Source organism: Erwinia sp. QL-Z3, from assembly GCF_004551645.1.
Lineage (GTDB): Bacteria > Pseudomonadota > Gammaproteobacteria > Enterobacterales > Enterobacteriaceae > Erwinia > Erwinia billingiae.
The window spans coordinates 115,344-173,014 of sequence record NZ_CP037950.1 but is presented as its reverse complement, the minus strand read 5'-3'; the positions used below and the strand labels follow the sequence as shown (position 1 = coordinate 173,014).

General features: G+C 55.8%; 42 protein-coding genes (2 of these 42 cut by a window edge). 30 read left to right on the top strand and 12 right to left on the bottom strand.

Going from position 1 to position 57,671, the window contains the following annotated elements:
• From purL to glnB, 5 genes are all read left to right on the top strand, one after another.
• Positions 1–3,494, top strand: the 3' portion of a protein-coding gene (gene purL / locus E2F51_RS01470) for a phosphoribosylformylglycinamidine synthase (protein ID WP_134822577.1). The gene continues 397 nt to the left of window position 1, outside the view; only the last 3,494 of its 3,891 coding nucleotides appear in the window; the start codon falls outside the window, past its left edge; the stop codon is at positions 3,492–3,494.
• A 590-nt stretch (positions 3,495–4,084) separates the two neighbouring features.
• The gene (locus tag E2F51_RS01465) at positions 4,085–5,515 is read left to right on the top strand and encodes a HAMP domain-containing sensor histidine kinase (protein WP_041692098.1); all 1,431 of its coding nucleotides are present in this window, start codon (positions 4,085–4,087) and stop codon (positions 5,513–5,515) included.
• Positions 5,515–6,210: a two-component system QseEF-associated lipoprotein QseG gene (qseG, locus tag E2F51_RS01460; protein ID WP_134822576.1), complete on the top strand. Its 696-nt coding sequence runs from the start codon at positions 5,515–5,517 to the stop codon at positions 6,208–6,210. Before E2F51_RS01465 ends, qseG begins: the two co-directional genes overlap by 1 nt.
• A complete protein-coding gene (gene glrR, locus E2F51_RS01455; protein ID WP_013203413.1) occupies positions 6,207–7,541 on the top strand; it encodes a two-component system response regulator GlrR in 1,335 nt (444 codons plus the stop codon). The genes qseG and glrR overlap by 4 nt, the downstream gene beginning before the upstream one ends.
• A 142-nt stretch (positions 7,542–7,683) precedes the next feature.
• The gene (glnB, locus tag E2F51_RS01450) at positions 7,684–8,022 is read left to right on the top strand and encodes a nitrogen regulatory protein P-II (RefSeq protein ID WP_013203412.1); all 339 of its coding nucleotides are present in this window, start codon (positions 7,684–7,686) and stop codon (positions 8,020–8,022) included.
• A 74-nt stretch (positions 8,023–8,096) separates the two neighbouring features.
• Here glnB and hmpA read toward each other — a convergent pair whose 3' ends face one another.
• Entirely contained in the window at positions 8,097–9,281 is a 1,185-nt protein-coding gene (hmpA, locus tag E2F51_RS01445) for an NO-inducible flavohemoprotein (protein WP_134822575.1), read from the bottom strand.
• 256 nt (positions 9,282–9,537) lie between these two features.
• On the opposite strand from hmpA, the gene glyA reads away from it, so the two are divergent.
• Both glyA and E2F51_RS01435 read left to right on the top strand, forming a co-directional pair.
• Positions 9,538–10,791, top strand: a complete 1,254-nt coding sequence (glyA, locus tag E2F51_RS01440; RefSeq protein WP_013203410.1) for a serine hydroxymethyltransferase — start codon at positions 9,538–9,540, stop codon at positions 10,789–10,791.
• 124 nt (positions 10,792–10,915) lie between these two features.
• Complete coding sequence (locus tag E2F51_RS01435; protein WP_013203409.1) at positions 10,916–12,052, top strand: 3-phenylpropionate MFS transporter; 1,137 nt, start codon at positions 10,916–10,918, stop codon at positions 12,050–12,052.
• Here E2F51_RS01435 and csiE read toward each other — a convergent pair whose 3' ends face one another.
• Positions 12,053–13,321, bottom strand: coding sequence for a stationary phase inducible protein CsiE (csiE, locus tag E2F51_RS01430; RefSeq protein WP_134822574.1), 1,269 nt, complete (start codon positions 13,319–13,321; stop codon positions 12,053–12,055).
• A 138-nt stretch (positions 13,322–13,459) separates the two neighbouring features.
• Between csiE and E2F51_RS01425 the strand changes: the two genes are divergently transcribed.
• A complete protein-coding gene (locus E2F51_RS01425) occupies positions 13,460–14,107 on the top strand; it encodes a DUF1007 family protein (RefSeq protein ID WP_134822573.1) in 648 nt (215 codons plus the stop codon).
• Positions 14,098–15,102 (top strand): nickel/cobalt transporter, encoded by a 1,005-nt coding sequence (locus E2F51_RS01420; protein ID WP_134822572.1) that lies wholly within the window; start codon positions 14,098–14,100, stop codon positions 15,100–15,102. The genes E2F51_RS01425 and E2F51_RS01420 overlap by 10 nt, the downstream gene beginning before the upstream one ends.
• A gap of 65 nt (positions 15,103–15,167) precedes the next feature.
• Here E2F51_RS01420 and suhB read toward each other — a convergent pair whose 3' ends face one another.
• Complete coding sequence (gene suhB / locus E2F51_RS01415) at positions 15,168–15,971, bottom strand: inositol-1-monophosphatase (RefSeq protein WP_134822571.1); 804 nt, start codon at positions 15,969–15,971, stop codon at positions 15,168–15,170.
• A 118-nt stretch (positions 15,972–16,089) separates the two neighbouring features.
• Between suhB and trmJ the strand changes: the two genes are divergently transcribed.
• From trmJ to sseB, 5 genes are all read left to right on the top strand, one after another.
• On the top strand, positions 16,090–16,818 hold the full coding sequence (gene trmJ, locus E2F51_RS01410; protein ID WP_134822570.1) for a tRNA (cytosine(32)/uridine(32)-2'-O)-methyltransferase TrmJ: 729 nt from the start codon (positions 16,090–16,092) through the stop codon (positions 16,816–16,818).
• Between the two features lie 166 nt (positions 16,819–16,984).
• Positions 16,985–17,482, top strand: a complete 498-nt coding sequence (iscR, locus tag E2F51_RS01405; RefSeq protein WP_013203403.1) for a Fe-S cluster assembly transcriptional regulator IscR — start codon at positions 16,985–16,987, stop codon at positions 17,480–17,482.
• 130 nt (positions 17,483–17,612) lie between these two features.
• Positions 17,613–18,818 carry an IscS subfamily cysteine desulfurase gene (locus E2F51_RS01400; RefSeq protein WP_013203402.1) on the top strand — a complete coding sequence of 402 codons (1,206 nt, stop codon included), beginning with the start codon at positions 17,613–17,615 and terminating at the stop codon, positions 18,816–18,818.
• A gap of 167 nt (positions 18,819–18,985) precedes the next feature.
• Positions 18,986–20,269 (top strand): aminopeptidase PepB, encoded by a 1,284-nt coding sequence (gene pepB, locus E2F51_RS01395; RefSeq protein WP_134822569.1) that lies wholly within the window; start codon positions 18,986–18,988, stop codon positions 20,267–20,269.
• 15 nt (positions 20,270–20,284) lie between these two features.
• Complete coding sequence (sseB, locus tag E2F51_RS01390; RefSeq protein ID WP_134822568.1) at positions 20,285–21,064, top strand: enhanced serine sensitivity protein SseB; 780 nt, start codon at positions 20,285–20,287, stop codon at positions 21,062–21,064.
• A gap of 71 nt (positions 21,065–21,135) precedes the next feature.
• Here sseB and sseA read toward each other — a convergent pair whose 3' ends face one another.
• Positions 21,136–21,981, bottom strand: a complete 846-nt coding sequence (gene sseA, locus E2F51_RS01385; protein ID WP_134822567.1) for a 3-mercaptopyruvate sulfurtransferase — start codon at positions 21,979–21,981, stop codon at positions 21,136–21,138.
• Between the two features lie 254 nt (positions 21,982–22,235).
• Between sseA and E2F51_RS01380 the strand changes: the two genes are divergently transcribed.
• The 12 genes from E2F51_RS01380 (at position 22,236) to E2F51_RS01325 (ending at position 42,267) form a co-directional block, all read left to right on the top strand.
• Positions 22,236–27,200: an alpha-2-macroglobulin gene (locus E2F51_RS01380; RefSeq protein ID WP_134822566.1), complete on the top strand. Its 4,965-nt coding sequence runs from the start codon at positions 22,236–22,238 to the stop codon at positions 27,198–27,200.
• Positions 27,201–27,239: 39 nt separating this feature from the next.
• A complete protein-coding gene (gene pbpC / locus E2F51_RS01375; RefSeq protein WP_134822565.1) occupies positions 27,240–29,561 on the top strand; it encodes a peptidoglycan glycosyltransferase PbpC in 2,322 nt (773 codons plus the stop codon).
• Between the two features lie 174 nt (positions 29,562–29,735).
• Positions 29,736–30,167 carry a nucleoside-diphosphate kinase gene (gene ndk, locus E2F51_RS01370; RefSeq protein ID WP_013203396.1) on the top strand — a complete coding sequence of 144 codons (432 nt, stop codon included), beginning with the start codon at positions 29,736–29,738 and terminating at the stop codon, positions 30,165–30,167.
• A gap of 181 nt (positions 30,168–30,348) precedes the next feature.
• Complete coding sequence (locus E2F51_RS01365) at positions 30,349–31,518, top strand: bifunctional tRNA (adenosine(37)-C2)-methyltransferase TrmG/ribosomal RNA large subunit methyltransferase RlmN (protein ID WP_013203395.1); 1,170 nt, start codon at positions 30,349–30,351, stop codon at positions 31,516–31,518.
• A gap of 82 nt (positions 31,519–31,600) precedes the next feature.
• Positions 31,601–32,332: a type IV pilus biogenesis/stability protein PilW gene (gene pilW / locus E2F51_RS01360; RefSeq protein WP_013203394.1), complete on the top strand. Its 732-nt coding sequence runs from the start codon at positions 31,601–31,603 to the stop codon at positions 32,330–32,332.
• Complete coding sequence (gene rodZ / locus E2F51_RS01355; RefSeq protein WP_013203393.1) at positions 32,322–33,311, top strand: cytoskeleton protein RodZ; 990 nt, start codon at positions 32,322–32,324, stop codon at positions 33,309–33,311. The genes pilW and rodZ overlap by 11 nt, the downstream gene beginning before the upstream one ends.
• 41 nt (positions 33,312–33,352) lie before the next feature.
• Positions 33,353–34,474, top strand: coding sequence for a flavodoxin-dependent (E)-4-hydroxy-3-methylbut-2-enyl-diphosphate synthase (gene ispG / locus E2F51_RS01350; protein WP_013203392.1), 1,122 nt, complete (start codon positions 33,353–33,355; stop codon positions 34,472–34,474).
• Positions 34,475–34,572: 98 nt separating this feature from the next.
• Positions 34,573–35,847: a histidine--tRNA ligase gene (gene hisS / locus E2F51_RS01345; protein ID WP_053144532.1), complete on the top strand. Its 1,275-nt coding sequence runs from the start codon at positions 34,573–34,575 to the stop codon at positions 35,845–35,847.
• Positions 35,848–35,886: 39 nt separating this feature from the next.
• Positions 35,887–36,507, top strand: a complete 621-nt coding sequence (locus E2F51_RS01340) for a YfgM family protein (RefSeq protein WP_013203390.1) — start codon at positions 35,887–35,889, stop codon at positions 36,505–36,507.
• A 47-nt stretch (positions 36,508–36,554) separates the two neighbouring features.
• Positions 36,555–37,736: an outer membrane protein assembly factor BamB gene (bamB, locus tag E2F51_RS01335; protein ID WP_013203389.1), complete on the top strand. Its 1,182-nt coding sequence runs from the start codon at positions 36,555–36,557 to the stop codon at positions 37,734–37,736.
• A gap of 176 nt (positions 37,737–37,912) precedes the next feature.
• Positions 37,913–39,400: a ribosome biogenesis GTPase Der gene (gene der, locus E2F51_RS01330; protein ID WP_013203388.1), complete on the top strand. Its 1,488-nt coding sequence runs from the start codon at positions 37,913–37,915 to the stop codon at positions 39,398–39,400.
• Between the two features lie 434 nt (positions 39,401–39,834).
• The gene (locus tag E2F51_RS01325) at positions 39,835–42,267 is read left to right on the top strand and encodes a glucose/quinate/shikimate family membrane-bound PQQ-dependent dehydrogenase (protein WP_134822564.1); all 2,433 of its coding nucleotides are present in this window, start codon (positions 39,835–39,837) and stop codon (positions 42,265–42,267) included.
• Positions 42,268–42,352: 85 nt separating this feature from the next.
• On the opposite strand, the gene E2F51_RS01320 is transcribed toward E2F51_RS01325, so the two are convergent.
• The 3 genes from E2F51_RS01320 to xseA all read right to left on the bottom strand — a co-directional run bounded on the left by E2F51_RS01320 (position 42,353) and on the right by xseA (position 45,179).
• Positions 42,353–42,685: a protealysin inhibitor emfourin gene (locus tag E2F51_RS01320; protein WP_013203386.1), complete on the bottom strand. Its 333-nt coding sequence runs from the start codon at positions 42,683–42,685 to the stop codon at positions 42,353–42,355.
• On the bottom strand, positions 42,685–43,698 hold the full coding sequence (locus E2F51_RS01315) for a M4 family metallopeptidase (protein WP_134822563.1): 1,014 nt from the start codon (positions 43,696–43,698) through the stop codon (positions 42,685–42,687). The genes E2F51_RS01320 and E2F51_RS01315 overlap by 1 nt, the downstream gene beginning before the upstream one ends.
• A 101-nt stretch (positions 43,699–43,799) precedes the next feature.
• Positions 43,800–45,179 carry an exodeoxyribonuclease VII large subunit gene (gene xseA / locus E2F51_RS01310; protein WP_134822562.1) on the bottom strand — a complete coding sequence of 460 codons (1,380 nt, stop codon included), beginning with the start codon at positions 45,177–45,179 and terminating at the stop codon, positions 43,800–43,802.
• A gap of 170 nt (positions 45,180–45,349) precedes the next feature.
• On the opposite strand from xseA, the gene guaB reads away from it, so the two are divergent.
• Both guaB and guaA read left to right on the top strand, forming a co-directional pair.
• Positions 45,350–46,816, top strand: coding sequence for an IMP dehydrogenase (gene guaB / locus E2F51_RS01305; RefSeq protein ID WP_013203383.1), 1,467 nt, complete (start codon positions 45,350–45,352; stop codon positions 46,814–46,816).
• A gap of 81 nt (positions 46,817–46,897) precedes the next feature.
• On the top strand, positions 46,898–48,478 hold the full coding sequence (gene guaA / locus E2F51_RS01300; RefSeq protein WP_134822561.1) for a glutamine-hydrolyzing GMP synthase: 1,581 nt from the start codon (positions 46,898–46,900) through the stop codon (positions 48,476–48,478).
• A 96-nt stretch (positions 48,479–48,574) separates the two neighbouring features.
• On the opposite strand, the gene mgtE is transcribed toward guaA, so the two are convergent.
• Both mgtE and E2F51_RS01290 read right to left on the bottom strand, forming a co-directional pair.
• Positions 48,575–50,011, bottom strand: a complete 1,437-nt coding sequence (mgtE, locus tag E2F51_RS01295; protein WP_134822560.1) for a magnesium transporter — start codon at positions 50,009–50,011, stop codon at positions 48,575–48,577.
• A 124-nt stretch (positions 50,012–50,135) separates the two neighbouring features.
• Positions 50,136–50,312: a YfgG family protein gene (locus E2F51_RS01290; protein ID WP_013203380.1), complete on the bottom strand. Its 177-nt coding sequence runs from the start codon at positions 50,310–50,312 to the stop codon at positions 50,136–50,138.
• A 288-nt stretch (positions 50,313–50,600) separates the two neighbouring features.
• On the opposite strand from E2F51_RS01290, the gene E2F51_RS01285 reads away from it, so the two are divergent.
• Complete coding sequence (locus E2F51_RS01285; protein ID WP_134822559.1) at positions 50,601–52,817, top strand: EAL domain-containing protein; 2,217 nt, start codon at positions 50,601–50,603, stop codon at positions 52,815–52,817.
• A 25-nt stretch (positions 52,818–52,842) separates the two neighbouring features.
• Here E2F51_RS01285 and tehB read toward each other — a convergent pair whose 3' ends face one another.
• Genes tehB through ppk1 form a run of 3 tightly spaced genes read right to left on the bottom strand, consistent with a single transcriptional unit; the run spans position 52,843 to position 57,044 of the window.
• On the bottom strand, positions 52,843–53,448 hold the full coding sequence (gene tehB, locus E2F51_RS01280) for a tellurite resistance methyltransferase TehB (RefSeq protein ID WP_134822558.1): 606 nt from the start codon (positions 53,446–53,448) through the stop codon (positions 52,843–52,845).
• Complete coding sequence (gene ppx / locus E2F51_RS01275) at positions 53,445–54,977, bottom strand: exopolyphosphatase (RefSeq protein ID WP_013203376.1); 1,533 nt, start codon at positions 54,975–54,977, stop codon at positions 53,445–53,447. The genes tehB and ppx overlap by 4 nt, the downstream gene beginning before the upstream one ends.
• Positions 54,978–54,983: 6 nt before the next feature.
• Positions 54,984–57,044: a polyphosphate kinase 1 gene (ppk1, locus tag E2F51_RS01270; protein WP_013203375.1), complete on the bottom strand. Its 2,061-nt coding sequence runs from the start codon at positions 57,042–57,044 to the stop codon at positions 54,984–54,986.
• A gap of 157 nt (positions 57,045–57,201) precedes the next feature.
• On the opposite strand from ppk1, the gene E2F51_RS01265 reads away from it, so the two are divergent.
• Positions 57,202–57,671: the 5' portion of an ABC transporter permease subunit gene (locus E2F51_RS01265; RefSeq protein ID WP_134822557.1), read on the top strand. It continues 1,666 nt past the right edge of the window; only the first 470 of its 2,136 coding nucleotides appear in the window; its start codon is at positions 57,202–57,204; its stop codon lies beyond the right edge, outside the window.

Below are 57,671 nucleotides of genomic sequence, written 5' to 3'. Positions count from 1 at the left end.
ACCGCATGATGGAAGTGGTCCTCAGTGATTTGAACCAGGCTGAACAGCTGTTTGCTCATCACCAGCCTGCTCCGCTGCAAAGCGTCGACGTGCTGGGTGAAGGCCGTGACGCGCTGGATAAAGCCAACCGTAAGCTGGGTCTGGCACTGGCCGATGATGAAATCGATTACCTGCTGGCGGCCTTTGAAAAACTCGGGCGCAACCCGAACGACATCGAGCTGTATATGTTTGCCCAGGCGAACTCCGAGCACTGTCGTCATAAAATCTTCAACGCCGACTGGATTATCGACGGCGAGCAGCAGCCAAAATCGCTGTTCAAGATGATCAAAAACACCATGGAGAAGACCCCGGACCACGTGCTGTCTGCCTATAAAGACAACGCCGCGGTGATGGAAGGTTCTCAAGTGGGCCGTTTCTATGCGGACGCAGAAAAAGGGCAGTACGACTTCCATCAGGAAGAAGCGCACATTCTGATGAAGGTCGAAACCCATAACCACCCGACGGCGATTTCGCCATGGCCGGGTGCGGCAACCGGTTCAGGCGGTGAAATCCGTGATGAAGGCGCAACCGGACGTGGCGCGAAACCGAAAGCGGGTCTGGTTGGCTTCTCGGTTTCTAACCTGCGTATCCCTGGTTTTGAACAGCCGTGGGAAGAAGACTTCGGCAAACCTGACCGCATCGTCACCGCGCTGGATATCATGACCGAAGGCCCACTGGGCGGCGCGGCATTTAACAACGAATTTGGCCGTCCTGCGCTGAATGGCTACTTCCGTACCTATGAAGAGCAGGTCAACAGCCATAACGGCGTGGAGCTGCGCGGTTACCACAAGCCAATCATGCTGGCCGGCGGTATTGGCAACATCCGTGCTGACCATGTGCAGAAAGGCGAAATCACCGTCGGTGCCAAGCTGATCGTGCTGGGTGGCCCGGCGATGAACATTGGTTTAGGCGGCGGTGCAGCCTCTTCCATGGCTTCCGGCCAGTCTGATGCCGATCTGGATTTTGCTTCGGTACAGCGCGACAACCCAGAAATGGAACGTCGTTGCCAGGAAGTGATCGACCGCTGCTGGCAGCTGGGTGAAGACAACCCGATTCTGTTTATCCACGACGTGGGTGCAGGCGGTCTTTCTAACGCGATGCCTGAACTGGTCAGCGACGGCGAGCGCGGCGGTCGCTTCAACCTGCGTGACATTCTTAACGACGAACCGGGTATGACCCCGCTGGAAGTCTGGTGTAACGAGTCCCAGGAACGCTACGTGATGGCGGTTGCGCCAGAGAAGCTGGAACTGTTTGCCGAACTTTGTAAACGTGAACGTGCGCCATTCGCGGTGATCGGCGAAGCCACCGAAGAGATGCATCTGTCTCTGGAAGACAGCCACTTCGATAACAAGCCTATCGATATGCCGCTGGACGTGCTGCTGGGTAAAACCCCGAAAATGACCCGCGATGTCACCACGCTGAAAGCGCAGGGTGAGCCGCTGATCCGCGACAGCATAACGGTTGCGGATGCGGTAAACCGTGTTCTGCACCTGCCTGCGGTCGCTGAGAAGACCTTTCTGGTGACCATTGGCGACCGTTCGGTGACCGGTATGGTTGCGCGCGATCAGATGGTCGGTCCATGGCAGATCCCGGTGGCGAACTGTGCGGTGACCACGGCCAGCCTCGACAGCTACTACGGTGAAGCGATGGCGCTGGGCGAACGTGCGCCGGTTGCCCTGCTGGACTTTGCCGCATCCGGCCGTCTGGCGGTGGGTGAAGCGTTGACCAACATTGCCGCCACGCAGATTGGTTCGCTGAAGCGCATCAAGCTTTCGGCTAACTGGATGGCCGCAGCCGGTCACCCGGGCGAAGATGCCGGTTTATATGAAGCGGTGAAAGCGGTTGGCGAAGAACTTTGTCCGGCGCTGGGCATTACTATCCCGGTGGGCAAAGACTCCATGTCGATGAAGACCCGCTGGCAGCATGGCACCGAACAGCGTGAAATGACCTCACCAATGTCGCTGGTGATCACCGCGTTTGCCCGCGTGGAAGACGTGCGCCGCACCGTAACGCCTCAGCTGCAGCCGCAGCAGGATAACGCGCTGCTGTTAATCGACCTCGGCAAAGGCATCAATGCGCTGGGCGCCACGGCGCTGTCACAGGTTTATCGTCAGCTGGGCGACAAGCCGGCAGACGTGCGTGACGCGCAGCAGCTGGCAGGCTTCTTCAACGCCATGCAGGTGCTGGTGGCGGATGGCAAACTGCTGGCTTACCACGACCGTTCAGACGGTGGTTTGCTGGTCACGCTGGCTGAAATGGCCTTTACCGGTCACTGCGGTGTTGAGGCGGATATCGCTGCGCTGGGTAACGATTCACTGGCCGCGTTGTTCAACGAAGAGCTGGGTGCCGTGATTCAGGTGGCTGCGGCAGACCGTGCTCAGGTTGAGCAGGTGTTTGCTCAACACGGTCTGGCTGACTGTGTGCACGTCCTTGGCAAGGCCGTTCAGGGCGATCGTTTCGTGATCACCTCTGGCGACTCTGCGGTGTACAGCGAAAGCCGCACCACGCTGCGTACCTGGTGGGCAGAAACCACCTGGCAGATGCAGCGTCTGCGTGATAACCCGGCCTGTGCCGATCAGGAACACAACGCCAAGAAAAACGACCAGGATCCAGGCCTGAACGTGTTGCTGACCTTTAAGCCAGAAGAAGATATCGCCGCGCCATACATCGCGACCGGTGCGCGTCCGAAAGTTGCCGTATTGCGTGAGCAGGGCGTTAACTCCCACGTTGAAATGGCGGCCGCGTTCCACCGCGCCGGTTTTGATGCGGTTGACGTGCACATGAGTGACCTGCTGGCAGGACGCCGTGGTCTGGAAGCGTTCCATACGCTGGTTGCCTGTGGCGGCTTCTCTTATGGTGACGTGCTGGGCGCAGGCGAAGGTTGGGCGAAGTCGATTTTGTTCAACTCCCGCGTGCGTGATGAGTTCGAAACCTTCTTCCACCGTCCGCAAACGCTGGCGCTGGGCGTCTGTAACGGATGCCAGATGATGTCCAACCTGCGCGAACTGGTGCCGGGAAGCGAAGCCTGGCCGCGCTTTGTGCGCAACCAGTCCGAGCGCTTTGAAGCCCGTTTCAGCCTGGTGGAAGTGGCGGCAAGCCCATCACTGATGCTGGAAGGCATGGTGGGTTCGCGTATGCCAATTGCGGTATCGCACGGTGAAGGCTTCGTGGAAGTGCGTGATGATGCGCATCTGGCGACGCTGGAGCACAAAGGTCTGGTGGCATTACGCTTCGTTGACCACTTCGGTAAGGTGACTCAGCAGTACCCGGCGAACCCGAACGGTTCACCAAACGGTATTACCGCGGTGACCAACGAAAGCGGTCGCGTGACCATCATGATGCCGCACCCGGAACGTGTGTTCCGTACGGTGAGCAACTCATGGCACCCGGAAGAGTGGGGCGAAGACAGCCCGTGGGTGCGGATCTTCCGCAACGCGCGCAAACAACTCGGCTAAGTCGGGTTTACAGGGCAACCCTCCGGGGTTGCCCTTTTACGTTCTGACCACCTGTTGCAAAATTGCGACAGTGGCCTGTTGGCACTGTCGCCAATAAGTGACATCTAAGTTATTGATTTCACTCACTCGCTGAGTTTTATCCGAATAACGTTTCTATTCAGCGACAGTTTCTTTTGACCATCAGGTCCGGAACGCGCTGACTCCGGTTACCTCGAATTTATTTTTGTTATAGAAATCATTGTGTTAATCATTAATTTTAAAGTTGGCACAACTATTGCTAATATACCTGCAGTGGCTCATTCACTTGGTTACGACAGCCCTGCGAAAGCGGTCAAGCGCTTCATAACAACCCGAATGACGCACAATACGGTGCCTGCCGTCCACCAAACCGATACAGTCCACTTTGTGGCTCTATCAAGCTTCGGACGCAACGTTGAGTTAGGCACCACCTAATTTTCTGTGATGACGGATGTCCTCACAGCGTGAATGGCAGATTCTATGAATCTGCCATTTTTCGTTTTGGATCCAGGGCTTTCTTCCCGCGCGTCACTCAGCTAGCATCGTTGCAGCGTGCAAAATGAGAAACTCTTGTGAAAAAATGGCGTCTATTTCCCCGTTCCCTTCGTCAACTGGTATTAATGGCCTTTCTGCTGGTGCTGCTGCCCTTGCTGGTGCTGGCCTGGCAGGCATGGGAAAGCCTGTCTGCGCTGAGCGAAAGGGCGGCGGATACCAACCGCACTACGCTGACTGACGTTCGTCGCAGTGAAGCGATGGCGCGAACCGCGCTGGAACTGGAGCGTAGCTATCGCCAGTACTGCGTGCTGGACGATCCGATGCTCGCCAACCTCTATCAGACCCAGCGCACCAAATACGCGCAGATGCTTGATGCCCAATCCTCCGTACTGCCCGACAGCCGGATTGCCACCACGCTGCATAACGCCTTGGGCCAGCTGGTAAAGATCAGCTGTGATAACAGCAATCCAGTGAAGGCCGCTTCCGACGCGCTGGAGGCGTTCTCGACGGCAAATGCGCAGCTGGTTCAGTCGACGCGCGAAGTGGTTTTCTCGCGCGGTTTACAACTTCAGCGCGAAATTGCCGAACGCGGCCAGTATTTCGGCTGGCAAGCGCTGATATTGTTCTTACTGAGCCTGGGATTGGTGCTGCTGTTTACCCGAATGATTATCGGCCCGGTCAAGGCGGTTGAGAGAATGATTAACCGGCTGGGCGAGGGCAGACAGCTTAGCCACAACCTGGCGTACAAAGGCCCGCGTGAATTGCGCTCGTTAGGGCAACGGATCCTGTGGCTGAGCGAACGGCTTGCATGGCTGGAATCCCAGCGCCATGAGTTTTTGCGTCATATTTCTCATGAGCTAAAAACCCCTCTGGCCAGTATGCGTGAAGGCACCGCGCTGTTAGCGGACGAAGTGGTGGGCACCTTAACGCCGGACCAGCAGGAAGTGGTCAGCATCCTCGATCAAAGCAGCCGCCATTTGCAGCGGCTGATCGAGCAGCTGCTGGACTACAACCGCAAGCTGTCTGAAGCCCCGGTGGCGATGGGCGAGGTGCAGCTGGATCCGTTGATCAACGGCATCGTCAGTTCGCACAGCCTGACCGCCAGAGCTAAAATGATGCAGACTGAAGTGACGCTACCGGTTGCGGCCTGTCGCGCCGACGCCACGCTGCTGGCGCGGGCCATCGATAATCTTTATTCGAATGCGATACATTACGGCGGAGAATCCGGTACCATCTGGATCCGCAGCCGCCAGCAGGGGCGCAAGGTGCTGATCGAGGTCGCAAATACCGGCAGCACCATCCCTGAAGGTGAAAGAAAAATGATCTTTGAGCCTTTCTTCCAGGGCAACCAGCAGCGCAAAGGCGCCGTAAAGGGCAGCGGACTTGGGCTGAGCATCGCCAGGGACTGTATCCATCGCCTGCAGGGCGATCTGCAACTGGTTAACAGTGAAGCGGAAGAAGTCTGTTTTCGTATCGAACTTAACGCCATCGTCGGGAATGCCCAATAATGAGAACCCTCCCTGTTTCCGCTGTGGTCGCCATCGCTATGCTGTTGGCGGCATGCAGCAGCAAAGCCCCCGATCCGGCCATGACCATCAACGGTAAACCGCTGACCGAACCCGAAATCAAAATCGTCAATTTCCAGCTGATTGACTGCAACCGCTTATGGGACATTGACAGTGACACGGCGCTGAACAGTTCACTGTACTGGTTACGGGCGATGGATTGTGCGGTGCGTCTTTCCCCGGCTGAAGCCCGTGAAGAAGCCCGGCGCTGGTCAACGGATAACTGGCAAAGCGCCTTCAAACAGGGGGTATTGCTGAATAATGGCAACGTCACGCCGGTCGAACGGCGGCAGTATATGGCGCGGCTGGACACCTTCAGTGCCGACTATCCTTCTTCGCTGCGTCCACTTATTCAACTGTGGCGTGACGATCAGATGGGGTTGCTGCAACTGTCGGAAGAGAGAACCCGCTACCACCATCTGCAGCAAAGCAGTGATGCCGAGCTGGATGCGTTGCGCCAGCACCAGTTGGCGTTAACTAACGAACTCAGCGTGACCCGTCGTAAGCTGGAGTCACTGACCGACATTGAACGCCAGCTCTCATCCCGCCGTTCACCGGATGCGGCCGATAGCAGCCACACCGATAAGAGCGACGGAAGCACGCCGGCCACAACACTCGAGGATGCTGCGCAGCCATGATAAAGAAATCAGCCAATCTGCTGCTGGTGGACGACGATCCCAGCCTGTTGAAACTGTTGGGAATGCGTTTGAGCAGCGAAGGCTTTAGCGTGCAAACGGCCGAAAGCGGACCGGAAGCGCTGCGATTGCTGCAAAGGGAGAAGATCGACCTGGTGATCAGCGATCTGCGGATGGACGAAATGAATGGCGTCGAGCTGTTTAACGAAATCCAAAAGCAGCAGCCTGGCATGCCGGTGATCATTCTTACCGCCCACGGTTCAATACCTGAAGCGGTCTCCGCCACCCAGCAGGGCGTGTTCAGCTTTCTGACCAAACCCGTCGACCGCGATGCGCTTTACAGTGCTATCGATCAGGCGTTGGCCCACCGCGCGCCCGCCAGTGATGATGCCTGGCGCGAAAGCATTGTGACCCGCAGCCCGGTAATGCTGCGCTTGCTAGAACAGGCCAGAATGGTCGCTCAGTCGGATGTCAGCGTGCTGATCAATGGCCAGAGCGGCACCGGCAAGGAGATCCTCGCCCAGGCGATCCATGCCGCCAGTCCAAGAGCCGGCAAAGCCTTTATCGCCATTAACTGCGGTGCCTTGCCTGAGCAGTTGCTGGAATCGGAGCTGTTTGGTCACGCCAAAGGGGCCTTTACCGGCGCGGTCAGCCAGCGTGAAGGTCTGTTTCAGGCAGCCGAAGGCGGCACGCTGTTCCTCGATGAAATCGGCGATATGCCACAGGCGTTGCAAGTGAAATTGCTGCGCGTGTTGCAGGAGCGCAAGGTGCGTCCGCTCGGCAGCAACCACGATCAGGACATTAACGTGCGTATCCTCTCGGCAACGCACCGCGATCTGCCGAAAGCGATGGAAAAGAAAGAGTTCCGTGAGGATCTCTTCTACCGCCTGAACGTGGTTAACCTGAAAATTCCCGCGCTGCATGAGCGTTCAGAAGACATTCCGCTGCTGGCGAATCATCTGTTGAAGCAGGCGGCCGAGCGGCACAAACCCTTTGTGCGCAGTTTCTCGACCGATGCGATGAAGCGACTGGTGGCCGCCAGCTGGCCGGGGAATGTCCGTCAGCTGGTCAACGTGATTGAACAGTGCGTGGCGCTGAGTTCGGCACCGGTGATTGGTGAAGCGCTGGTTGAACAGGCGCTGGTGGGCGAAAATACCGCGCTACCGACCTTTGTGGAAGCGAGAAACCAGTTCGAACTCAATTATTTACGCAAGCTGCTGCAAATGACCAAAGGCAACGTCACCCATGCCGCACGTCTGGCCGGGCGCAACCGCACGGAATTCTATAAGCTGTTATCCCGCCACGAGCTGGATGCCTCTGATTTTAAAGAGTAGTTTTTTTGTGCCGCTTCACCGCTGAGATATGTTAGCTTAAGCACGCTGAAAAAGAGACAGACCGCGCAGCGGGAGCTGTCCGTTGCACGTATACTGAACAGAGATTACTCTCCGGCCGCGGAGAGAATGAAAAGGGTCTGCCATGAAAAAGATTGATGCCATTATCAAACCGTTCAAACTCGACGATGTGCGTGAAGCACTGGCCGAAGTAGGGATTACTGGAATGACCGTGACTGAAGTGAAAGGCTTCGGTCGTCAGAAAGGACACACCGAGCTTTATCGTGGTGCGGAATACATGGTCGATTTTCTGCCGAAGGTGAAGATTGAGCTGGTTATCGCTGACGATATCGTCGATACCTGCGTCGAAGCCATCATGCGTACCGCGCAGACCGGCAAAATTGGCGATGGCAAAATCTTTGTCTTTGATGTGGCACGCGTGGTGCGTATTCGTACCGGCGAGGAAGACGAAGAAGCGATCTGATTTTTCGCCTCTCCCGTCTGGCCCATCACATCGCCGTCCTTTACAGGGCGGCGATGTCGTTTCTGGCTGACCGATCACAGCACCTTGTGCGGACCAAACACTTCGTAATGGATGCGGGCGCTGTCAATGCCCAGCGTCACCAGCTGTTGCGCCACCTGCTGCATAAAGCCTAACGGCCCACAAAGGTAGTAATGACCTGTCGGATCGCTAAGCTGGCTCTCCAGCGGCAGTAAATTCATCACGCCGGCGCTGTCGAAACGTTCGGCATCCTGCGGCAGCGGATCGCGATACCACAGGTGCTGCGAAAAGTTGGGCAGGCGTTGTGCTGAAGCCGCCACCTCCTCACCAAACGCGTGCCTGGTGCCATTATCGGCAGCATGGAACCACTGCACGCGGGCAGGATGCTGCTGAGAGGCCAGCACATCCAGCATCGCCAGCATCGGCGTCTGGCCGACGCCGGCGGAGATCAGGGTGACCGGTGTCTCGGGAGAGACGGCCAGCAAGAAGTCACCCGCCGGTGCAGCCAGTCTCAGCTCATCACCGACCTGTGCATGCTGGTGCAGCCAGCCAGACACCGTACCGCCCGGTTCATGGCGCACGGCAATGCGATAATCCCGGCCATTGGGCGCGCGGGTCAGCGAATACTGTCGGATCTCCTGATTGGCAAAACGCTTATCGCGCAGCCAGACGCCAAGATACTGACCCGCCTGATAATCCGCCACCGGCTGACCATCGGTCGGGCTGAGAATAAAGCTTTTGATCACCTCGCTTTGTGGCTCAATGGCGCTGATGCGAAACGCCCTCGGCATACGCCAGCCGCCCACTTTTTCCCCGGCCTGCTGATAAAGCTGTTCTTCCCGCTGAATAAACACGCCCGCCAGTACGCCATAGGCTTTGCCCCAGGCATCCAGCACCTTGTCGCCCGGACTGAGCATTTCGTCAAGGGTTGCCAGCAGATGCTGGCCGACAATCTGATACTGCGCGGGCTGAATGGCGAAGCTGGTGTGCTTCTGTGCAATCTTTTCCACGGCGGGCAGCAGAGCAGCCAGATTTTCAATATTGCTGGCATAGGCACAGATGGCGTTAAACAGCGCTTCACGCTGATTGCCGTTGCGCTGATTGCTCATATTGAAAATCTCTTTCAGCTCGGGGTTATGCGCAAACATTCGGTCATAGAAATGGGCGGTCAACGCCGGACCGGTCGCCAGCAGGGCAGGAATGGTGGCTTTCACAGTGGCAATGGTTTTTGCGTCTAACATAGGTGAACTCCCTTGAGTGCTTAAACATGTATTTAAAATGCATCTTATAACTTATAAACGTGCATTGTAAATACACCTTTAGCTGGCAGGGGCATCATTTGGTTAGGCAACCCTCGCCAGTCCTGAAGCCAATCGATTGCGTAAAAAGGGCGCTTTGTGGCTACCCCTAAGCAGGTAAAACAGTTTACACTGTTGGCCTTCGCCCAAACGGGCCGATCGATACCGATTATTTTGTTAGCTGAGTCAGGAGATGCGGATGTTAAAGCGTGATATGAATATTGCCGATTATGATGCCGAGTTATGGCAGGCAATGGAGCAGGAAAAAGTGCGTCAGGAAGAGCACATTGAACTGATTGCTTCTGAAAACTACACCAGTCCGCGTGTTATGCAGGCGCAAGGTTCTCAGCTGACCAACAAATATGCCGAAGGCTATCCGGGCAAGCGCTACTACGGTGGCTGTGAGTATGTGGATATCGTTGAGCAGCTGGCTATCGATCGGGCGAAAGCGCTGTTCGGTGCCGATTATGCGAACGTGCAGCCACACTCAGGTTCCCAGGCGAACTTCGCCGTCTACACCGCGCTGCTGCAGCCGGGCGACACCATTCTGGGGATGAACCTGGCACACGGTGGTCACCTGACTCACGGTTCCCCGGTTAACCTGTCGGGTAAGCTGTATAACGTCGTGCCTTACGGCATCGATGAAACCGGCAAAATCGATTACGACGATCTGGCGGCGCAGGCACAGAAGCACAAGCCAAAAATGATCATCGGTGGCTTCTCCGCGTACTCCGGTCTGTGCGACTGGGCGAAAATGCGTGAAATCGCTGACAGCATCGGTGCCTGGCTGTTTGTTGATATGGCGCACGTTGCCGGTCTGATCGCAGCGGACGTTTATCCTAACCCACTCCCGCATGCACACATCGTTACCACCACCACCCACAAAACCCTGGCGGGTCCGCGTGGCGGCCTGATCCTGGCGAAGGGCGGCGACGAAGACCTGTACAAGAAGCTGAACTCTGCTGTCTTCCCTGGCGGCCAGGGCGGCCCGCTGATGCACGTAATTGCCGGTAAAGCGGTCGCACTGAAAGAAGCCATGGAGCCTGAGTTCAAGGTGTACCAGCAGCAGGTGGCTAAAAACGCTAAAGCGATGGTTGAGGTGTTCCTGGAGCGTGGCTACAAAGTGGTTTCTGGTGGTACGCATAACCACCTGTTCTTGCTGGATCTGGTTGATAAAAACCTGACCGGTAAAGAAGCGGATGCCGCGCTGGGTCGCGCCAACATCACCGTTAACAAAAATAGCGTACCAAACGATCCGAAGAGCCCGTTTGTGACTTCAGGTATTCGTATTGGTTCTCCTGCGGTTACCCGCCGTGGCTTCAAAGAAGCTGACGTCCGCGAGCTGGCTGGCTGGATCAGCGACATTCTGGACAACGTCGCGGATGAAGGCACGCAGGAACGTGTGAAGAAGCAGGTTCTGGAAATCTGCGCACGCTTCCCGGTTTACGCATAACGTTGCGTTACCCCTTTCCCTCGCGAAAGGGGATCCGGAACACATTAACGGGACAATACTGTCCCGTTAATTGATCTTAGGCCTGACCTCTGAGAAAGTAGCGCGCACTTTTGTCGGAGGGAACATGGCGATTCGTTCAGCTTACTGGCTCGGTCTGGGCTATTTCACGTACTTCTTTGCCTATGGCGTCTGGCTTCCTTTCTGGGGAGTGTGGCTGAAAGACTCTGGCCTGCAGCCAGAGAAAATTGGCCTGCTGCTGGGCTGCGGCATGATCGCCCGATTCCTCGGCAGCCTGATCATCGCCTCAAGAGTCACCAATCCTTCGCAACTGATTACCGCGCTTCGCCTGCTGGCGGTGATGGCGTTATGCTTTGTGCTCAGCTTCTGGATCAGCACTTCGTGGATCTGGCTGCTGCTGGTGATGATTGGCTTCAACCTGTTCTTCTCGCCGCTGGTTCCGCTCAGCGATGCGCTGGCAGCGACCTGGCAAAAGCAAATTTCAATGGCCTATGGCCCGGTCCGCCTGTGGGGCTCGCTGGCGTTCGTTATCAGCTCGGCGCTGACCGGCGTGCTGGTCAATGCTTTCTCTTATCAGGCGATCCTGGTGATGCTGTGTATCGGCGTTGCCGCGATGTTTGCTGGCATGCTGTTACGGCCATCCGTGCTGCCTACAGGCAATGCGAAGCAGACCGAAACGGCCGGATGGGCTGACTGGAAGCGATTGCTGCAGGAAAATGCCGTCTGGCGGTTCCTGCTGTGCGTGACGCTGATGCAGGGCGCGCATGCCGCCTATTACGGCTTCAGCGCCATCTGGTGGCAGGAAGCCGGCTACTCAGCCAGCGTCGTCGGCTATCTCTGGTCGCTGGGCGTGGTGGCCGAAATCATTGTCTTTGCCTCCAGCAACCGACTGTTCCGTCGCTGGGGCGCGCGCGACCTGCTGTTGCTGTCAGGGATTTGTGCGCTGGTACGCTGGAGCCTGATGGCATCAACCACCGCGCTACCCTGGCTGATTGTGGCGCAGATCCTGCACTGCGGCAGCTTCACCGTTTGTCATCTGGCGGCGATGCGTTTTATTGCCACGCGCGAGGGAGGAGAGGTGATCCGTCTGCAGTCGGTCTATTCGGCGCTGGCGATGGGTGGCGGTATTGCGGTGATGACCATGATTTGCGGCGTGCTGTTCCAGCATCTGCACGGCGGCGTCTTCTGGGTGATGGCGATGGTGGTGATACCTGCGCTGTTCCTGCGACCGAAGGTCGCCTGATCACGACTCCAGCAGCTGCCGGATGCGCTGCTGCTGATGAGGTTGCAGCGGCAGCTCGGCATGAATTAACGGCGGCGAGTAGAGAGGAAGCGGTGTGGCGTACGGAGTAATCACCAGCGCAATGCCCTTAGGCGCACTGCTGCGTTGATACTCGGCCACATCCAGGTATTTGATATTCAGTGGCAGCAGCGTCAGCTCGCGCACCTGTTGCTCAACTTCCCGCTCCAGCGCCTCATCCTTGCCGGTAAGCAGCAAAACCTGCTTCTCCTGCAGCGCACTTTCCTGCATCAGCCAGGCGCCAAAAATTATCGCAATCAGCCCCATCTCTTCCTGCGAGAAGGTCAGCTGATACTGCTGCTCGAATTCCGCTACCGCGGCCTGGGTGGTCCGCAACAGCTTTGGATACAGGCGGGTCACTTCCTCAGTCAGGCTATTATCAATGCCGACACCAAACAGCGAGCGTTCCAGCGCCTGGGCCAGATGGGTATAAAGCTGGTCGGCCAGCCCCTTATCATCACTGAAGCGCATGCCCGAAAGCTGCTGAAAGCGATCGATTAACTGGCGCACCGCGTCCAGCAGTTGATGTTCATAATCATGGTGGGCATCATCAGCGCTGGGTGCGTGCATCTGACTGAACAGCAGGGCAAACAGCCAGGTTTCACTGCCATCGGGGGCCGTTTTGCAGCGTTTTTGCCAGTGACGAACCACTTCCTCCGCCACCTGATGTTCGATTTTTGCCGCCAGCCAGCTTTGCTGCGCGTCATTGAATTCCGTGCGTGATTGCCGGCACAGCGAATGCTGCATCAGCAGTTGCAAGAATTGGCGATCCCGCTCGGTGAACTGGCGTGCGAGCTTCTGGCCGCAATGTTGCACCAGCGCCAGAAGGTTTCGCTCATCATAAAGCACCTTCTCAATCTGCTTCTGTTTAAGCTGCTGCTTAACGTGCGGGGCAAAATGTTGCTGCACAAAATCCGGTGTCAGCCGCAATGCCCGACGTAACCAGTGAAACAGGCACAACCGCTGGTCCAGTTCCGCACCGCTTATCTGCCACTTCCCCGCGGCATCCTGATGCAGGGCGAGGCGGTGATAGCGCTGGATTTCTGCTTCGACCTCCGCTATATCTTGCCGGGTAACCGACCGATCCACCCCGTTAATCTGACTCATCACCTCAAGAGTCACGGGAAGTTCAGGGAGATAAAGCAATAAAAGCAGATGACAATGACGCTGCGGACTGGAGAAAGCTGAAGGCTCGGGTGAGGGTAAACTCATCGTCGGCAATCCCAGTGAAAAGTAACATCGCTAAGCATAGCGTGATTGCTGCCGGTGGCAGCGTGGTGCGGCCAGTTTTATTTATAGCTTTCTAGGCAGGTCACAGAATTTTTGCCTGAACAGCAGAGGGAATTGAATTTGTTACATTATAACATTATTGTTGGGCGGCTAATCGGGGCATTATGCCTGTGTCTGGCACCGCACGCGTGGGCCCATCCGCACAGCTTTATTGATATGCAGGCAACGCTAGTGCATCAGGACGATAAGATCACTGGCCTGAAAATGCATTGGGTGATGGATGAGATTACCTCGGCCGATCTGCTGTACGACGCCGGCAAGGCCAAACCCGATTCGGTGGTCTGGAAAAAGCTGGCGGCAGAGGTGATGGCCAACGTGCTCGGACAGCATTATTTCAGTGAGTTCTGGCATCAGGGCAAACCGGTGAAGTTCGATAACTTACCGCCGGAATACCATCTCTCCAGGCAGGGAAACAAGGCGGTGCTGGACTATGTTTTACCGCTGGGCGAACCGCAGCCGCTGGCCGGCCAGACGTATGTCTTTACCACCTTTGACCCGAGTTACTTCGTTGATATGTATTACGATTCCGAAAAGTCCCTGCACATTCCCCCTGAGCTGGCGCAGCGCTGTAGCTTTACCCTGAAAACGCCGAAACCGGATGCGTCGATGCAGGCCTATGCGCTGTCGCTGGATAAAGCTGACGCGCCGCCTGAGGATATGGATTTGGGGCAACAGTTCGCGCAGACGGTGACCCTGACATGTCAGTAAATGCCATAACTCCCCGGCCGCAACATGGCTGGCTGCAAGCGTGGCCGCTCTATGTTGTGCTGCTGCTGTTTATTGCCGCAGGTTTCACTGTCTGGCAACACTGGCCGCAGATCCTGCTGAAAAGCATTCTGTGGCAGAAAACGCTGCATCAACAGATGACCGCGTTGCTGCAGCAGGTGGCCAGCCATCCGCATCAGGCGGGGTTGGCGCTGATGGGATTTAGCCTGATGTATGGCGTGCTGCATGCGCTGGGGCCGGGGCATGGCAAGGTGGTGATCGCGACGTTTCTTGCCACGCATCCGACGAAAGTTAAAACCAGTTTGCAGCTGACGCTGGCCGCAGCGGTGGTTCAGGGCGGGGTGGCCATCCTGCTGGTCACCGTGATGCTGGTGGTGCTCGGCCTCTCATCCCGCCAGCTGCATCTCAGCAGTTACTGGCTGGAGAAGGGCAGTTATCTGATGGTCGCCGGACTGGGCCTCTGGCTTTGCTGGCGCGCGCTGCGCAAAATCTGGCAAGCCTTACGGCCCATGCCAGCGATGAAGATTCAACGGATCGTGCCGGTAGGGCATCAACACAGCGACAGCTGTGGTTGCGGGCATCAGCATGTGCCGGACAGCCAGATGCTGGATAAAGCGGTCAATGGCAAAACCAAAGCGATCGTGGTGCTTTCGATGGGATTGCGCCCTTGTTCAGGGGCGATCATGATGCTGCTGTTTTCAAAAGTGATCGGTGTTTATGGCTGGGGCGTGCTGTCGGCATTGGCGATGGCGGTGGGCACGGCATTAACCGTTTCGGCGATGGCCTTGCTGGTGCAGGTTTCCAGAGCGCTGGCGCTAAAACTCAGCCGTGGCGCCTCTCCGGCGGGCTGGCAGAAGGTCGGCTGGTCAGGATTGTCGTTGGTGGGAGGCGTGCTGCTGGTCGCGGTCGGCATCATGCTGTGGCTGAGCGCCACGCCGGCGATGTCCGGCGGCATAAGACCGATGTTTTTAGGCTAATCTGAAAGCAAAAAAGGCGGAGCTGAGCTCCGCCTTTTTGTCACTGAACGGTCCCGAACGGGAACCTAGCGCTTCAGCGCTTCGCTCAGTTCTTCACGCATGTTAGCCAGCATCGCTTTAACGACGCGTGGGTTGCCCGCAACAATGTTGCCGGAAGTCAGGTAACCGTGTGCACCAACAAAGTCAGTCACCAGGCCGCCTGCTTCACGCACCAGCAGTTCACCGGCCGCGAAATCCCATGGCTTCAGGCCAATTTCAAAGTAACCGTCAACACGGCCAGCCGCCACGTAGGCCAGATCCAGGGCAGCAGAACCGCTACGACGGAAATCCGCACACTGGGTGAACAGCTTGCCTACGATGTTGATGTAAGGCGTGGCGTGCTGCTTCAGCTTGAATGGGAAGCCGGTTGCCAGGATGGTGCCATCCAGGTCGCGAGCGGTGCTGCCGCGCAGGCGGTAACCGTTTAACTGCGCGCCCTGTCCACGAACGGCGCTGAACAGCTCATTGCGCATTGGCTCGTAAACGACGGCGACTTCAGTGCGGCCTTTAATGCGCACGGCGATAGAAACAGAGAAATGAGGAAGGCGTTTGATGTAGTTAGTGGTGCCATCCAGGGGATCGATAACCCATTGTACATCCTCGTCTTCACCGGCTAATTCACCACTCTCTTCGGTAATAATGGTGTGCTTCGGATAGGACTTGCGAATCACCTCAATAATCAGGCGCTCAGCGTCGCGATCAACATTGGTAACGAAGTCGTTGGTGCCTTTCTGGCTCGCTTCGACAGCGTCCGGGGTTTCGTAATTCTTGACGATTAAATTTCCGGCCTTGCGCGCAGCGCGCACGGCAATGTTGAGCATTGGATGCATCGTTATCTCTCACTGGATGTTAAAGAACGGGAAAACGGCGCGGATTATAGCAGGGAGATCGTAAAATGTCCTGAAAATATGATAGCATCCTCAAATTATCTCACTGACCTGAACTCCTATGCTGCAAAACATCCGAATCGTGCTGGTTGAAACCTCTCACACCGGCAACATGGGATCCGTCGCCCGCGCGATGAAAACCATGGGACTGACCAACCTTTATCTGGTTAACCCTCTCGTCAAGCCTGACTCCCAGGCTATCGCCCTGGCGGCGGGTGCCAGCGATGTGATCGGCGAAGCCCACATTGTTGACACCCTCGATGAAGCCCTGGCCGGCTGTAGTCTGGTTGTTGGCACCAGTGCCCGCTCCCGTTCGCTGCCGTGGCCGATGCTGGATCCGCGCGAATGCGGGATCAAAAGCGTGCAGAAAGGTCAGCAGGCGCCGGTCGCGCTGGTCTTTGGCCGCGAGCGCGTGGGTCTGACTAATGAAGAGCTGCAGAAATGTCACTACCACGTGGCAATCGCCGCTAACCCGGAATACAGCTCGCTGAACCTGGCGATGGCGGTGCAGATCATCGCTTATGAAGTGCGTATGGCGTTTTTACAGTCGCAGGAAACCGCGCAGCCAGAGTACGAAGAGTCGCCATATCCGCTGGTCGATGACCTTGAGCGCTTCTATCAGCATATGGAACAGATGATGACCCACAGCGGCTTTATCCGTGAAGGCAGCCCTGGCCAGGTGATGAGTAAAATGCGTCGCCTGTTCACCCGAGCCCGCCCGGAGCGCGATGAACTGAATATTCTGCGCGGGATGCTCTCTTCGCTGCAAAAGCCAAAGGGCGAAAAGTAGACTATTTTACCCCCCGGTTTGCGGGGGTAATAGTTGACTAAAACGGTTGGTTAAATAGTTGAGTGTTTTACTAGGTTAAATACTTGACCAATTTAGTCGGGAATGGCAGACTTCAGGCATATTTTGTTAACACCCAACCCGGGTAATTACTGAGGTCGTTTACGCCATGAGACTGACATCCAAAGGCCGTTATGCCGTTACTGCTATGCTCGACGTTGCACTTCACTCCCATCAGGGGCCTGTGCCGTTAGCTGATATTTCAGAACGTCAGGGCATCTCCCTGTCTTATCTGGAGCAGCTGTTCTCACGCCTGCGCAAAAATGGTCTGGTGGCTAGCGTACGTGGTCCAGGCGGTGGTTACCTGTTGGGTAAAAGCTCTGACGCGATCGCGGTCGGTGCGGTGATTACGGCGGTTGACGAATCCGTTGATGCGACTAAGTGTCAGGGTAAAGAAGGCTGCCAGGGTGGCGAACGCTGCCTGACTCACGTGCTGTGGCGTGACCTGAGCGAGCGTATCAGCGACTTCCTGAACAACATTTCACTGGCTGAGCTGGTCAACAACCAGGAAATCCTGGAAGTGGCTGACCGTCAGAACAATACTGAAAAAGCGCGCGTGTCCAATGGCCGCGTGCATGAAACCATTAACGTCAATCTGCGTGCCTGATTGTCGCTAACGCGAACCTGTCTCCTGTCGTTCACTGGCTGATAGTTTCAGCCGGTAGCGGCAGGGTGATAACCTTATCGGGTCGCATTGAATGACTTACATTTAGCATGATGTATGGAGTTCAAAAGCAATGAAGGTTCCGATTTACCTTGATTACGCTGCAACCACCCCTGCCGATCCTCGCGTAGCCGAGAAAATGATCAAGTGCCTGACGCTCGACGGCACCTTTGGTAATCCCGCATCCCGTTCTCACCGTTTTGGCTGGCAAGCCGAAGAAGCGGTGGATATCGCCCGTAATCAGGTGGCCGAATTAATTGGCGCCGATCCGCGCGAAATCGTCTTCACCTCCGGCGCGACCGAATCCGATAATCTGGCGATCAAAGGCATTGCTCACTTCTATCAGGAGAAGGGCAGGCACATCATCACCAGCCAGACCGAGCACAAAGCGGTGCTGGACACCTGTATTCAGCTGGAACGTGAAGGGTTCGAAGTCACTTACCTGGCACCTGCCAGCAACGGGGTGATCGACCTGGATCTGCTGCAGTCGGTGATGCGCGATGACACCATCCTGGTGTCGATCATGCACGTGAACAACGAAACGGGCGTGGTGCAGGACATTGGCAAAATTTCTGAGCTTTGCCAGGCGCGCGGTATTCTGTTCCATGTTGATGCGACGCAAAGCGTCGGTAAATTACCGGTCGATGTCACCCAGATCCCAGTCGATCTGATGTCATTTTCTGCGCATAAAATTTACGGCCCTAAAGGCATCGGCGGTCTGTATGTTCGCCGTAAACCGCGTATCCGTCTGGAAGCGCAGATCCACGGCGGCGGTCATGAGCGCGGTATGCGTTCCGGAACGCTTCCCGTGCATCAAATTGTCGGCATGGGGGAAGCATTCCGCATCGCTAAGCAGGAGATGGCCGGTGAAATGGCGCGCCTGAGCGCATTTCGCCACAAACTCTGGTCGGGCTTCAGTGACATCGAGGAAGTCTATCTGAATGGTGATTTGGCGGCGGGTGCGCCGAATATCCTCAACGTCAGCTTTAATTATGTCGACGGTGAGTCGCTGATTATGACGCTGAAAGATCTCGCGCTGTCGTCAGGCTCTGCCTGTACCTCTGCCAGCCTTGAGCCTTCCTATGTGCTTCGCGCATTGGGGCTGAATGATGAGCTGGCGCACAGTTCACTGCGTTTCTCTTTGGGCCGTTTTACCACCGAAGAAGAGATCGACTATGCGATTCAGCTGGTGCAGAAGTCGATTGGCCGCCTGCGCGAGCTTTCCCCGGAGTGGAAAGCATTCAAAGCTAACAGTCAGACAGCAACGACTTCTCGTTGAATTAGCAGCACTTTCCCTCTACGACTCTCCAACGGACTGAACACTTTTTCAGTCCGTTTGCTCTCATTTCTGCAAGTCTGATTAGACGAACGCAAATAAAGGTTTATTGTAGTGACCGACCGTTTTTAAGGACGGACCAAATAATAAACTCTAGAGGGAGCCATGCGATGACAACCACACCAATGAAAATAACACTGTCAACGGCAGCGGCGGATGCACGTTGGGGCGAAAAAGCGACCCTGACCAGCAATGACAGCGGGATGACCATTCATCTGACCGGCAGCGATGCGCTGGCAACTATCCAGCGCGCAGCGCGTAAAATTGATGCACAGGGCATCCGTCATGTCAGCCTGAGTGGCGACTGGGATTTGGAAAAAAGCTGGGCATTCTGGCAGGGTTATCGTGGGCCGAAAGGGCAGCGCACCGTTGAGTGGGCGACGCTGAATGACAGCGACCGTGCCGAATTCGACAGCCGCATGAAGATCATCAACTGGGTGCGCGACACCATCAACCTGCCTGCAGAAGACCTCAGCCCTGAGCAACTGGCTCAGCGTGCCGTCGATCTGCTGTGTGGCGCAGGCAGCGACAAGGTCAGCTACCGCATCACCAAAGGCGAAGATCTGCGCAAGCAGGGCTATATGGGCCTGCACACCGTCGGTCGTGGCTCGACCCGCAGCCCGGCGTTTTTGGCGCTGGATTACAACCCAACGGGCGATGAGAACGCACCGGTGTTTGCCTGCCTGGTGGGTAAGGGCATCACCTTTGATACCGGCGGCTACAGCCTGAAGCCAAGCGGTTCAATGGACTCAATGAAGTCAGATATGGGCGGTGCAGCGACGCTGACCGGTTCTCTGGCGCTGGCCATCAGCCGTGGGCTGGCCAAACGCGTCAAACTCTATCTTTGCTGTGCCGACAATATGGTTAGTGGCAACGCTTTCCGTCTGGGCGATATCATCACTTACCGTAACGGTAAAACCGTTGAAGTGATGAATACCGATGCAGAAGGGCGTCTGGTGTTGGCTGATGGCCTGATTGATGCCAGCGAGCAAAATCCCGAGCTGCTGATTGATGCCGCCACCTTAACCGGCGCGGCGAAAACCGCATTAGGTAATGATTACCACGCGCTGTTCAGCTTTGACGATCGGCTGGCTCAGTCGTTACTGGGCAGTGCAACGGATGAAAACGAGCCGTTCTGGCGCTTGCCACTGGCTGAATTCCATCGTGGCCACCTGCCATCCCACTTTGCCGATCTGAACAACATTGCTGCGCCGTCACACACCGCCGGTGCCAGCTCTGCGGCTGCCTTCCTGTCGCATTTTGTGAAGAACTATCAGCAGGGCTGGCTGCACATCGACTGTTCAGCCACCTACCGTAAAGGTGCTGTCGATCAGTGGTCTGCCGGTGCGACGGGCTTAGGCGTGCGCACCGTCGCCAATATGCTGCTGAAATAAGCCTGGATCGAACCGATGAATGAAACCAATCAGCGCCTTGAAGAGGTGCTAAAACTGGCCGCGACTGAGCCTGCTCATCGCCCTGAATTTTTTGCTCTGCTGATGGACGCCAGCGTCTGGGTGCCAGGTGAAAGCCCGGAGGAACAGGCCGTCACCGCTGAATCTCAGGTGGACCTGCAGCACTGGGAAAAAGACGACGGCACCAGCATCATTCCCTTCTTTACCTCGGTAGAAGCGATGGAGCAGGCGGTCACCGAAGAGCAGCCGTTCCTGGTGATGCCGGTACGCACCCTGTTTGAAATGACGGTGGGAGAAACGCTGTTTCTTAACCCTAAGCTGCCGACAGGCAAAGAGTTCTCCCCACGCGAAATCACCAGCCTGTTGGGCGAAGGCGCGAATGCGCTTAGCCAGCAAACGGTGCTGGAAGGGGGAACCTCGCTGTTACTGTCTGAGATTGCTGAACCGCCGGCGCAGATGATTGATTCCCTGACCCAGCTGTTTGCGAAATATAAGCAGGTTCGTCGGGGTTATGTGGCGCATATCAAAGAAGCGGCAGAGGATCGGCCAAACCTGTTGATTGGAATTGAAGCGGACAGCGATATCGAGGCGATTATTCAGGCGGCGGGCAGTGTGGCAACGGATACGCTGCTGGAAGATGAGCCGGTGGATATTTGTGAAGTGGTGGAAAACGATAAAGGTATCAGCCACTTCTTTACCGCCCATATCACCCCGTTCTATGAACGCAAGTGGGGCAGCTTCCTGCGGCAGTTTAAGGCGAACAATAAGCCGGCATAAGCTCGTCAAGGCGGCATAAGGTGAAAAAAGGCGGGTCAGCGTAGTTGACCCGCCTTTTTTATCCGCGCGAATCAGCCGATGGCGATGGGCAGATCGTCACGACTTCCCCATTCTCCCCAGGAGCCGTCATACAGCGTAACGTTTTCGACGCCCAGCGTGGTCAACGCCAGAATGACCACCACCGCCGTCACGCCGGAGCCACAGCTGGTGACGATCGGCTGGGTGAGATCGACGCCTTGCTGGCTGAAAATCTCTTCCAGCGCCTTGGGCGACTTCAACTCACCGTCTTCGACCAACGAATTCCACGGCACATTCAGGCTGTTAGGAATGCGTCCACGGTGCAGGCCGGGACGGGGTTCATCCACTTCGCCTCTGAAACGGTTTGCTGCTCGCGCGTCCACAATTTGCGCGCCGCCTTCATGACTGATTAACAGCACGTCGGTCAGGCGTTTCACCAGTTTGCTGTCAAAGCGGGCATCAAATTCCGCTTCGGGCAGGTCAACCGCACCGCTTTCCAGCGCATAACCGGCCTCTTCCCAGCCTTTTAATCCGCCAGCCAGAATCGACACCTTCGCCACGCCAAACTCGCGCAGCATCCACCAGGCGCGCGGAGCAGAGAACAGGTTGCCCTCATCGTAAACCACCAGGTGTTTATCGCTGTTAACCCCCAGCTCACGCATCGCAACCGCAAAGGTTTCCGCCCTGGGCAACATATGTGGGTAAGGGCTGGTGTGATCCGACAGGGCTTCGATATCAAAGAACGGCGCGGCAGGCAGGTGCTTTGCCAGATATTCAGCCTTAATGTCCCGCTGGTTTTCCATACCCGGAGGCAACATGCGTGCGTCTACGATTTGCAGATCGGGATCCGAAAGGTGTTCTGCCAGCCAGTCGGCGGTAACAAAGAAAGAGGATGTCATAGCGGCCTCGCGTTGGGACATGAAGTAACGATAGTTCCAGTGTACCGCGCTGTTACTCCATCACAAGATGTTCCGCACTATCAGGATGATATTGCGTAAGAATCTGAATGCAGCGCGCAATTCTTGTGTCGTTGGCTGACGGGTCCTGAATAACTTTGCGAAATGTTGCTAAAAGTGAAAAAACAGGCTTTTTTTTGCCCCTGCTGAGGTCATACTGTGCACCTCAATTATCGGGTGCTGGCCATGGAGTCATGATGAACGTTAAACGGAATGGATTATATGTTGCGGCTTTTCTCTCGCTGCTGCTGTTAGGTGGCTGCGATCAAAAAGAAGAAACATCATCGACACCGGCCAGCCAGAGTGCGTCTGATAAGGCGCCAGCCAGTAAGCCTCCCTTACTAAGTGACGCGCAGAGGGCAGCTGAAGCTAAACGTGATGCGGGTAAATCATTAACGCTTATTGATGCTTCCGAAGTGCAGCTGGATGGCGCCTTCACGCTGGTGCTGACGTTTTCCATCCCGCTTGACGATCGGCAAAACTATGCCAGCCAGTTACATTTGATCGACACCAAAACCGGTGCAGTCGAAGGCGGATGGGAGCTTTCTCCCTCGCGTAAAGAACTGCGTTTCCGTCATCTTGAACCGGCGCGTGAGCTGACCGTCTCGGTTGATAGCGGGATAAAAGCCGCCAATGGCGCTGTCCTTGAGCAGGCCTTCCAGCAAAAAATAGCCACGCGTGACGTGCAGCCGATGGTTGGCTTTGCCAGCCGCGGTTCTCTTCTGCCGACCAAAGTTACGCAGGGTCTGCCGGTTCTGGCGCTCAACATTAACAGCATTGATGTCGATTTCTTCCGGGTAAAACCGGCTTCACTGCCTTCTTTTCTGGCGTCCTGGCAATATGGCACCACGCTTTCCAGCTGGCAGTCACAGGATGTGCTGACCAAAGCTGACCTGGTCTACACCGGCCGTTTTGATCTCAATCCGCAGCGCAATACCCGTGAAAAAATGCTGCTGCCGCTCAGCAACATTGACGCGCTAAAACAGCCTGGCGTGTATCTGGCAGTGATGAAGCAGGCCGGTTCCTATAACTACAGCAACCCCGCCACGCTCTTCACGCTGAGCGATATCGGCCTGTCTCTGCATCAGTTCCCGCAAACGCTGGCATTGTTCAGCCAGAGCCTGGAAAGCGGGGCCGCTCTGCCTGGTGCTCAGCTTTCACTGTTGGACGAAAAAGGGCAGGTTCTGGCCGAAGCGACTGCGGATGCGCAGGGCCATGCGGAATTTGCCCGCTTCCCGAAAGCCAAAATCGTGCTGGCAAAGCTGGGTGAGCAAACCACGCTGTTGGATCTGACGCGTCCGGCATTGGATCTGGCGGAATTCGCGGTGGCTGGCCCGGAAGGGTACGACAAGCAGATCTTTATCTTTGGCCCACGCGACCTGTATCGCCCGGGTGAGACGGTGGTGATCAATGCGCTGATGCGTGATGCCGATGGTCAACCTTTACCTCCTCAGCCGGTCACGCTGGAAGTGGTTAAGCCGGATGGCGAGGTTGCCCGCACGTTAGTCTGGCAGCCAGAAAATGGCCTCTATCAATATCGTTTCACCTTGCCGGAGTCGGCAACCACCGGCAAATGGTCATTCCGCCTGAATACCGGCGATAACCGTAAACGAAGCTGGGCGTTTAACGTAGAAGACTTTATGCCAGAGCGCATGGCATTGACCCTTAAAAGCAGCCCACTTCCGCAGTCTATGGAGGAGGATGCTGCCTTCCAGGTGAATGGCCGTTATCTGTATGGTGCTCCGGCTGCCGGAAACACTCTGCAAGGTCAACTGTTCCTGCGCCCGCTGAGGGATGCTGTCGCCAGCCTGCCAGGCTATCAGTTTGGCGATATCAATGAATCCGACCTGAAACGCACGCTTGATGAAGTTGACCTCAAGCTGGACGCCGAGGGCAACAGCAGCGTGGTGGCCGAATCGAGCTGGAAACAGGTGCATTCACCGCTGACCGTCATTCTGCAGGCCAGCCTGCTGGAGGCGGGTGGCCGACCGGTGACGCGCCGTGCTTCTCAGGCGATTTGGCCTGCTGAGATTTTACCCGGTATCCGGCCTTTATTTGGTAATAAGGACGTGTACGATTATCGCAGCGACAGTTATCACAGCCAGCCCATGGTGGAAGAGGGCAGTACCGCCGCCTTTGATTTGGTGTATGCCAACAGTCGCGGCAAGAAGTTGGCTGCCCAGGATTTGAATGTCCGTTTGATCCATGAACGCCGCGATTATTACTGGAGCTTCTCGGACAGCGAAGGCTGGCAGTCCCGCTTCGATCAGAAAGATCTGGTTGAAGATGAACACAACGTCACCATTGCCGCTGAGGGCAGCACGCGTGTCGAATACCCAGTGGACTGGGGATCTTACCGTCTTGAAGTGCGTGACCCGGAGAATAATGTGCTCAGCAGCGTGCGCTTCTGGGCAGGCTACAGCTGGCAGGATAATACCGATGGCTCCGGGGCACTGCGGCCGGATCAGGTCAAGTTAAAGCTCGATAAACCGGCTTATAAACCGGGTGAGAAAGCCAGGGTGCACGTTGAATCTCCGGCTGCGGGTAAAGGCTATCTGATGGTGGAGTCCAGTAACGGTCCATTGTGGTGGCAGGAGATCACCGTACCGGCAGGTGGCATGGATGTTGACGTGCCGGTTGATAACGCCTGGAAACGCCATGACCTGTATCTCAGCGCGCTGGTGATCCGCCCTGGGGATAAAACCCAGGGAAGCACGCCAAAACGTGCGGTAGGCTTACTGCATCTTCCGCTGGCGCAAGAGAACCGACGTTTGTCCCTCAGCCTGGATGCCGCAGAGAAAATTCGCCCGCAGCAGACGCTGAAAGTGAAGGTGAAAGCGGGCGTTTCGCAGGGACCTGTGCCGCAAAAAATCACCGTACTGCTGTCAGCTGTTGATAGTGGTGTCTTAAGCATTACCGATTACAAAACGCCGGACCCGTGGGAAGCCTTCTTTGGCCGCAAACGGTACAACGCCGATCAATATGATGTTTACGGTCAGCTGATTGAAGGCAGCGGTCGCCTGGCGGCACTGCGCTTCGGTGGTGACGGCGATGACGAAGATCCGTTAACCCGTGGCGGGCAGAAACCGGTCACTCACGTCAATATTGTGGCCCAACAGCTGCAGGCCGTTACGCTGGATGCCAATGGCGAGGGCACGCTTGAGCTGGCAATACCGGAGTTCAACGGTGAACTGCGCGTAATGGCGCAGGCCTGGAGTGATAGCGACTTTGGTTCGGCAGAGAAGAAAGTGGTTGTCGCGGCACCGTTAGTCAGTGAACTGGCGACGCCGCGCTTTATGGCGGGTGGCGACCGCGCCAGGCTGGCGATGGACCTGACTAACCTGACCCCACAGCCGCAAACGCTGCAAATAGCGTTCAGTGCGGGTGGTTTGCTTAAGCTGGATGATCCGCAGACGCAATCAGTGATCCTGAAAGCAGGAGAACGCAAAACGCTGTTCCTGCCCGTCACCGCCTCAGCCGGATTTGGAGATGGCGACGTCAGCACGGAAATTACTGGCCTGTCGCTGCCAGGTGAAGCGTTCAAACCGATGAAACAACAATGGAAAATTGGCGTTCGTCCAGCCTATCCGGGCGTGACGCGCAGCTTTAGCAGCGTGCTACATGCGGGTGAGCCGTGGGCCTTGCCGGCAGATGCGCTTTCTGGTCTGGCAACGGAAACCCTGCAGGGGCAGCTGGTATTAAGCAATAAACCTCCGCTGAATATCGCCCGCTATATTGCCGAACTCTACGCATACCCGTACGGCTGTCTGGAGCAGACAACCAGCGGACTCTATCCTTCACTGTTTACCAATCAATTGCAGTTGAAGGCGCTGGGGATCAAGACCAGCACTGATGAAGCGCGGCGGGCCTCCATCGATCTGGGCATTGACCGTCTGGCGGGAATGCAGCGTGCAAACGGCGGCTTTGGCTTGTGGAGCAAAGAGAGTCCGGAAGAGTTTTGGCTGACGGCCTACGTCACTGATTTCCTCGTGCGGGCCAACGAGATGGGCTATGGCGTGGAAAAATCAGTGATTGAAAATGCAGACCAGCGCCTGCTGCGCTATCTGCAGGACCCCACTCAGATCGAGGTTTACTACAGCCAGGATAGCAATGCCTCCCGCTTTAGCGTTCAGGCATATGCTGCGCTGGTCCTTGCGCGTCAGCAAAAAGCGCCACTGGGCGCACTGCGTGCCCTGTTCGATAAACAAGGTCAGGCGAAAACCGGGCTGTCGCTGGTCCAACTGGGCGTTGCATTGAAATTAATGGGCGATCGGCCGCGTTCTGAACAAGCCCTGAACCTCGGACTGGCGACGCAGCGCAGCCAGAAAGAGAGCTGGCTGGGCGATTACGGCAGCGACATCCGCGACCAGGCCATGATCTACGTGTTGTTGTCAGAGAATAAGCTGCTGCCACAGGCGCAGGACAGCTTACTGCTTACGTTGACGCAGAACTTGAATGGTAAGCGCTGGCTGTCTACTCAGGAAAATAATGCCCTGTTCCTGGTGGGCAGGGCGCTGACCGATGCCTCAGGTTCAGCCTGGCAGGCCACGCTCAACGGCAGTTCCCTCAATGGTAAAGGACCGGTGACCACGCCATTAAACTTCCCAGAGCTGGCGGAAGGGGTTCAGTTGCAAAACGATTCTACGGATGCCATTTACAGTCGACTGGATGTGGTTGGCTACCCAACGGCTAAGCCGGCGCCTTTCAACAGTGTGCTGAATGTCACCCGACGCTATCTTGATCTTCAGGGCAAGGAGATCTCACTGGAAAACCTGAAGAGCGGTGATTTGCTGCTGGTCAGCCTGAAGGTCTGGGCGGATCGCCGGGTGCCAGATGCGCTGGTGGTCGATCTTCTGCCGGCGGGACTTGAGCTGGAAAACCAGAACCTGGCGAACAGCAGCGCCAGCCTGCAGGAGAGCACCGCCGATGTGCAGGAGTTGATGGGGGATATGCAGCAAGCCAATATCAAACACATCGAGTTCCGCGACGATCGCTTTGTTGCCGCGGTGGATGTGGATGGCTACCGCCCGGTTACCCTGCTTTATCTGGCAAGGGCGGTGACGCCGGGTCAGTACCTGATGCCGCCTCCACAGGTGGAATCGATGTATGTCCCACAATGGCGGGCGCTGGGGACTACGCCAGACAGCCTGACGATTCACTGAGTTGCAGGTGCCTGGCTTAACGCCGGGCACCGCTAACCAATGAATAAGCTATTACGCTATACCCGCTGGTTGATGGTGCCGATTGCCGTTGTGCTGCTGCTTGTACTGGCGGATCGCCTGTGGCCGTTGCCGTTGAAGGAGCTGCAGCCAGCGCGAGTGGTTGTAGCGGAAGATGGCACGCCGCTGTGGCGCTTTGCTGATGCCCAGGGCGTCTGGCGTTATCCCGTTACGCCAGAAGACGTTTCCCCTGATTACCTGCAAGCGTTACTTACCTATGAAGACCGCTGGTTCTGGTATCACCCGGGTATTAATCCCTTCTCGGTTATCCGGGCAGCCTGGCAGGATCTGAGCGGAGGTGAGATCGTTTCAGGCGGCAGCACGCTAACGATGCAGGTTGCCCGACTGATTGATCCCCACCCGAGAACCTTTACCGGCAAGCTCTGGCAGGCATGGCGCGCCATGCAGCTGGAATGGCATCTGTCCAAGCGTGACATTCTGACGCTGTATCTCAACCGTGCGCCTTTTGGTGGCACGGTAGAAGGCGTCGGCGCAGCAAGCTGGACCTGGCTGGGTAAGCCTCCCTCGCAGCTAACCAAAAGCGAAGCCGCATTGCTGGCGGTGTTGCCACAGGCACCGAGCTGGTTGAGGCCCGATCGCTGGCCAGAGCGGGCTCAGGCCGCGCGTAATAAAGTACTGGAAAGAATGGTCGCTCTGCATGTCTGGCCGAAAGAGCTGGTTGAGGAGATTTATCCGGAGCCTGTCTGGCTGGCGCCAAGGCAGATGCCACAGCTGGCCCCACTGCTATCCCGCCGTTTACTGGCGATGTCCAGCCAGCAAAAGATCGTCTCAACGGTCGATGCCGCACTGCAGCGGCAGATAGAGGCGCTGGCGTCAGGCTGGAAAAGCCAGCTACCGCCGCGCACCTCAATGGCTGTCCTGGTGGTCGATCATGCCACGATGAAAGTGCGGGCCTATCTGGGCTCGGTCGATCTGGACGATGACAGCCGCTTCGGCCATGTGGATATGATCAGCAGCATCCGCTCGCCGGGGTCGGTTCTGAAGCCTTTCGTCTATGGCATGGGGCTGGATCAGGGGCTGATCGCCGCGGAATCGCTGTTGCAGGATGTCCCACGCCGTTTTGGTGATTACCGGCCGGGAAATTTTGATACCGGATTTCACGGCGCCGTTAGCGCCAGCGAAGCACTGACCCGTTCGCTGAACTTGCCTGCGGTGCAGCTGCTGGAGGCGGTCGGGCCGAAGTTTCTGGCTGCCAGCTTGCGCAATGTGGGCCTGACGTTGCGTTTCCCGCCGGCAGCGGAGCCAAACCTGTCCTTAGTTTTAGGTGGGACCGGCGCGCGAATGGATCAGATTGTTGCGGCCTACAGTGCCTTTGCCCGCAACGGGCTGGCGGCAGGATTACGCTTTATGCCGGAACAACCGCTGGTGGAAAGGCCGTTACTCTCTCCCGGCGCTGCGTGGATCGTCAGGCGCATCCTTGCCGGGGAGGCCAAACCCTTAGCAGACAACCTGTTACCGGGCGTTGTCCCGCTGGCGGTGAAGACCGGGACCAGTTACGGCTACCGGGATGCCTGGGCCATCGGCGTCAATCCTCGTTATCTGATCGGCGTGTGGGTTGGCCGTCCGGATGGAACACCGGTTGCCGGGCAGTTTGGCTTTGCCAGCGCCGTACCGGTGTTGAATCAAATCAATAATTTGCTGATGACCTCACCCGGTTTTCGCGGTAACTGGTTACCCGTCGAACCGCGTCCTGCGACGGTCTCCGCCGGATCGCTGTGTTGGCCGGGTGGGCAGGCGTTACCTGAAGGCGACAGCAATTGCCGGCAGCGTAAGCAAAGCTGGATTCTGGAAGGGACGACACCGCCCACTTTACTGGCGGAAGGACAGGAAAACCTGGCAGGGCTGCAACAGCCAGTATGGATAAATGCTGCAGGCTTGCGCGTGGCAGCGGATTGCCCGCAGGCGAAGGGGGTAAATGTGGTGTTGTGGCCATTACCGCTGGAACCCTGGCTGCCGGTGTCTGAGCGCCGGCAACAGCGGTTTCCCGCAGTGGATCCCCGCTGTCCGCCACTGGATAACGGCAGTGCGGTTCCTCTGATTTTGACGGGCGTTCGCAGTGGTCAGCTGTTGCATCGTCTGCCAGGTAAAAGTCAGCTGGATCTGAACGTCACGTCGCAGGGAGGCCGCGGAAATCAACGCTGGTGGTTCCTGGACGGCAGTGCGCTTCCGCGCCCAAACCGGCAAGACACCGTAAATTTGTCATTAGGTAAAGCCGGTAGCTACCAGCTAACGGTGCTGGATGAGGGTGGACAAGTCGCCTCGGCAACTTTTACTGTGGAGTGATTCCGCTTGAATGCGATAAAACCGCTAAATAATTGTGGGTTTATAGATCGCATTTTTTTATTAAATTGTTGAATCTCCGATAGGCAAGGGCGGCGATGCCCCCTATAATCGGCGCCATTTTCCAGGCCGGGGAGCCTTTTCACCGGCCAAACTCGACATCAAACAGGGGTCCATATGACTATCGAACGTACTTTTTCTATCGTTAAGCCGAACGCGGTGGCAAAAAACGTTATTGGTGCCATCTTCAACCGTTTTGAAAGCGCTGGCTTCAAAATCGTTGGCAGCAAAATGCTGCACCTTAGCAAAGAGCAGGCTGAAGGTTTCTACGCTGAACACCAGGGCAAACCGTTCTTCGACGGTCTGGTAGAGTTCATGACTTCAGGTCCGGTTGTGGTTTCTGTGCTGGAAGGCGAAAACGCCGTTCAGCGTCACCGTGACCTGATGGGCGCAACTAACCCAGCTAACGCACTGGCAGGTACTCTGCGTGCAGATTACGCTGACAGCTTCACCGAGAACGCGACCCACGGTTCTGACTCTGCTGAATCTGCTGCCCGTGAAATCGCCTATTTCTTCGGCGAAGGTGAAGTTTGCCCACGCACCCGCTAAGATCGTTACTACAGGGCGAATAGCGCCGGGCGTTTACAATTTATTTTGCAGACGCGCTTTAACCTGTCGCTACACGCTTGTATGATAATGCGCCCCTGACCAGCCTGGCTGTCAGGGGCGCATTACTTTACCTTCCATTCCCCCAGAGCCATAACGTGTAATAACGAGGCCCGAGAATATTATGTCTGAACTAATTGTGAGTCCGTCGTCCGAATCTCCTGTCATTGCCACGCCAAAAACAGAAAAAATCAACCTGCTCGATCTGAATCGTCAGCAAATGCGCGAGTTTTTTGCCAGCATGGGCGAAAAGCCGTTCCGCGCCGATCAGGTGATGAAGTGGATGTATCACTACTGCTGTGATGATTTCGACGAGATGACCGACATCAATAAGGTTTTCCGCAACAGGCTGAAAGAAGTTGCTGAAATCCGCGCACCTGAAGTCGCAACCGAGCAGCGCTCGACCGATGGCACCATCAAATGGGCAATCACCGTTGGCGGTCAGCAGGTCGAAACCGTGTACATTCCGGAGAAAGACCGCGCCACCCTGTGCGTCTCTTCCCAGGTGGGCTGCGCGCTGGAATGCAAATTCTGCTCGACGGCGCAGCAAGGCTTCAACCGTAACCTGCGCGTGTCTGAAATTATCGGCCAGGTATGGCGTGCAGCAAAAATTATCGGTGCCTCTAAAATCACCGGTACGCGCCCTATTACCAACGTGGTAATGATGGGTATGGGCGAGCCGCTGCTTAACCTGAACAACGTTGTTCCGGCGATGGAAATCATGCTGGATGACTTTGGTTTCGGTCTGTCCAAGCGTCGCGTCACCCTATCCACATCAGGCGTGGTTCCCGCACTGGATAAGCTGGGCGACATGATTGACGTGGCGCTGGCGATCTCCCTGCATGCGCCAAACGACACAATTCGTGACGAAATTGTGCCGGTTAACAAAAAGTACAATATCGAGACGTTTTTAGCCTCGGTGAGCCGTTACATTGCTAAGTCCAATGCCAATCAGGGCCGTGTGACCATTGAGTACGTGATGCTGGATCATGTGAATGACAGCACCGATAACGCACACGAGCTGGCGGCATTGCTGAAAAACACCCCATGCAAAATCAACCTGATCCCATGGAACCCCTTCCCGGGCGCTCCTTATGGTCGCAGTTCGAACAGTCGCATCGATCGTTTCTCTAAAGTGTTGATGGATTACGGATTTACCACTATTGTGCGTAAGACGCGCGGTGATGATATTGATGCGGCCTGCGGACAGTTGGCCGGGGAAGTGATTGACCGTACCAAGCGTACCTTGCGTAAAAAAATGGCCGGTGAAGCGATTTCTGTGAAAGCGCTCTGAAACCTGAACGTTGGCAGTGACCCGTGCTGTCCGCCCTGATGTGAAAAGCGTACCATACGCTTAACTCAAATCAGGAGGTTGCATGGGTAAAGGATTCCCGTTCTGGTTGGCACTGTTGCTTGTAGCAGGCTGCCACTCGTCATCGCAACGCAATGAACTGCTGCAGACCCGACTACAATTGGGGCTGGATTATCTGGCCCGCGATAATTTATCTGCTGCCGGGCGCAATCTGCATCAGGCCGTGGTGCTTGCACCGACGGATTATCGTGTTCAGCTGGCGATAGCGCGTTTTTACCAGCGATCGGATAACCCGGTTGCCGCCAGCGAGCATTATCAGAAGGCTCTGCTGCTGGCAGGACAAAACCGTGATGTAATCAATAATTACGGTGCGTTTCTCTGTAGTTTAGGGCAGTATGATGCGGCTCAGCAGCAGTTCAGCAAAGCCGCTGAATTACCTGAAAACGGCGTGCTTGCCGATGCGCGTGAAAATGCCGGTTACTGCTACCTCCTTGCGGGGGAACAGGACAGGGCACGGACAGCATTGGTTGAGGCAACACAAAACGCTGTCGACAAGGGAAAGGCTCTGCTGGCAGAAGCCGAAAGGCGATTTGGAAAGAATGAGCGCGAGGTATCGCGGCTCCTTTTAGATGTTTATCAACGCAACTTTTCAGCCACGGCTGAGAGTTTGTGGTTAGAGATTCGCTTCGCCGCGCTGGCGCAGCAACCCGAAGGCGTAAAGCTTGCCGGGGCGCAGTTGGCGCGAAATTTTCCACAATCGATACAGCACCTGCATTATTTAGCTAATGAATACTGAAGCCACTCAAGATAACTCAGCAGTAAATTCAACAGGCCAGCGCCTGCGCAGTGCCCGTGAGCAAATGGGACTGACTCAGCAGAACGTTGCTGAACGCCTTTGCCTGAAACTTTCCACCGTCCGTGATCTTGAAGAGGACAAGTCGCCTGCCGATCTGGCGTCGACCTTCCTGCGGGGATATATCCGTTCTTATGCCCGTCTGGTACACGTACCTGAAGATGAACTGCTGCCGATGATGGCTAAGCATTCACCTGTTCGTGCTGCCAAAGTGGAGCCGATGCAGAGTTTTTCTTTGGGCAAACGTCGCAAAAAACGCGATGGCTGGTTGATGATTTTCACCTGGCTGGTCCTGTTTGTTGTCGTCGGATTGACCGGCGCCTGGTGGTGGCAAAACCACAAGGCTGCTCAGGACGATCTGGTGTCGATGGCCGATCAGAACGCGGGAACCAGTGGCGATAATAGCCAGTCGATCCCGCTGGGTGACAGCAGCAATGACAACACGCCGGCCGATAACTCGGCCGCTCAAAGTGTTCCTGCTGACGCTTCAGCCCAGACGCCATCAGCTTCGGCGCCAGCAGCAGCCAGCGCACCTGCGGCAACTCAGACCCCGGCAAATAATGCCGCGGCTTCTTCACAGCCTGTTGCCGTTTCGCCTTCTCAGGCGCCAGTGGACAACACGGCCAACAGCCAGATGCCAACCGGATCTGCAGGCGTTAGCGCGCCTGCTGCCGACGGCAATGCGCTGGTGATGAGCTTCGATAAAGACTGCTGGCTGGAAGTCGCCGATGCAACAGGGAAAAAACTGTTCAGCGGAATGCAGCGTAGTGGTGGTAAACTCAGCCTCGCCGGTAAAGCGCCATATCGTCTGAAGATTGGTGCGCCGGGCGCCGTTCAGATCCAGTATCAGGGCCAGCCGGTCGATCTGAGTCGTTTCATCCGTACCAACCAGGTTGCTCGCCTGACAGTCGGTGCGCAATAACGCATCTTTCTGATCGCGAGTAATTGTGGAGAAAGAAGACTATGCATAACGCAGCACCCATTATCCGTCGCAAATCTACGCGCATTTACGTCGGCAAGGTGCCAGTGGGCGATGGTGCACCAATAGCCGTTCAGTCCATGACCAACACGCGAACCACCGATGTGGCGGCGACGGTCAATCAAATCAAAGCGCTTGAGCGTGTCGGTGTCGACATTGTTCGCGTTTCTGTTCCTACCATGGACGCCGCTGAGGCTTTTCGCCTGATCAAACAGCAGGTCAATGTCCCGCTGGTTGCTGACATCCATTTCGACTATCGCATTGCCCTTAAGGTTGCCGAATACGGCGTTGACTGCCTGCGCATCAACCCAGGTAACATCGGCAATGATGAGCGTATCCGCCAGGTTGTGGACTGCGCGCGTCACTACAACATCCCTATCCGCATTGGCGTGAACGCCGGCTCGCTGGAAAAAGACCTGCAGGAAAAGTATGGCGAACCTACGCCACAGGCCCTGCTGGAATCTGCCATGCGTCATGTCGATCATCTGGATCGCCTGAACTTCGATCAGTTTAAAGTCAGCGTTAAAGCCTCCGACGTGTTTTTGGCCGTTGAGTCTTACCGTTTGCTGGCTAAGCAGATCGATCAGCCACTGCACCTTGGCATCACCGAAGCCGGTGGCATGCGTGCTGGCTCAGTGAAATCTGCCATCGGTCTTGGCCTGCTGCTCTCAGAAGGCATTGGCGATACGCTGCGTATTTCGTTAGCCGCCGATCCGGTGGAAGAAGTGAAAGTCGGCTTCGATATCCTCAAGTCCCTGCGCATTCGTTCACGTGGTATCAACTTCATTGCCTGCCCAACCTGTTCACGTCAGGAATTTGATGTGATTGGCACGGTGAATGAGCTTGAGCAGCGGCTGGAAGATATTGTGACGCCGATGGATATCTCCATTATCGGCTGTGTGGTGAATGGCCCGGGTGAAGCGCTGGTTTCCACCCTTGGCGTCACCGGTAGCAACAAGAAAAGTGGCTTATATGAAGACGGCGTGCGCTTGCGTGAACGTCTTGATAACAACGACATGATCGATCAGCTGGAAGCCCGCATCCGTGCTAAAGCCACGATGATGGACGAAAGCCGCCGCATTGCTATCCAGCAGTTAGAAAAATAAATCGCATTTACGGGTTGGCCCGAAGGCCGGAGGACAGAGTTTACTGACTTTCTGTCCCGGCCCTTTTAACCAGCCCCAGAGTTAAGAAGAGAAAAAAAGTGGCGAAGAATATCCAGGCTATCCGTGGCATGAATGATTACCTCCCCGCGGAAACCGTCGTATGGCAACGCATTGAGCAGATCCTCAAGCAGGTGCTGGCCAGCTATGGTTACAGTGAAATCCGCCTGCCGATTGTAGAGCAGACCCCTTTGTTCAAACGCGCCATCGGTGAAGTCACCGACGTGGTTGAAAAAGAGATGTACACCTTCGAAGACCGCAACGGTGAGAGCCTGACGCTGCGTCCGGAAGGCACGGCAGGTTGCGTACGTGCCGGTATCGAACATGGTCTGCTGTACAATCAGGAGCAGCGTCTCTGGTATGTGGGACCGATGTTCCGCTACGAGCGTCCGCAGAAAGGCCGTTATCGCCAGTTCCATCAGATGGGTGTGGAAGTCTTCGGTCTTCAGGGCCCTGACGTTGATGCTGAGCTGATCATGATGACCGCGCGCTGGTGGAAAGCGCTGGGCATTTCTGAACACGTTAAGCTCGAGCTGAACTCAATTGGTTCACTGGAGGCGCGTGCTAACTATCGTGATGCGCTGATCGCTTTCCTGGAACAACATCAGGACGTGCTGGATGAAGACTGCAAGCGCCGTATGTACACCAATCCGCTGCGTGTGCTGGACAGCAAAAACCCGGATATTCAGGCGTTGCTGAACGCGGCACCGGAGTTGAGCGATTATCTGGACGCTGAATCACGCGAGCACTTTGCTGGCCTGTGTGAACTGCTGGACTCAGCGGGTATTGCCTATACCGTTAACCAGCGTCTGGTGCGCGGGCTTGATTACTACAACCGCACCGTCTTCGAGTGGGTGACCACCAGTCTGGGCTCGCAGGGCACCGTTTGTGGCGGCGGCCGTTATGATGGTCTGGTTGAACAGCTTGGCGGTCGTGCGACCCCAGCCGTCGGTTTTGCGATGGGGCTGGAGCGTCTGGTGCTGCTGGTTCAGGCAGTTAATCCGGAATTTGAACCGACGCGAATTGTCGATGTCTATGTTATCGCTTCGGGTCAAGGCGTGCAGTCAGCCGCGATGCAACTGGCCGAGCAGATTCGTGATGCAGACCCGACACTGAAGTTAATGACTAACTTCGGCGGCGGTAATTTCAAGAAGCAGTTCGCCCGTGCGGACAAGTGGGGCGCTCGCGTTGCACTGATGCTTGGCGAAGATGAAGTTGCCAACGGGCAGGTGACTATTAAAGATTTGCGCAATGGCGAGCAACAGACGCTGGCGCAACGTGATGCTGCAGCCACACTGGCAGCGATGTTGAAATAAGCCAAAAGCGGTATCGCGGTTTTAAAGGAGAAGGTTTGCGTGGAAGTCTATAGCAACGAAAACGAACAGGTTGATGCGTTACGCGGTTTCTTTGCCCAGAACGGTAAAGCACTGGTTATCGGCGTCATTATTGGTATTGGTGCCCTGGCCGGCTGGCGCTACTGGAGCAGCCATGAAGATGGCAGCAGCCGTGAAACCTCCGCAGCTTATCAGCAGGTGTCTGGCGCGCTGGACAGCAGCAAGCCAGAAACGCTGGCCGCTGCGGCCAAATTTGCCAGTGAAAACAGCAACACCTACGGTGCGCTGGCTTCTCTGGACGTGGCCAAGCGCTACGCCGACGGCAACCAGTTGGATCAAGCCGCAGCCCAGCTTCAAAGCGGCCTGAAAGATACTAAAGACGCGAACCTGCAAGCCGTGTTGAATCTGCGCCTGGCGCGTATTCAGCTGCAGCAGAAGAAACCTGATGAGGCGGTAAAAACCCTCGATTTAATCAAAGGTGACGGCTGGACAGCTATCGTGGCTGACGTGCGTGGTGAAGCCCTGCTCAGCAAAGGCGACACCAAAGGCGCCCACGATGCCTGGAGCAAAGGCATTGACTCTGACGCGTCTCCGGCGCTGAAAGAGATGCTGCAGATGAAAATGAATAATTTACCCGGCTAAGTTTACCCGCGGTATAAAATTGCCTCCACAGGCTCAAGAGGGATTTCATGGAATTGCGTAAGATACTTCTGCCGGGACTGATTTCAGTCACTTTGCTCAGCGGATGTTCATGGTTTAGCGGTGAAGAAGACGTCGTCAAAATGTCACCGTTACCAAAAGTTGAAAATCAGTTTACCCCGGAAAAAGTCTGGAGCACCTCAGTAGGTGATGGTGTAGGTGATTACTACTCCAACCTGCATCCAGGCTGGGCAGACAGTACGGTTTATGCCGCCGATCGCCATGGCATTGTGAAAGCATTGAACGCGGGCGACGGTAAAGAACAGTGGAAAGTTGACCTGTCAGAAAAAACCGGCTTCTTCTCCAGCAATCGTCCTGCGCTGATTTCAGGCGGCGTGACAGTTGACGGTGGTCATGTCTACCTCGGTAGCGAACGTGCTCAGGTCTATGCCCTGAACACCAGTGACGGTTCCGTTGCCTGGCAGACCCAGGCGGCCGGCGAAGTGCTGTCCCGTCCGGTGGTCAGCGATGGCCTGGTATTGATTCACACCAGTAACGGCATGTTGCAGGGTCTGGATCAGACCAGCGGTGCCATTAAGTGGTCTGTGAACCTCGACGTGCCGGCGCTTTCCCTGCGCGGTGAGTCTGCGCCTACGGCAGCCTTTGGTGCGGCGATTGTTGGCGGTGATAACGGTCGCGTGAGCGCCGTGATGATGAACCAGGGCCAGATTATCTGGCAGCAGCGTATTTCCCAGCCAAGCGGCGCCACGGAAATCGATCGCCTGTCTGACGTGGATACTACGCCGGTGGTGGTCAATGGCGTGGTTTATGCCCTGGCGTACAACGGCAACCTGACCGCGATGGACCTGCGTTCTGGTCAGATCCTGTGGAAGCGTGAAATTGGCTCCGTGCACGATATGATCGTTGATGGCGGCCGTATCTACCTGGTCGATCAGGATGACCGTGTGGTTGCCCTGAACACCGAAGGTGGCGTGACCATCTGGCGTCAGAGCGATCTGCTGCACCGTAACCTGACCTCGCCTGTGCTGTACAATGGCTATCTGGTTGTCGGCGATAGCGAAGGCTATCTGCACTGGATTAATACCGATGACGGTCGTTTCGTTGCTCAGCAGAACGTCGACAGCTCTGGTTTCCAGACTGAACCGGTCGTCGCCAGCGATAAGTTACTGATCCAGGCAAAAGGCGGCGAAGTTTACGCGTTTACCCGCTAACTTCCACCCGCTGTTCTGGTCTTAAACGGCTCCTGATTCGTCAGGGGCCGTTTCGTTTTTCTCTGGGCGTGGTATCCTCTACGCCTTCAGCCTGCGTGTGCGTCAGCACTCTTTTTGTTTGTCGTGCATGAATAGTATGTATGTCAGGCGCTTAATTTTTGTCATGAGGCTTCAATATGGTACCTGTGGTCGCGCTGGTCGGGCGTCCCAATGTGGGAAAATCCACCCTGTTTAACCGTTTAACGCATACGCGAGATGCGCTGGTGGCGGATTTTCCTGGACTGACGCGTGACCGTAAATATGGTCGTGCCGAGGTCGAAGGGCAGCAGTTTATTTGCATCGATACCGGCGGTATTGATGGTAACGAAGAGGGTGTGGAAACGCGCATGGCCGCGCAGTCCCTGTTGGCGATTGAAGAAGCCGATGTGGTGCTGTTTATGGTTGATGCCCGTGCCGGCCTGATGCCTGCTGATATCGCTATCGCCCAGCATTTACGCTCGCGCGAAAAACCGACTTTCCTGGTGGCGAACAAAACTGACGGTCTGGATCCTGATTCTGCCGTGGTGGATTTCTATTCGTTAGGCCTGGGCGAGATCCATGCGATTGCTGCTTCTCATGGCCGCGGCGTCGCAAGCCTGCTGGAAGATGTGCTGGAGCCTTACCGCGAAGTCGTGGAAGAGTCTGCACCGCTGACGGAAGAAGAAGAGAACGCTGCTTACTGGGCTGATTTGGAAGCGGCAGAGCAGGGTGAAATCGAAGCAGCGGAAGCTGAAGACAACTTCAACCCGCTGGATCTGCCGATCAAACTGGCTATCGTCGGTCGTCCTAACGTCGGTAAGTCAACGCTTACTAACCGCATTCTGGGCGAAGACCGCGTGGTGGTGTTTGATGCCCCGGGTACCACCCGTGACAGTATCTATATCCCGATGGAGCGCGACGGCCGCGAATACATCCTGATTGATACCGCCGGCGTACGTAAGCGTGGCAAGGTGACGGAGACCGTTGAGAAATTCTCGGTAATCAAAACCCTGCAGGCTATCGAAGACGCCAACGTGGTTATGCTGGTGATCGATGCCCGCGAAGGCATTTCCGATCAGGATCTGTCGCTGCTGGGCTTTATCCTCAACAGCGGCCGCTCGCTGGTGATTGTGGTCAACAAGTGGGATGGCCTGTCACAGGAAGTGCGTGATGAAGTGAAAGAGACGCTGGACTTCCGTCTGGGCTTTATCGACTTTGCGCGCGTACACTTCATCTCTGCTTTACATGGCAGCGGTGTCGGCAACCTGTTTGAATCGGTCACCGAAGCCTATGACTGTTCCACGCGCCGCGTGAACACCTCTATGCTGACCCGCATCATGAACATGGCGGCTGATGACCATCAGCCGCCGCTGGTTCGTAGCCGCCGTGTGAAGCTGAAATATGCTCACGCCGGGGGATATAACCCGCCGATTGTGGTGATTCACGGTAATCAGGTGAAAGATCTGCCGGATTCCTACAAACGCTACCTGATGAATTACTTCCGCCGTTCGCTGGAAGTGATGGGCACGCCAATCCGTATCCAGTTTAAGGAAGGCGATAACCCGTACGAAGGTAAACGTAACCTGCTGACGCCAAATCAGCTGCGCAAACGTAAGCGTTTAATCAGCCATTTGAAGAAAAAGTAAAACAGATATTAAGGGAGCCGCCTGGCTCCCTTTTTTATTCCCTTTATTTTATTCCCGCCTCCGAATATCAAAAAAATCACTTCAGCTATAATGGATAATTGTGGCGCTGAACTATTTCTTCCGCTTTCTAGGCGTGCTATCTGCTTTTGCCAAAAAGAGCCAGAAGTGTGAAGTTTGTTAAGTTTGTGTTTATTCCTTTACGAACCACGTGGTACAATTTTGCCGTTATTTCAGAGCCTCACCGCCTGCAACAGGCGTCGTCAGGGGCTTTGGCTAACACAGGACGGGGACAGCCCGTATCGAATTGTTAATAAGTTTAGTGACTTAAGAATAATGTTCATCGCCCTCCGCTACCTGCCAACCTTGGTGTTTGCGGTACAGATGCAAAATGAAGATTGTGCTGAAGCCCTATTTTGTTCAGGAGTATTTTTACCATGTCTCAACTGAATGCCCGGCCATCAAAATGGCTGAGCTTGTGGTGCGTATTGCTCGGGTTAATCCTGCTGGCGACCGGCCTTTTCTTTGTGATTGGTGGCGGGAAACTGGTTTCACTGGGCGGTAGCTGGTATTTCGTTATTGCCGGCGTGTTCACCGTTCTTTCCGCGATTCAATTCTTCCGCCGCAAATCTTCTGCCGTGACGATTTTCGCGCTGGTGTTCATTGGCTCGGCTATCTGGGCCGTGCAGGACGCGGGCATGGATTTCTGGCCGTTGGTTTCCCGTCTGATGACGCTGGCCGGCCTGCTGTTGGTGGCGATGATTACGCTGCCAGCCCTGCGCAAGCGCGAAGGCAAATCATCAGCGGCTAAACCGGCTTACGCGATCTCTGCGGTACTGGTGGTTGGCCTGGTGGCCACGCTGGTGCAGATGTTCCAGCCGCATCCTACCGTGGCAAACGGTCAGGAATTGCCACTGGTTCCTGTTGCGAAAGATCAGCAGCAGAAAGACTGGGACAACTACGGTAATACCCCTGGCGGTAGCCGCTTTGTGGCGCTGGACCAGATCACACGCGATAACGTGAAGGATCTGAAAGTTGCCTGGACCTACCACACCGGTGATATCCCACTGAGCCCGGACGGCAATGGTGCGGAAGATCAGCAGACGCCTCTGCAGGTTGGTAACACCGTGTTCCTGTGTACGCCGCACAACAACGTGATTGCCGTTGCGGCGGATACCGGTAAGCAGATCTGGAAAGCGGACATCAACGCGAAATCCTCCGTCTGGATGCGCTGCCGTGGTCTGGCTTACTTCGACGCGACCAAACCGTTGACGCAGCCTGCTGCGCCGGGTTCAAACGCGCCGGCACCGGTTAACCTGCCTGCAGGTGCTGCCTGTCAGCGTCGTGTTCTGATGAACACCATTGATGACCGTCTGATTGCGCTGGATGCCGATAACGGCCAGTTCTGTGCTGACTTCGGCAAGAACGGCACCGTTGACCTGCGTGAAGGTATGGGCGATGCAAAAGACCCAAGCTACGTCCTGACGTCAGCGCCAACGCTGGCTGGCAGCACCGTCGTGGTGGGTGGACGTGTGGCGGATAACGTCAGCACCGATATGCCTGGCGGCGTAATGCGTGGCTTTGACGTGATCACCGGTAAAATGCGTTGGGCATTCGATCCAGGCAAAGACGATCCAAATGCGATCCTGATGCCGGGCGAACACTTCACCCGCAGCACGCCTAACTCATGGGCACCGATGTCTTACGACCCGAACATGAACACCGTGTTCATCCCGATGGGCAGCTCGTCTGTCGATCTGTGGGGCGTTAACCGTACCAAGCTTGACCACAAATACGGTGCAGCGGTTCTGGCCGTTGATGCAACGACCGGTAAAGAGAAGTGGGTTTACCAGACCGTGCATAACGATCTGTGGGACTTCGACCTGCCAATGCAGCCAAGCCTCGTCAACTTCCCGATGAAAGATGGCAGCAAGAAACCGGCCGTGGTGATCGGCACCAAATCTGGTCAGATTTACGTTCTCGATCGTCTGACCGGTGAGCCGCTGACCAAAGTGGAAGAGCAGGCGGTTCCGACGGCTAATATCCCGAACGAGCAGTATTCCAAAACTCAGCCACGTTCAGTGGGCATGCCGCAGATCGGCAACGAAACGCTGAAAGAGTCTGACATGTGGGGTGCAACGCCGTTCGATCAGCTGGCATGCCGTATCAGCTTCAAATCGATGCGCTATAACGGGCTTTATACCCCGCCAGGCACCGATATCTCCCTCAGCTTCCCTGGCTCTCTGGGCGGAATGAACTGGGGTAGCATGTCTACCGATCCAAACCATAACTACCTGTTCGTCAACGATATGCGTCTGGGCCTGTGGCAGCAGATGGTTGCTGCGGCACCGGCGAAAGATGGCGCGGTGAACAACGGCGGTGAAGCCGTTAACACCGGTATGGGCCTGGTGCCGATGAAAGGCACGCCGTATGCAGTGAACAAAAACCGCTTCATGTCGCCGTTGGGCATCCCTTGCCAGAAGCCACCGTTCGGTACGCTGTCTGCAATCGACCTGAACACCCAGAAAATCGTCTGGCAGGTGCCGGTCGGCACCGTGCAGGATACCGGTCCGTTTGGTATCAAAATGCATGCACAGATGCCAGTTGGTATGCCAACACTGGGCGGCACCATGGCCACTCAGGGCGGTCTGGTGTTCATTGCCGGTACTCAGGATTACTACCTGCGCGCCTTCGATACCGCAACCGGTAAAGAAGTGTGGAAAGCGCGTCTGCCAGTGGGTAGCCAGGGTACGCCAATCAGCTACGTCTCACCAGAGAACGGGAAGCAGTACATCCTGATTTCTGCAGGCGGTGGCCGTCAGTCTCCAGACCGTGGCGACTACGTGATTGCTTACGCACTGGATAAGTAAGTCCTGCGGGGGAAACCTCTGAAGGCTTGAAAAACCAAAGCCCCTTCATCACTGAAGGGGCTTTTTTATTGCCTGCGTGTCAGGGCTATTGCCCGTCCTGCCAGAGCTGTACCAACGCCGGCGGTGCCTGATCTTCGGCAATGATAATCACGATGTTACCCAGCCGATCGGGCGTGGCATAACTGATCTCGATGCGGTAATAGCGCTGATCGCCCTGCCCGGCCCGGCTTTGTTCTGCCGGCGATTCGGCCAGCGGCATGGCCTGGCGCAAAACATTGCACACATGCTCACGCTGAGGCCCGCTAAGCTGTGCCAGCGCAATGCGTCGCGGTCCCGACAGTTTAGGGATATAAGCAAAGCCTCCTTCACGCGCCACATCAATCACCGCGTCATCGCTCAGTTCCGGCAAGCTGTCCATCAGAGTACGCCAACCTGTTTCCAGGCCTCTTCAATCGCTTCCGCGACGGATTTGTTAAACCGTTTCTGACCATGCTTGATGGTAAAACCGGCAAAGGTTTTGAAATCGGCATTCTGCGGCAGGGTTTTGTCACAGACCGTGTCATACCAGGCGTATCCGGCCAGTTCCCATGCATAGCCACCCAGCGCTTTTGCCGCCAGATAGAATGCGCGGTTTGGAATGCCGGAATTGAGGTGTACACCGCCGTTATCATCGCGGGTCTGAATGTAGCCTTTCATGTCGGCGGGCTGCGGATCCTTGCCTAATAACGGGTCGTCATAGGCGGTACCGGGCGCTGACATCGATCGCAGGCCCTTGCCTTTGATTTTGTCGGCCAGCAGGCCTTCGCCAATAATCCAGTCGGCCTGGTCGGCTGTCTGCTTTTGATGAAATTGCTTCACCAGCAAGCCAAAGACATCCGACAGCGATTCGTTTAGCGCACCAGCCTGCTCGAAGTAAATCAATCCGGCTTCGGTTTCGGTGACGCCGTGTGCCAGTTCATGACCGACCACATCCAGCGCGATGGTAAAGCGATTAAATATCTCGCCGTCTCCATCACCGAACACCATCTGCTGACCGTTCCAGAAGGCATTTTGATAGTCTTTACCATAGTGGACGGTGCCTTTCAGCGTCAGGCCCTGATTGTCCAGCGAGTTGCGCTGGTAGGCCTGCCAGAAGAAATCATAGGTAAAACCAAGATAGTCATACGCCTCGGTCGAGGCGATATCGCTGCCTGCGGGCTGGCCTTCGCGACGAACCAGCGTACCGGGCAGATTTTGCGTCTGTTCTGAATCGTAAATTTCCCGCTGGACCTCGCCGGGCGTGGCGTTTGTTGTGCCTTCAGGTTTGATCCAGTTCTCGGCCATCAGCGTCTGAACGTGGACTAACGTATTGCGCGCACAGCTTTGCTGCTGCCCGGAACCGTTATCGATTATTTTGCGCAGGATGTAAGGGGGAATAACGCCATAGTGCATACCAAGCTCCCTGGTCGATGATGGGTATGCGAAAAGTATAGTCGCCAGGGGAGAGTTGTGCGGTGAAGTCAGTACCACCTGTTAATCAGGCGGCATGGCAATCAGGATGCGGGATTTTTCGGCTTGCGCGGTTTTTTAGTCGGGGTTACGGCAGTGACTTCACTCTCGACCCAACCGTCATCTAACCGGGTTTTCAGCGTGTCGCCGGTCTGCACCTGGCGGGTCTTTTTCACCACCTGGCCATCCTGGGCCGTGGTGACGCTAAACCCACGCGCCAGCGTCGCCAGTGGGCTGACGCCCTCAAGTTGCGCGGTAAGCGTTGAGAAGCGCTGTTTTCCGCCATTCAGCTGCTGCTGCATCGCCTGTTGCAGACGGTACTGCCACTGCTGCAGGTTTTGCTGAGCGCGATGGATGCGCGCCTGCGGCTGAAACGCGCTCAGACGCTGCTCAGCGCGTTCTTGCTGACGGCCAGCCTGACGCACTCGTAACTGCATTGCGTCGTCCAGACGGCGTTGCAGACGCATCAGCGCGGTCTGCTGACGGGCCAGGCGCAACTGCGGGTGCTGCTGCTGCAAACGATGCTGAATGCGGGTGAAGGTCCGGCTCCTCTGCGCGAGGTAATAATCCATCGCCATTTCCAGCCGGGTTTGCTGAGATTGCAGCTGACGCAGCAGTTCGATTTGGTTACGGCTCACCAGCTCGGCGGCAGCAGAAGGCGTCGGTGCCCGCAGGTCGGCAACAAAATCGGCGATGGTCACATCGGTTTCATGGCCAACGGCACTGACAATCGGAATGCGGCTGGCGTAAATCGCGCGGGCAACCCGCTCGTCGTTGAAGCTCCACAGATCTTCCAGAGAGCCGCCGCCGCGTCCCACAATCAGCACGTCACATTCGGCACGGGCGTTGGCGGTTTCAATGGCGCGAACAATGCTGGCCGGCGCATCCCCGCCCTGAACCGGGGTAGGGTAGATGACGACAGGCAGCGAGGGATCGCGTCGATGCAGTACGCGCAGGACGTCATGTAACGCGGCGCCGGTGGACGAGGTTATCACCCCAACCTGACGGGCCGGGTCCGGCAACGGCTGTTTATGGCTCTGTTCAAAAAGCCCTTCGCTCATCAGCTTCTGCTTCAACTGCTCGAACTGCTGTTGCAACAGACCTTCACCGGCGGGCTGCATGCTTTCGGCAATCAGCTGGTAATCCCCGCGCGGTTCATACAGGGTGATGGTTGCTCTGACTAACACCTGCTGGCCATTTTGCGGCCGGAAGGTGACGCGCCGGTTACTGTTGCGGAACATCGCACAGCGCACCTGGGCACCATCGTCTTTCAGAGTGAAATACCAGTGACCGGAAGAGGGCTGCGAGAAGTTGGAGATTTCAGCACTCAGCCAGACCTGGCCCATTTCCATCTCCAGCAGCTTGCGCACTGTGGTATTGAGACGGCTGACGGTAAAAATATTGGCTGATGGCGGTAGCGACATGTGATGAAGATCAAACTTTAAATCAGAGGGTTAATTGACCGATACTACAGGCCTGACTGGCGGGATCAAGAACTTTTCGTAAATAATGCTGGAGGCAATCGATTACGGCCTGTATAATGCCTCGGCAATATTTTACAAGTTCTCATTCACCCTGAGGTTGAGATATTGCCATGCTAAGAATCACTAAAGAAGCCCTGACTTTCGACGACGTTTTGCTCGTTCCTGCTCACTCCACAGTCTTACCAAACACGGCTGACCTCAGCACCCAGCTTACCAAATCTATCCGTCTGAACATCCCAATGCTTTCCGCTGCTATGGATACCGTGACCGAAGCCGGTCTGGCTATTGCACTGGCACAGGAAGGTGGACTCGGCTTTATCCACAAAAACATGCCAATCGAGCGCCAGGCGGAAGAAGTTCGCAAGGTGAAGAAGCATGAAAGTGGTGTGGTCACCGATCCGCAGACCGTTCTGCCAACCACCGCGCTGAGCGATGTGAAAGTGCTGACCGAACGTAACGGCTTTGCAGGCTACCCGGTGGTGAACGGCGACAACGAACTGGTCGGTATCATTACCGGTCGTGACGTGCGCTTCGTGACCGACCTGAGCCTGCCGGTTTCGGCGGTAATGACCCCGAAAGACCGTCTGGTTACCGTTCGCGAAGGCGAAGCCCGCGAAGTAGTTCTGCACAAAATGCACGAAAAACGCGTAGAGAAAGCGCTGGTTGTGGATGATAAATTCCATCTGCTGGGCATGATCACCGTGAAAGACTTCCAGAAAGCCGAACGTAAACCTAACGCCTGTAAAGACGAGCATGGCCGTCTGCGTGTTGGTGCTGCGGTTGGCGCCGGTGCCGGCAACGAAGAGCGTGTTGATGCGCTGGTGGCTGCGGGTGTTGACGTGCTGCTGATTGACTCCTCACACGGCCATTCTGAAGGCGTTCTGCAACGTATCCGTGAAACCCGTGCGAAATATCCCGATCTGCAGATCCTGGGCGGCAACGTGGCGACCGGTGCAGGCGCACTGGCGTTGGTTGAAGCTGGCGTCAGCGCAGTGAAAGTCGGTATCGGTCCGGGTTCCATCTGTACCACGCGTATCGTGACCGGCGTCGGTGTGCCTCAGATCACTGCGGTTTCTGACGCGGTTGAAGCGCTGGAAGGCACCGGGATTCCGGTTATCGCTGATGGCGGTATCCGCTTCTCGGGTGATATCGCTAAGGCGATTGCGGCAGGTGCAAGCGCGGTCATGGTTGGCTCCATGCTGGCGGGTACCGAAGAATCTCCGGGCGAAATCGAGCTGTATCAGGGCCGTTCATTCAAATCCTACCGTGGCATGGGTTCGCTGGGCGCAATGTCCAAAGGCTCCTCTGACCGTTACTTCCAGACCGACAACGCGGCGGACAAACTGGTACCGGAAGGGATTGAAGGCCGTGTGGCTTACAAAGGCCGTCTGAAAGAGATCGTTCACCAGCAAATGGGTGGCCTGCGCTCCTGTATGGGTCTGACCGGTTGTGCTACCATCGACGACCTGCGCACCAAAGCAGAATTTGTCCGCATCAGCGGCGCCGGTATTTCGGAAAGTCACGTTCACGATGTGACGATCACCAAAGAGTCCCCGAACTACCGTATGGGTTCATAACATCGCTGAACCCCACGCCCGGCTTAGCCGGGCGTTTTACTCCTTCTCCCTGAATTTGTTATATCGCCCTGGAATAGCCCAATGACGACGGAAAATATTCATAAACATCGCATTCTGATCCTTGATTTCGGCTCGCAGTACACGCAGCTGGTTGCACGCCGCGTGCGTGAGCTGGGCGTCTACTGTGAACTGTGGGCGTGGGATGTCACCGAAGAGCAGATCCGCGGGTTCAACCCGAACGGCATCATCCTTTCTGGTGGCCCGGAAAGCACCACCGAGCACGCAAGCCCACGTGCGCCTGAGTATGTCTTCAATGCGGGCGTGCCGGTGCTGGGCGTGTGCTACGGCATGCAGACCATGGCAATGCAGCTGGGTGGCAAAGTGGAAGGCTCTAACGAGCGTGAATTTGGCTATGCACAGGTTGAAATTGCCTTGCAGAGCGCACTGACCCGTGGCATCGAAGATTCCCTGAGCGCAGATGGCAAGCCGCTGATGGATGTCTGGATGAGCCACGGCGACAAAGTGTCCGCTATCCCGGCTGATTTCGTCACCGTTGCCAGCACGGATTCCTGTCCGTTCGCGATTATCGCCAACGAAGAGAAGCGTCTGTACGGCGTGCAGTTCCACCCGGAAGTGACGCATACCCGTCAGGGCCTGCGTCTGCTGGAGCGTTTTGTTCGCGATATCTGTGAATGTGAAGCGCTGTGGACACCGGCAAAAATCATCGAAGACACCGTTGAGCGTCTGCGTGAGCAGGTGGGCAACGACAAAGTCATCCTCGGCCTGTCTGGCGGTGGGGATTCCTCTGTGACCGCGATGCTGCTGCACCGCGCCATTGGCGACCGCCTGACCTGCGTGTTCGTGGATAACGGCCTGCTGCGTCTGAACGAAGCCGAGCAGGTAATGGATATGTTCGGTGACCACTTCGGTCTGAACATCATTCACGTTGCCGCTGAAGACCGTTTCCTTGATGCGCTGGCTGGCATCGACGAACCTGAAGCGAAGCGTAAGACCATTGGTCGCGTCTTCGTTGAAGTGTTCGACGAGCATGCCACCATGCTGCAGGACGTGAAATGGCTGGCGCAGGGCACCATCTATCCGGACGTGATCGAGTCTGCTGCGTCTGCCACCGGCAAAGCGCACGTGATCAAGTCGCACCACAACGTGGGTGGACTGCCGAAAGAGATGAAGCTGGGTCTGGTTGAGCCGCTGAAAGAGCTGTTCAAAGACGAAGTGCGCAAAATCGGTCTGGAATTGGGTCTGCCTCACGACATGCTGTTCCGTCATCCGTTCCCGGGTCCAGGCCTGGGTGTTCGCGTGCTGGGCGAAGTGAAGAAAGAGTACTGTGACCTGCTGCGTCGTGCGGATGCCATCTTCATTGAAGAGCTGCATAAAGCCGACCTGTACAACAAGGTCAGCCAGGCGTTCACCGTTTTCCTGCCAGTGCGTTCCGTTGGCGTGATGGGCGATGGCCGTAAATACGATTGGGTTGTTTCTCTGCGTGCGGTAGAGACCATCGACTTTATGACCGCGCACTGGGCGCACCTGCCGTATGAATTCCTCGGCCGCGTCTCTAACCGCATCATCAACGAAATCAACGGCATCTCCCGTGTGGTTTACGATATTTCAGGTAAACCACCGGCGACGATTGAGTGGGAATAGCGCTCAGCTAACCCGTTCTGAACGTTGAAACTAAAGCCCGCGTAATCGCGGGCTTTTTTATGTCCGTTATCAGGCTGCTGGGCGGAGCCAGACCGGTTAGTGGAGCAGGAAAATCGTCGCCAGACCGAGGAAAATAAAGAAGCCGCCGGTGTCGGTCAGCGCGGTGATTAATACGCTGGAACCGACTGCGGGATCCCTTTTGAATTTGGTCATCATCAACGGGATAAGCACGCCCATTAACGCGGCCAGCAACAGATTCAGCACCATCGCCAGCATCATCACGCCGCCCAGCGCCGGATTGCCGTACATCGCCCAGGTGACGCCGCCCATAATGCCTCCCCAGAACACTCCGTTAATCAGCGCGACGCCAAGCTCACGGCCAATCAGGAAGGAGAAGTTGCCCGGTTCGACCTGGTGCAATGCCAGAGCACGGACAATCATAGTAATGGTCTGATTACCGGTATTGCCGCCGATGCCCGCGACAATCGGCATCAGTGCCGCAAGGGCGACGATTTGCGAAATGGTGCCTTCAAATAATCCAATCACCCGTGAGGCGACAAACGCGGTACACAGGTTAACGGCCAACCAGGTCCAGCGCGTGCGCACCGATTTACGGACCGGCGCGAACACGTCCTCATCCGGGTTTACCCCACCCATTTTACGGATGTTGCTGTCGTTCTCTTCGTTGACCAGGTCGACCACATCTTCAATGGTCACGCGGCCCATTAACTTGCCCTTGGCATCGATAACCGCCGCAGAGATCAGGTTATAACGTTCGAAGGCCCCGGCGGCATCTTCCGCCTTATCATCGATGCGGAAGGTGGTCGGTTTGTCGTTCATCACTTCATGAACCATCTTCTTCGGCTTGTTCAGCAGAATGTCAGTCAGCGCCAGCTCACCTAACAGGGTGTTGTGCTCATCGGTGATAAACAGCTTATCGGTACCATCGGGAATGGATTTTTTACGCCGCAGGTAACGCTGCACGGTGGCAAGGGTTACGTCGGCAGGCATGGTGATTAGCTTGAAGTCGGTGATGCGACCGACGCGATCGCGATCGAAATCCATGACTTCCAGCACGCGGGAGCGTAACGCCGGATCCAAGGAGGTCAGCAGTCGGCCGGTTAAATCCCGCGAAAGATATTTTGACAGGTAAACCTGCTCATCAATATCCAGCGGGGCGATGGCGCGCAGCAAATCGCGGTCGCTCATCTCTTCGATCAGGCTGTCCCAGACGCTTTCAGAGGCTTCGACCAGCACCATCCCGCGGCGCTCGGTGTCAATCAGATGCCACAATGCCAGGCGTTCATCTTCCGGCAGGGCTTCCAGCAGGTCAGCAATATCCGCAGCGTGCAGCAGGGGAATATACTGCCTGATCTCTTCCGCCTGTTCCTCGTGCGCCCGGGCCTCGGCAGGTGTTTCATTTAGCGGACGTTCAAGCAGCGTATCGACCAGATCGCCGTCATTTAACAGCAGATTGAGGATACGGCCACGGATTTCAGCAAGTTGCTGGGCATGGGATAAGGCTACAGACATAAAAATTCCCTTGTGTCTGGCAAAAGACGAGCGAGACGGTAAGTATTGCTCAAATCAGGCAAAAGAGTGAGAGAAGTCGCATTTTTATAGCAACTCCCTGGGGGGAATACGATGGCAGAGCCGATTATTTCGTTATGACGGTAGGCACAGCAACGTCCTGATTTTTTTGCTGATGATGTTTGATGGCACCGGGCACCACAAAAATTAACCGTCCCACTAAGATAATAAAGCTCACCAGCAATATAATTCGGGTCATATGGCTGGTTTTACGACGTTTTCTAAATGACATAGCGCTATTCACGCAACGGTTCCTGAAAAAAGCCCGCAGGCATTAATACAATTTAGGCACAGCCAGCCCAGCAGGTCAACGTTGAGGCTGCGCGCGGGCCAACAGATTGCGCCAAATCAGATTTTGACAAGGCTAAACGATCATTTGCTTAAACGCGTCGGCATTAACGACAGCAAATCAGCCAGGTTTGATTTAAATCAATTTTTACTTAACTGCTGACTTTACTATAACCGAATCCGACCCCGAGAAACGTGCAAAGACCTGTTATGGCCTGACGTTTTTGCCACCCTGTCGAGCACCATGAATATCACACACTGGATCTCCCGCTTCAGCCAAAGCGCCTTCGGGTTGCCCCTGATTTTACCGTTGCTGCTGATGCCGCTTTCCACCCAGCTCTCCATCCGGCTGGTGGTTGAAGGCGGCTATGTCTATCTGATCTATCTGCCACTGGCCATGTACCTTGCCATGCTGTTGGTTTTTGACTGGCGAGCGATGCCGGGAATTGCGCTGGTGCTGAGCCTGTACTATTTCTCGCGCTTTAGCCCGCTGCCCGCCGCGCTGATCGTTAGCGTTACGCTTGCCGTGCTGGCGCTGGGTATGAAGGGCTATAAACTCCATGCTGGCCGGCGCGGTAAGGCGGATTATGGTGGCCTGAGCCTTGCACAGGTGCGTTTGCTTTGGCTGGCTTTTCTGATGCCAACGCTGTTCGTCTTTGGTATGCAGGGCGTGGCAACTACGGGCGTGGTCGCGCTGGATGGCACGGTTTTTACCCCCGGCTTATTCACTCTGCACACGCTGCTTAATTATCAATCCGTACTGCTGTCCTGCGTGACGATGGTGCAGATTTACTACTTTGCTATCCGTTGCATCCGCAAGCCGCGATTTATTCGGGTGATTTACTGTCGGCTTACCCATCAACGGGCGGCCAATCTCCACCCGTATGAGTGTGTGGCATGGCTCTCGCTGGTGGCGTTTCTGCTGGTGATGTTGCTGCTGATGCAGCAAAGCGAAGACAACCTGTTGGCCAGCGATTATGGCCTTCCTTTGCTGCTGCCGCTGATGCTGTGGTCGGCAATGCGGTTTGGTTACCTCTTCACGTCATTGAGTTGGGCGGTGCTGCTGGTGGTGCTGTACCAGTTACGCGACCGCTTTCTCTGTCCTGAGACCGAGCCTTACCATCTGGCGGTGATGTCGGCGAACCTGCTGGTGTTCAGTCTGACGATCCTGATGATGGCGGCGATCAGTACCCGCCAGCGGCGGATCTTAATCAAAACCAGGCTGGCTGCCTTAAGCGATCCGGTTTTCAACCTACCCAATCTGCGCGCACTCAGCGCGGATTTGAATGAAATCCCACTGACTCTTCTGTTTTACCTGAGCATCCCGGAACTCGACAGGCTCAGCCGTATGTATGGATTACGGTTGCGCATCCAGTACAAGCGCAGCCTGGCGAACTATCTGCTCAATGACCTGCAGCCGGGCGAGGATGTCTACCAGCTGCCCGGTTTTGATCTGGCGATCAGGCTTAATTACACCGCTCGTCAGCAGCGTATAGAAAGCATTGAGGCCAGTCTGAAAGCGTTCCATTTGCGCTGGGAAGGTCTGCCGATCCATCCCGATATTGGCATCAGTTATTGCACCGTCCGCCGCCCGGTGACGCATCTTTATGAGCTGTTGGGCGAGATGAGCGCCATGGCCGAACAGTCGCTCAGAACCGGCATCGCGGAAAGCTTGCTGCGTAATAACAGTCTGCCGGTTCAGCGCCGGATCGCGGAAAAGGTGGCGGTGATGGATGAGATCCGTGACAGGCTGCGAAACCAGGGCTATCCGATCCTGGCGCAGCGGGTACAGGGCGTGCGGGGAGATGATTACTACGACCTTACGCTCAGCATGCAGGACAGCTCAGGACAAACGCTATCTCCGGAGAAACTGGATGAGCTGGGGTTGAGCTGGGAAGTGGATCGTTGGACCCTCGAGCACGTGCTGGCCTTTGCCGACCGGCAGCGTGATCGGCTTGCAGTCAGCCGTTTTGCCGTGACCCTGTTTATCTCCAGCTTGTGCCGGCCCACGCTGGCCAAAGAGATCAAAGGGTATCTGGAGCTTTATGACCTGCAGCCCTGGCAGTTGATTATCCAGGTGGCGGATTCGCCGCTGATGAATCAAGCCAGATGGGGCGGGCGTTCAGCTTTACAGCTGCTGCAACTGGGCTGTCGGGTAGTGGTCACTGATTTTGGCAGTGAGTTTGCCGGCTACGCCAGGCTGAAAGAGCTGGAAGGCGATATGTTGAAAGTGGACGCGCGCTTTATCAGCAGCATGCTGCAGGACTGCCTGAATTATCAGGTGATAGCGGCAATCTGTGCGCTGGCACAAAGTAAGCGCATGGGCGTTATTGCCTGTGGCGTAAATTCACCGGAAACAGAACAGGCGCTGCGCCAGCTCGGAGTGGATTATTTTCAGGGGGAAGCGATCGGTGCGGCAAGGCCGCTGCAGGAAATGATTCAGGCCGGCGTGGAGAAGTGATGTAGCCAGCCTGAATCCGCAGAGATTAGTCTTTCGTGATCTCTTTCTGTGCCAGCAAGGTGGCAAAGCGCAGCGAAATCCGATTGCCGTGCTCGTCAGTACGATGCAGCTGACCGACGTGCTCGTTGTATTTCAGAATGTGCCATTTGCGGTAGTAGTCGCTAAGCTCACCGGATTTGAAGGCGAAAGGGAAGCCCTGATCGCACGGATAATCGTCGGTATCCATCGCCGCAACAATCAGGTTATAGCCGCCTTTGACCGTGCTGGCCTGCATATCGGCAATCAACTGCGGGATGGTTTCCGGCTGCAAAAACATCATCACCACGGTAGACAGTACGAAATCCCAGCCGCCGTTGAAACGCAGATCGTTGAGATCTTTTTCTGCGGTCTCGATCCCGGTCAGCTGCTCATCGGCAATAATCTGGTTCAGCCGCGCCAGGCTGGCCGGATTATTATCCCAACCGGTAACCTCAAACCCTTTCAGGTTGAGGTAAAGCGAATTTCGGCCACTGCCGCAGCCTACGTCCAGCGCCTGTCCGGGCGCAATCAGTTGCAGCGCTTCCAGCACCTCAGAATGGGTCGGGGAAAGCTGATATTTTTCGGTGTAGTAGTCATCGGGCCTGACAATCATGGCTTGTTCTCTTCCTGAATCGTTAACTGCCAGCCAGTAACCTCTTTCCAGTAGCTTTGCTCGCGTTCTAAATCGAGCTGTACCAGGTTGTTCTGGCTGAAATAGTCGACCGGGAAAGTCAGCGTCCAGTGGCCATCATCCGTATCCAGTTTCAGCACGTCCGGCGTGTTGGTGGCCTGACGCTGATTATTCAGCAGCGTGGCAAGGCGCAACAGGAACACTAACGGCAGGAACTGCTTTTTCTTGAACAGGGTAAGACGAGGCATTTCATCGACTTTCACCGCTTTACGGTGGAAGCGTACCAGGGTTGCCAGCAGCGTTTGTTGATCCTGGTTAAAGCCCGGCAGATTGGTATTTTGCAGGATATACGCGGAGTGGCGCTGCATGCCGCTGTGGTTGATGGTCAGTCCGACTTCATGCAGCATCGCGGCCCATTTCAGCATGGCTGACAGCTGGGGATTGGTCAGCTTCGGATTCTGTTCGCGCCATTGAAGGTAGAGTTTTTCGGTGGTTTCCAGCACGCGTCGCGCCTGGTCGCTGTCGATGGCATAATGATTGGCCAGACTTTGCGCGGTCCGGCTACGAATATCCTGATGACGGAACCGACCTTCCATTTCATACAGCACGCCTTCACGCAGCGCGCCGTCCGACAGACGCAGTTCGCGAATGGCCAGCGCATCGAACACGCCGCTGAGGATGGCTAAGCCCGGCACAAACACCGCTTTGCGCTCTTCAGACAGGCCTGGCAGGCTCAGGGCATCAAACGATTTATGTTTGATCACTTCGTCGTACAGCATCTCAATGCGTTCAGGCGTGATGAGCTTCTCTTTCTCACCCATCGCCAGCAACACTTCACAGGCGGCTTTGATGCTGCCAGACGCGCCGAGGGCAAACTGCCAACCGGTCAGGCGATATTGCCAGGCCATGGTTTCCAGCTTTTGCGCAGCGGCCAGGCGGGCACGGCGGAAATTCTCTTTGCTGATCACGCCGCCAGGGAAGTAGAGGTTAGCAAAACTGACGCAGCCCATGCGGCGGCTCTCGACCAGCTTGGGCTCGAAGTCTTCCCCGATGACCATTTCCGTTGAGCCGCCGCCGATATCAATGACCAGCTTGCGTCCTTTCTCCGGCTGCGTGTGCTCGACGCCCATAAAGATCAGACGGGCCTCTTCATTGCCGGAAATCACCTCAATCGGGTAGGGGATGACATCGGCGGCACGACGCAGGAAATCTTCGGCGTTGACCGCTTCACGCAGCGTGTGAGTACCGACGATGGTGACATTGGCCGGGCTGAAACCCTGCAGACGCTCAGCAAACAGCGCCAGGCAGCTTAACCCGCGCTCAATCGCCTCTTCGCCCAGCACGTTATTGTGATCCAGGCCGTCGGCCAGATGAACCCGCTGTTTCAACCTGCCGAGCACCTGCATGGCACCATCCACCACGCGGGCAATCACCATATGAAAACTGTTCGAGCCCAGGTCGATTGCGGCGAATTCCTGCGGTTTGGGCGTATTTTTCTGGGATATTGGCATAGTGAGTTAGTCAGGTTGTTCCAGAGATTTAATGTAATCGTAAATAGCCAGCTGGGCGCGCACTTTGCGGCGATTGCCGCGCGGAACATACTTATTGCTCAACTCTTTGTCTACGAAGCGCGCTTTAAGCGTATCACTTAACAGGATGCCAATAATATCCAGCACCCGCTGTTTCAGAATAGGGTCAAGAATGGCGACGGCCACTTCGATACGGTAATCGATGTTGCGGGTCATCCAGTCAGCCGAGGAGAGATAGACTTTTTTGTCGCCACCGTTATCAAAAATATAGACGCGATCGTGCTCAAGGTAGCGGTCAACAATACTAATTACGCGGATATTTTCACTGATGCCTTCCAGATTGGGGATCAGCGAGCACATGCCACGGATCAGCAGATCGACCTTCACGCCGACGCTGGAAGCGGTATACAGCCTGTCGACCAGGCCTTTATCCACCAGATTGTTCACTTTAAGCGTGATGCCAGCCTGAATGCCTTTCTGCGCATTGGCGATCTCATTATCGATCAGCTGATACAGCATCTGGCGCGAGTTCTGTGGCGAAACCATCAGATGCTCGAATGTGACCGGGCGATAAGGGTTTTCAATAAAGTTAAACACCCGGCGCACTTCGTTAGTGATACGCGCATCGGCGGTCAACAATGAGTAGTCGGTATAAATACGCGCGGTTTTTTCGTTGAAGTTACCGGTGCCGATATGGGCATAACGGGCAATCTCGCCGTTTTCACGTCGTGAGATTAAGAACAGCTTGGCGTGAATTTTCAGTCCAGGAGCCGAGAAAATCACGTGTACGCCGGCTTCCGTCAGGCGTTTGGCCCAGTGAATATTCGCTTCTTCATCAAAGCGCGCCTGCAGTTCCACCACCACGGTGACTTTTTTGCCGTTATAAGCCGCATGGATCATCGCGTCGATAATGCGCGAGTTCTTGGCGACACGGTAAATATTGATTTTGATGGCTAACACCGCCGGGTCAAACGACGCCTGACGCAGCAGTTCCAGCACATGCTCAAAGGTGTGGTACGGATAATACAGCAGCACATCGCGATTACGGATGGCATCGAAGCCGTTGCGGAAACGGTCGAACCAGATGTGGCGCAACTGCGGCAAAGGTTTGTTAACCAGATTGGCTTTGCCGACGTTCGGGAAGGTAATGAAGTCTTTAAAGTTATGGTAACGGCCGCCCGGCACAATGGAGTCGTAGTTGGTGATGTTCAGCTTTTTGCTCAGCATCTCAACCATCGCATCCGGCATATCACGCTGATAAACGAAGCGCACCGGCTCGGCGGTTAAACGCTGCTTCAGGCTGGAGGACATCAGTTCCAGCAGGCTGGATTCCATCTCGGTGACCAGATCGTATTCGGCATCGCGCGTCATCTTCATCGAGTAAGCGTTCAGCGCATCGTAATCAAAGAAGCCGCGGAAAATATCGCCCAGGCAATAGCGCAAAATATTGTCCAACAGGATCATCGGTTTGCGGCGACGCGGCGTTTCCGGCGGCAGATTAACGAAGCGCGGCACCTTGTCTGATGGGATTTCCAGCAGCGCATAGCTGATCTGATCGCCACGGATGATCTCTACCGCCAGATAGGTGTAGTCATCCTTCAGAAACTCAATCAAGTCGGTGTCGTGATTGACCAGAATCGGCGTGATGTGCTGACGCAGTTGGTGTTTGAAATAGTGGCGCAACCAGCTCTGCTGGTTTGGCGAAAGCTGGCGCTCGTTAATCAGGAAGATCTGATTACGGGCCATCTCCAGCAGCAAATCATTGTACAGGCCGTCGAATTCCTGGTCCGCTTTCAACACCCTGGCCTGAATTTTTTTCAGTAAGTGGCGCGGGGTATTGGGAATGCCTTGCTCTTCGCCAATCAGAATGCGGCGTTTCAGGTCGGCGAAGCGGACTTTATAGAACTCCTCCAGGTTATTGGAGTAAATGCCTAAAAAGCGCATACGCTCAATCAGGGGGTTGGATTTATCTGCCGCTTCCTGGAGAACGCGCTCATTGAACGATAACCAGCTCAATTCTTTTTCTATATACAGCTTTTCCTGACCCATTTTTACTCCGTATGAAGATCCTGCCCTTGACCGGCCATTGTCTCACTTCATTATGGCGAGAGTATGGCAGGAAAGTCCAACGGACATTGTTGATTGTCTTATTAACCACATACGGGCAACATAGCGGCTTCAATGCCCACAGGAAAGCACTTAACGCATGCGTTCGACCCCCATTCCCGCCCAGTTCAACGACCGGCGCCGTCAATTTATTGATCGGCTGACTCGCCGCGTCGTCAGAGTCTGCGGGCTGGCGATCCTGCTGGTGATGCTGCTGCTGTTTGTCTGGCTGCTGTGGGTGGTGGTGCCGCTGTTCTCGTCACCGTCGATTGGCAGTGCGCAGACCATCAGGCTGCCTGCCTCAACACCGTCAGTGGCGCTGGGGATGGATACCCGGCAAAAGTGGGCATGGCGAATTGACCGCCAGGGACAGGGCATGTTTATCCCGCTTGATGCACAACCGCCGTCAGTGGCCTTTCCGCTTGCCGCTGGCGAAGTCAGTGCCGTGACCTCCGCCGATAATGGCAGCGTGTTGCTGCATAGCGCCAGCGGGCTGGTGCTGGTTCAGCCACAGCTAACCGTCAGCCACGATGAACCGGTGTGGAAATTCCCGCTCGGCGATCGACCGTT

What these genes read in the sequence shown, in the direction of transcription:
- E2F51_RS01435 (WP_013203409.1), top strand. Translation starts at nt 10,916, where the DNA reads ATGGCGATTCGTTCAGCTTACTGGCTCGGTCTGGGCTATTTCACGTAC.
- E2F51_RS01400 (WP_013203402.1), top strand. Translation starts at nt 17,613, where the DNA reads ATGAAGGTTCCGATTTACCTTGATTACGCTGCAACCACCCCTGCCGAT.
- xseA (WP_134822562.1), bottom strand. Translation starts at nt 45,179, where the DNA reads ATGTCGCTACCGCCATCAGCCAATATTTTTACCGTCAGCCGTCTCAAT.
- csiE (WP_134822574.1), bottom strand. Translation starts at nt 13,321, where the DNA reads ATGAGTTTACCCTCACCCGAGCCTTCAGCTTTCTCCAGTCCGCAGCGT.
- E2F51_RS01285 (WP_134822559.1), top strand. Translation starts at nt 50,601, where the DNA reads ATGAATATCACACACTGGATCTCCCGCTTCAGCCAAAGCGCCTTCGGG.
- mgtE (WP_134822560.1), bottom strand. Translation starts at nt 50,011, where the DNA reads ATGTCTGTAGCCTTATCCCATGCCCAGCAACTTGCTGAAATCCGTGGC.
- glyA (WP_013203410.1), top strand. Translation starts at nt 9,538, where the DNA reads ATGTTAAAGCGTGATATGAATATTGCCGATTATGATGCCGAGTTATGG.
- tehB (WP_134822558.1), bottom strand. Translation starts at nt 53,448, where the DNA reads ATGATTGTCAGGCCCGATGACTACTACACCGAAAAATATCAGCTTTCC.
- glnB (WP_013203412.1), top strand. Translation starts at nt 7,684, where the DNA reads ATGAAAAAGATTGATGCCATTATCAAACCGTTCAAACTCGACGATGTG.
- rodZ (WP_013203393.1), top strand. Translation starts at nt 32,322, where the DNA reads ATGAATACTGAAGCCACTCAAGATAACTCAGCAGTAAATTCAACAGGC.
- pbpC (WP_134822565.1), top strand. Translation starts at nt 27,240, where the DNA reads ATGAATAAGCTATTACGCTATACCCGCTGGTTGATGGTGCCGATTGCC.
- trmJ (WP_134822570.1), top strand. Translation starts at nt 16,090, where the DNA reads ATGCTGCAAAACATCCGAATCGTGCTGGTTGAAACCTCTCACACCGGC.
- pilW (WP_013203394.1), top strand. Translation starts at nt 31,601, where the DNA reads ATGGGTAAAGGATTCCCGTTCTGGTTGGCACTGTTGCTTGTAGCAGGC.
- E2F51_RS01320 (WP_013203386.1), bottom strand. Translation starts at nt 42,685, where the DNA reads ATGGACAGCTTGCCGGAACTGAGCGATGACGCGGTGATTGATGTGGCG.
- E2F51_RS01420 (WP_134822572.1), top strand. Translation starts at nt 14,098, where the DNA reads ATGTCAGTAAATGCCATAACTCCCCGGCCGCAACATGGCTGGCTGCAA.
- ppx (WP_013203376.1), bottom strand. Translation starts at nt 54,977, where the DNA reads ATGCCAATATCCCAGAAAAATACGCCCAAACCGCAGGAATTCGCCGCA.
- E2F51_RS01380 (WP_134822566.1), top strand. Translation starts at nt 22,236, where the DNA reads ATGAACGTTAAACGGAATGGATTATATGTTGCGGCTTTTCTCTCGCTG.
- hmpA (WP_134822575.1), bottom strand. Translation starts at nt 9,281, where the DNA reads ATGTTAGACGCAAAAACCATTGCCACTGTGAAAGCCACCATTCCTGCC.
- E2F51_RS01325 (WP_134822564.1), top strand. Translation starts at nt 39,835, where the DNA reads ATGTCTCAACTGAATGCCCGGCCATCAAAATGGCTGAGCTTGTGGTGC.
- sseB (WP_134822568.1), top strand. Translation starts at nt 20,285, where the DNA reads ATGAATGAAACCAATCAGCGCCTTGAAGAGGTGCTAAAACTGGCCGCG.
- ispG (WP_013203392.1), top strand. Translation starts at nt 33,353, where the DNA reads ATGCATAACGCAGCACCCATTATCCGTCGCAAATCTACGCGCATTTAC.
- der (WP_013203388.1), top strand. Translation starts at nt 37,913, where the DNA reads ATGGTACCTGTGGTCGCGCTGGTCGGGCGTCCCAATGTGGGAAAATCC.
- ppk1 (WP_013203375.1), bottom strand. Translation starts at nt 57,044, where the DNA reads ATGGGTCAGGAAAAGCTGTATATAGAAAAAGAATTGAGCTGGTTATCG.
- sseA (WP_134822567.1), bottom strand. Translation starts at nt 21,981, where the DNA reads ATGACATCCTCTTTCTTTGTTACCGCCGACTGGCTGGCAGAACACCTT.
- guaA (WP_134822561.1), top strand. Translation starts at nt 46,898, where the DNA reads ATGACGACGGAAAATATTCATAAACATCGCATTCTGATCCTTGATTTC.
- iscR (WP_013203403.1), top strand. Translation starts at nt 16,985, where the DNA reads ATGAGACTGACATCCAAAGGCCGTTATGCCGTTACTGCTATGCTCGAC.
- guaB (WP_013203383.1), top strand. Translation starts at nt 45,350, where the DNA reads ATGCTAAGAATCACTAAAGAAGCCCTGACTTTCGACGACGTTTTGCTC.
- qseG (WP_134822576.1), top strand. Translation starts at nt 5,515, where the DNA reads ATGAGAACCCTCCCTGTTTCCGCTGTGGTCGCCATCGCTATGCTGTTG.
- ndk (WP_013203396.1), top strand. Translation starts at nt 29,736, where the DNA reads ATGACTATCGAACGTACTTTTTCTATCGTTAAGCCGAACGCGGTGGCA.
- E2F51_RS01315 (WP_134822563.1), bottom strand. Translation starts at nt 43,698, where the DNA reads ATGCACTATGGCGTTATTCCCCCTTACATCCTGCGCAAAATAATCGAT.
- glrR (WP_013203413.1), top strand. Translation starts at nt 6,207, where the DNA reads ATGATAAAGAAATCAGCCAATCTGCTGCTGGTGGACGACGATCCCAGC.
- E2F51_RS01365 (WP_013203395.1), top strand. Translation starts at nt 30,349, where the DNA reads ATGTCTGAACTAATTGTGAGTCCGTCGTCCGAATCTCCTGTCATTGCC.
- bamB (WP_013203389.1), top strand. Translation starts at nt 36,555, where the DNA reads ATGGAATTGCGTAAGATACTTCTGCCGGGACTGATTTCAGTCACTTTG.
- suhB (WP_134822571.1), bottom strand. Translation starts at nt 15,971, where the DNA reads ATGCATCCAATGCTCAACATTGCCGTGCGCGCTGCGCGCAAGGCCGGA.
- pepB (WP_134822569.1), top strand. Translation starts at nt 18,986, where the DNA reads ATGACAACCACACCAATGAAAATAACACTGTCAACGGCAGCGGCGGAT.